Genomic DNA, 57,046 nt, shown 5'->3' on the forward strand with positions numbered 1-57,046 from the left:
ACCCGGAGCTCGTGGTCGTCGGCGGCGAGATCGCCCGGGCCGGTGAGCTGCTGCTCGGTCCGCTGCGCGAGGTCGTCTACCGTCACGGGGTCCGCGGCAGCGTCCGGGAGCTGCGGATCGAGACCGCCCTGCTGGGCATCGAGGCCCATGTGGTGGGCGCCGTGATCCTCGCTCTGCAGCACGCCGAGCTGCCCGCCGGGGCGGTTCCGCGAGAATGACGCGCCGGACGACTCCTGTCTTCGACTAATGGACATTCAGCGCACCGAGTTTTAGTGTGGACCGCGTCACACCAACCCTTCGGCGTCGGCAGGTGCGTCCGCCCCGGGGTGCGGCGGCCGGCACGTCCCAAGTCCACCCCCGTTTCCTCTACCAGCAGCCGATCTCTCCACCAGCAAGGGAGCTCTCCGATGAGCCAAGACGCCACGACCCCAACGGTCGCGGAGCACCCGAACACCTCGGCGGTCCTCCGGATCAGCATCGTCGCCGCCTTCGGCGGCTTCCTCTTCGGCTACGACTCCGCCGTCATCAACGGCGCGGTCTCCGCCATCCAGGAGGAGTTCGGGGTCGCCCCCGGACCTCTCGGCTTCGCCGTGGCCTCGGCCCTGCTGGGCGCCGCCGCCGGCGCGTTCTTAGGCGGACGGGTGGCCGACGCCCTGGGCCGCGTCCCGGTCATGAAGATCGCGGCGGTCCTCTTCCTCGTCAGCGCGATCGGCTGCGGCGTGGTCGACAGCTTCGGCTGGCTGATCTTCTGGCGCATCGTCGGGGGCGTCGGCGTGGGCGTCGCCTCCGTCATCGCCCCGGCCTACATCGCGGAGGTCGCCCCGGCCGCCGTGCGCGGTCGCCTGGGCTCGCTGCAGCAGATGGGCATCGTGCTCGGCATCTTCATCTCGCTGGCCGTGGACGCCTGGCTCGCCGCCATGGCCGGCGGGTCCACCCAGGAGCTGTGGCTCGGCCTGGAGGCCTGGCGGTGGATGTTCATGGCCGAGGCCATCCCGGCCGTCGCCTACCTGATCGGCGCGTTCACGATCCCCGAGTCCCCCCGCTACCTGGTGGAGGACGGCCGCCCGGAGGAGGCCCAGGCAGTGCTGGCCAACCTGCAGGGCTCCGCGTCGGCGACCGAGCGCGTGCGCCTCATCAAGGAGTCCCTCCAGATGGAGCACAAGCCGCGGCTGTCCGACCTGAGGGGCCGGACGGCCGGCCTCAAGCCCATCGTGTGGGTGGGCATCGGCCTGGCAGCGCTGCAGCAGTTCGTGGGCATCAACGTGATCTTCTACTACTCGAACGTGCTCTGGCAGTCCGTGGGCTTCACCGAGGCCGACTCGTTCACCATCACCGTGATCACGTCCGTGGTCAACGTCGCAGTCACCATCGTGGCGATCGCCCTCGTCGAGAAGGTCGGCCGGCGCCGGCTCCTGCTCGTCGGCTCCGCCGGCATGACCCTGTCCCTGGCCACGCTCGCCGTCCTGTTCGCCACCGCGGACGTCGTCGACGGCGCCCCGGCGCTCGGCCCGACCGCCGGCCCCCTCGCCCTCGTCGCCGCCAACCTGTTCGTGGTCTTCTTCGGCGTCTCGTGGGGCCCCATGATGTGGGTCCTCCTGGGCGAGATGTTCCCGAACCGGATCCGCGGCGCCGCCCTGGCCGTGGCCGGGTTCGTGCAGTGGATCGCCAACTGGCTGGTCACCGTGACCTTCCCGGCCCTGGCCGCATACTCCCTCGGCGTCGCGTACGGGCTCTACGCGTTCTTCGGCCTCGTCTCCCTGATCTTCACGATCAAGATGGTCCGCGAGACCACCGGCATCGAGCTCGAGGACATGCAGGACTGAACGCCGCGCAGGTCCACGACGGCGGCGGTGGTCCCCCTCCCGGGGAGACCACCGCCGCCGTCGTCGTGGCAGGACCCCGGCGCCCGGGGCTCCGCGCCGGCCGGGAGCGCACAGCGCACCCCGGACGCTGTGCGTCCTTCTTTACTCCTCCGTGACCGCCAGGACACGGATCGCCGCCCGCATCGGGTATTTTCGGATGAACTGCGCGAGGCCCGGACCCCCGAGCCGGTTCCGCCCTGCCCAGACCCACCGCTCCATTTCAACGGCGAAAAGGACCCACGTTGACCCAGACCACCGCGGACCCCGCATCCCCCGCACAGACCACCGCCCGCAAGTCGGCGGGCCACGTCATCGTGGACACGCTCGTGGCGCACGGCGTCGAGCGCACCTACGTGGTGCCCGGCGAGTCCTATCTGGACGTGCTCGACGGCCTCCACGCCTCCCCGATCGAGACCGTCGTGTGCCGGCACGAGGGCGGGGCGGCCTACATGGCCGAGGCCGACGGCAAGATGAACTCCGTGCCCGGCGTGGCCATGGTGACCCGCGGCCCCGGCGCGGCCAACGCCCACGTGGGGCTGCACACCTCCTGGCAGGACTCCACCCCGATGGTGCTGTTCGTGGGCCTGATCCCCTTCGAGCATCGCGACCGGGAGGCGTTCCAGGAGTTCGACCCGCACGCCTGGTTCGACTCCGGGGCCAAGCGCGTGATGGTCCTCGACCACGCCGAGCGCGCCTCCGAGATCGTGGCCGAGGCGATGTTCGCCGCCAACTCCGGCCGCCCCGGCCCCGTGGTCGTGGGTCTGCCCGAGGACATCATCAAGGCCGAGATCGACGCGACCCTGCACCCGCCGATCCCCGTGGCCACCGGCGGCATGACGGTCCACGACTGGAAGGCGCTGCGCGAGGCCCTCTCCGCAGCCGACAAGCCGCTGTTCGTCACCGGCGGCAACGACTGGACCTGTGAGGGCGCCGAAGGACTCACCCGGTGGCTGGAGGAGCACCACCTGCCGGCCGCGGCCGAGTGGCGCACCCAGGGCACCGTCCCGTTCGACTCGGACTCCTACGTGGGCCCGATCGGCTACGGCCGCCCCCAGCCGACCTTCGAGATGCTCGAGGAGACCGACCTGCTGGTCTTCGTGGGCACCGTCCCCGGGGACGTGATCACCAACGGGTTCCTGGTCCGCCAGGACTGGAAGAAGAAGAACTTCCTGGTCACCATCGACCCGTCCCTGCGCGGGCGCTCCGGGCCGGTGTCCTACCAGATCGTGGCCAAGCCCGACGTGTTCGTGCGGGACCTGGTGCGCATCGACCTGCCCGTCAAGGAGGTCTGGAAGGAGTGGACCGCCCGCCTGCGGGCCCAGCAGGTCGCCTTCTCCACCCCCGCCCCGATGGTCACCGCCCAGACCCCGGCCGGCGCCCCGGCGCGGATGGACACCCTGATGGCCCACCTCGTGGCGGAACTTCCCGACGACGCCATGTGCACCTTCGGCGCCGGGGAGCACACCAACTGGGCTCACCGCTACTTCCCCGCCCGCGGGTACGCGGCGATGATCTCGGCCCGCAACGGCTCCATGGGCTACTCCGTGCCCTCGGCCGTGGCCGCGTCCCTGCGCTACCCGGGACGGCGGGTGGTGACCATCGCCGGGGACGGCGAGTTCCTGATGAACGGCCAGGAGCTGGCCACCGCCGCCCAGTACGGGGCCACGCCGCTGGTGATCGTGATGGACAACCAGGAGTACGGCACGATCCGCACCCACCAGGAGCGCGACTACCCGGACCGCGTCTCGGGCACCCAGCTCAAGAACCCGGACTTCGCCCTCATGGCCCAGTCCTTCGGCGGGTTCGGGGTGCGGGTGGAGCACGACGCCGAGATCCCGGGCGCCCTGGCGGCCGCCCTCAAGGCCATCGACGAGGAGGGCCGCTTCGCCCTGATCCACCTGATCGTGGAGCAGCGCGTCAAGGCCTACTGAGCCGCAGTCCGTCCACCGCTCGTGCGGTGACCGGGCAGGGCCGCGTCCTGCGCGGACGCGGCCCTGCCCCCCGTCCCCCGGGCACGCTGCGGCGGTGCTCAGCCGGCCAGCGGGTGTGCCAGTTCGTCCTCGCGCATCCGCCCGGCCCACAGGGCCACCAGCCCCAGCGCCGGGGTCAGCAGGGCCACGGTCCAGAAGATCACCGGCAGCGGCACCACCTGGGCCACGGGCCCCGCGACCGCCATGGAGACCGGCATGAGAGCGATCGAGACGAAGAAGTCGAGGCTCGAGACCCGTCCCAGCATGTGGCGCGGGACCCGGCGCTGCAGGAGGGTTCCCCACAGCACCATGCCCGCGCCGTCCCCGGCGCCCACGAAGGCCAGGCACAGCGCCATGACCCAGAACGAGTCGGTGGTCGCGACGAGACCGAAGGGCAGCGTCCCGAACCCCCACAGCACGATCATCCAGCTGAGGTAGCGCCGGGGCAGGGGCAGCGACGCGACGACCAGGGAGGCCGCCGCGCTGGCACCGCCGTAGCACGCCAGCAGGTAGCCGAACGTGGAAGCGTCCCCGCCCAGCCGGTCCCGGACCAGGAACGGGACGAGGACCTCCAGGGGCCCCAGCAGCAGGAACACCGCGAGCACCGCCCACAGGAGAGTCCACAGCAGCCACGGGGTGCGCACCGTGTAGTTCACGCCCTCCATGAGGTCCTGCCGCACGGACCGGAGGGCGCCCACGGGCTCCTGCGGCGGGGGCGGCTCCCCGGCGCCCGACGCCGAGCCGGTCTCCGTGGCTCCCACTGCCGTGGCCGGCCCCGCTCCGGCGTCGTAACCCGGCACGTGCAGGCGCAGCAGCAGCACGAGCGCGGCGGCGTGGCAGAGCGCGATCAGGACGAGCGCGGCGCCGGGCGCCGCCAGCCCGACGAGCAGACCGGCCACGGCCGGTCCCGCCGCCTGCTGCAGCAGCGGGCGCGCCGTGCCCTCCACCCCGTTGGCCGCGAGCAGCTGCCGGGCGGGCAGGATCCGGGGCAGTGACGCCGAGTAGGCCGGATAGAAGACGCCGAAGCCCGCGCCGAACACGAACGCCGCCACGGCGAGGTGCCACATGCGCAGCCCGCCCGTCAGGGCCAGGACGGCGACCGTCCCCGCGGTCAGGAGGTTGGCGGTCTCGACGAGGCGCAGCGCCCGGGCCGGGGGGAAGCGGTCGGCCGCGATCCCGCCGACGAGCACGAGGACGAGCATGCCGAGCGCGCCCACGGCCGTCACGGCCGAGAGGTCCACGGCCGTCCCGTCCAGCTGCAGGACCTGGTGCACGAGGGCCACCGCCCACATCCCGGTGCCGAAGACGCTGACGAACATCGCGAAGGCGAGCACACGGTACCGGCCGAGCCGGAACGGCTCCAGGGCACGGGGCAGGGGCATGCTCCCAGTGTCCCCCGGCGCGGCGCCCCGTGCACGGGCCGGTGCGGTGGTGGAGGTCGCGGATCCGTAGAAGACTGGGGCGGTGCAGACCTTCCTCCCCTACCCCGACTTCGCCCGCTCCGCGCGCGTCCTCGACCGCAAGCGGCTCGGCAAGCAGCGAGTGGAGACCCTGCAGGTGCTCCGCGCGGCCACCGTGCCCGGCTACGGGTGGTACCGCCACCCGGCCACGGCGATGTGGTCCGGGCACGTGCCCGCCCTGGTCGCCTACGGCCGCGCGATGGTCGACGAGTGGACCGCCCGCGGCGGGGCCGACAGCACGGGGTGGCAGATCCGCGAGTTCGCCCCCGAGACCTGGGACCGCTGGCCCGACGACGACGCGGCGCGGCCGCCCTGGCTGGGCGACGAGGCGTTCCACCGCTCGCACCGGTCGAACCTGCTGCGCAAGGACGAGGAGCTCTACCGCGAGGTCTTCCCCGACGACCCCGCCGGACTCGACTACGTGTGGCCCGTGCCCGCGGAGGGCCGCACGCCCCCCGCCGAACCGCCGCACGGCCGGCGGGCGTGGGTCCTGGCTCCGGGCGCGCACGAGGCGGCGGGCGGCGCCGTCGTCGTGCCGTTCCGCGTCCCGGACGGCGTGCGGGAGAGCCACTGGATGCAGGCGGTGGCCCGCGTCGAGCAGGAACTGCGGGAGGGCGAGCCCGTGCTGCTGCTGCACGGGGCGGCCGGCCCGGAGCAGGTCGTGGAGCGGACCGTGCTGCGCGAGAGCGTGCACCACGCCGTCGCGGGGTTCTCCCTCGAGCTCGAGCGCGGGGACCGGGTCCGGCGCCGCGAGCTGCCCACGCCCGCCCGGCTGCAGTCGCCCCGTCCCGTCTTCGCGGTCCCCGCCGAGGCCGTCGGCGCGGAGCCGGGCGGCCCGCCGGTTTAATCCGGCGTCACGCCCGTCCCGGGCGCCAAACCATGGGTAGCATGTCACCCACCGGCGCCCGGCGCGCCCGACACCAGGAGGCGCGCATGCGAGGGTCCCACGTCCCCACCACGGGCACGGTCGCGATCACCGACTGGCCCGATCCGCAGGCCCGGGAACCCGGTCAGCTGGTGGTGCGCATGCTGCACGCCTCGATCTGCGGATCGGACCTGCACGCGGCCTTCCACGGACTGCTCCACGCGGAGGGCCCCCGCCGCCCCGGCTACCCCGGCCACGAGGGGGTCGGCGTGGTGGTCGAGTCCCGGTCGGAGCGCGTCCCGGTGGGCACGCTGGTGCTGACCGTCCCCCAGGGCGAGATGGGCGGGTGCTTCGCGGAGCTCCAGCTGCTGGACGACCTGCACGTCGTCGAGCTGCCCGCCGGCACGGACCCGGACGACTCCCTGCAGCTGCGGCGGCTCATGATGGCCCAGCAGTACGGCACCTGCCTCTATGCCATGCGCCAGTTCTGGCCCGTGGAGACGCCCGCCCGCCGGCCGCACACGTGCGTGGTGATGGGCGCGGGATCCGCCGGGCTGTTCTTCGTGGAGGAGGCCCGGCGACTGGGCTTCGCGCACGTCGTCGCCTCCGACCTGGACGCAGGCAGGCTCGACGTCGCCCGCAGACTGGGCGCCGTTCCCGTGCGGGTGCCGGAGCAGGACCTCGCCGCGGTCGTGGCCGACGTCACCGGGGGCCGCGGCGCCGACCTCGTGATCGAGGCCGTGGGGCACGACGTGCTGCGCGACCAGGCCGTCGAGCTCGCGGCCGACCGGGGGATCGTCGGCTTCTTCGGCCTGCCGGAGCGGCACGGGCCCACCGAGGTCCCGCTGTGGACGGCGTTCCGCAAGAACCTGCGGCTGCAGTGCTCCGTGGCGGCGCAGGCCGAGCCCGGGCTGACGTCCTTCCGGGAGGCCCTGCGCCGGATCTGCGAGGGCGAGATCGACGTGGAGCACTGTCTCGGGCCCGAGTTCCCCCTCGAGCGGATCGCGGAGGCCATGCAACGGGCCGAGGAGCACCGGCCCGGGGACATCAAGCTGACGATCACCCCGTGACCACCTCGTCGCGCCCCGTCGCCGGATCCCCGGCCGACGGCCGCCCCGGGGCCCCGGCCCCCGCGCTGCCGTCCGTCACCGCCACGACCGGGAGCTCGCTCGCCGTGCAGGTGATGACCGCGGTGCGCCGGGCGATCACGGCGGGCGAGATGGAGCCCGGGCGGCTGTACTCGGTCCAGCAGCTGGCCTCCGCCATGGACGTCTCCCGCAGCCCGGTGCGGGAGGGCCTGCTGCGACTGGGCGAGGCCGGGCTGATCCGGTTCCACCGCAACCGCGGCTTCGAGATCGTGGAGGTCAGCCCCACCGACGTCGCCGAGGTCTTCGCGGTGCGCACCGCCCTGGAGGTGCCGGCCGCCCGCCGGGCCGCCCGTCTCGCGGAGCCCGAGGAGCTTCACCGGGTCCGGGCCCAGTGGGAGGCGCTGCACGAGGCGTCCCGGACCGGGGACCTCGAGGCGACCGCCGAGGCCGACGAGGGGCTGCACCGGCTGCTGCTGCTCCTCGCCGGCAACGCCCAGGCCGTCCAGCTCGTGGAGCGGCTGCGCACCACCACGTCCTTCCTGGGCGTCGTGGCCGCCACGTCGCGACGGCCCGTCGGAGAGCTCGCGCGCGAGCACGACGCGCTGGTCGAGTTCGTGCTCGCCCGGGACGAGGAGTCGGCGGCACGCGCCATGCGGGAGCATCTCGCCGAGACCGCGCAGCGGCTCGTCGCCGAGGCCCTGCGCGCCCAGCGCACGCCCGAGGAGCGCGTCGCGGAGCTCACCGCGCAGATCTGGGGTGCCGCCGCCGCCGGGTACTGAGCAGTGCTCAGCCTGCGGGGGTCCCGTCCTCCAGCGGCAGACGCACCTCGAAGCGGCAGTGGCCCCGCGGGTCCTCGCCCGCGCTGATCGTTCCCCCGTGGGCACCGACGATCTCCCGGCTGATGGCCAGGCCCAGCCCGGATCCCCCCGTGTCCCGGGCCCGGGAGTCGTCGAGCCGCACGAACCGCTCGAAGACCCGTTCCCGGTCCTCGGGCGCGATGGTGTCGCCGTCGTTGACCACGGTCACGACCGCCTCCTCCCCCTCCGAGCGCAGGGAGACGGCGATCCAGGTGTCCGCGTGCCGCTCCGCGTTGGAGAGCAGGTTGCGGACCACCTGCTGCAGCCGGCTGGCGTCCCCGCGGACCCGCACGGGGTCCACGTGCACGCGCACCTCGTGCCGCGAGGCGGGACGCATCCGGGTGATCTCCTCCCGGACCACCTCGTCCAGGTCGGTGTCCGCGGTGCGCAGCCGCAGCCCGGCGTCGTCGACCTTGGCGAGGGTCAGGAGGTCCTCCACGAGCCGGCCCATCCGGCGGGACTGCGACCGGAGGACGGGGGCGACCTCGGGCCACGCCGCCCCGGACGGGTCGGAGGCGGCCACCTCGATCGTAGTGATGAGGGTGGCCAGGGGGCTGCGGAGCTCGTGGGAGGCGTCCGCGACGAACCTCCGCTGCGCGCGGTCGGACGCCTGCAGCCGGTCCAGCATCCCGTTCATGGTCTCGGCGAGCACCGCGATCTCGTCCCGGGTGGGGGGCACGTCGACCCGTTCCCCCAGACGGGCCGTGCCGATGCGCCGGACCTGTCCGGTGATGCGGCGCACCGGGGCCAGGGAGCGGCCGACGAGGAGCCACATGAGCGCGGCCCCGAGCAGCGCGAGCACCGGACCCCCGACCAGCAGGAAGAGGGACACCGTCTGGAGGGTGCCCTGCTGCAGCACCATGGGCACGGCCACGGTGAGCGTCAGGGGCACCCCGTTGATGTACATACCGTGGGCGACATACACGAAGTCGTCGGTCCTGGGAGTGCGCCCGTCCCCGGCCGCGGCGGAGTCGAAGGACCGTCCCGGCTCCAGGACCGGCACGGACAGGTCCGTGTCCAGCGCGCTGGCGGGGGACGCGGCCACCACCTGTCCCTCCGCGTCCTGGAGCTGCACGATGACCCCCGGGCGGCCGAGCCGCAGCATCAGCTCGCCGAGCCCGGCCTGCGTGAACACGGCCGTCTCCCCCGCCGCCCCTCCGGCGCTGCGCGGCCCCCACGGCAGTCCCAGGTCCTGGAGGATCTCCGTCTGACGGGTCACGGCCTGGTCGTGGGCCGCTCCCACGGCCGCGCGGCTCAGGACCTCGAGGAGCACGGCTCCGGCCACGGCCACCACCAGGAGGATGAGCAGCCCCGCGGCGGCCGTGCTGCGCTCCCGCACCCCCCACCGGTCCAGGAGTCCCCTTCCGGAGGAGGTCACGACGCCGGGGTCCCGGGGGCGTCCGGGACCAGCCGGTAGCCCATGCCACGGACCGTCTGCAGGGTCGAGAGGCCGAACGGGGCGTCGATCTTCCTCCGGAGGTAGCCCACATAGACCTCCACGATGTTCTCGGATCCCTCGAAGCCGGCGTCCCAGGCGTTGTCCATGATCTCGAGCTTCGAGACGACCTTCTCCTCGTTCTGCATCAGGTACTGGAGGATGACGTACTCCTTGGCCGTCAGCTCGAGCGCCTGCCCGCGGCGGGTCACCGTCCGGCGCACGGGGTCGAGCCGGAGTGATCCGACCGTGAGCACCACGGGCCGCTCGGGCGCCCCCCGGCGGATGAGGGCGCGCAGCCGGGCCACGAGCACCAGGAAGCTGAAGGGCTTGGTGAGGTAGTCGTCGGCGCCGAGGTCGAAGGCGTCCGTCTGGTCGTATTCGCCGTCCTTGGCGGTGAGCATCAGGACGGGGACCCAGTTCTCGGCGGCGCGCAGGTCCTCGAGCACCGCGTAGCCGTTCCTGCCGGGCAGCATCAGGTCCAGGACCACGACGTCGTAGGGGTTCTCACGGGCCAGCCACCCCCCGGTGATGCCGTCGTGGGCGACGTCGACGACGAAGCCCTCGTTCGTGAGACCACGGCGCAGCGACTCCGCGAGGTCCACCTCGTCCTCCACCAGCAGCACGCGCACGCGTCCTCCTCCTCTCGTCCGTGGGCGCGGTGGGATCCGCCCCCGTCCAGTCTTCCGCACGCCGCCTGAGGATCCGTTGAGGGCTGCCTCCCGAACGGCGCGGTCGCCCCCTTCTCCCCAGCCGGTGCACAACGTTGTCCACAGGTGTGGAGAACAGTGTGCACAGCTCGCTCTCCACAGCGTTATTAACAGCTGTGGAAGCCGCCCTGGCACTGTCCACACCCTTGCTCACAGGTGTGGAATTCCACCGGTGTAACTTGTGGGCGGGTGGGGACAACCCCTGTGGAGAAAGCGGTCCTCCCCCGGTCCGCAGGTGCTCACGGGCGGAGGCGGAACGGTGTCACCGGCGGCCCGCACCGCGGCGCCGGCGTGTGGCAGCCGTGTAGCCGACGGCGACGAGGGCTCCCGTGACGAGTCCGCCGAGGTGCGCCTGCCAGGCGATGCCGGGGAAGAGGAACCCGAAGACGACGTTCACGCCGATCAGGACCGCGATGGGCGTGATGGACTGCCCCAGGTGGCGCTGCAGCACGAACAGGGCGCCGAAGAGGCCGAAGACGCCCCCGGAGGCGCCGACCACGAGGCTGAGCGGGTGCGACAGCAGCAGCACGCCCACGGAGCCGCCCAGGACGGAGAGCAGGAACAGCAGCAGGAATCGGCCGCGGCCCAGCGCCGGCTCGAGCATCCGCCCGAACAGGTAGAGCATGTACATGTTCAGGAGCAGGTGCAGCGGACTGGACATCGAGTGCAGGAACCCGCTCGTGAGCATCCGCCACGGCTCGGAGGTCGTGGTCACGGGAGCGTAGGCGAACAGCTGCAGCAGGCTCACACCCACCGCCTGCACGAGCCACTGCAGCGCGTAGACCACGGCGTTGGCGCCGATGAGCCCCCAGGTGACGAGCATCGGCGAGCCCTGGGCCGCCCGTCCGCCGAGGCTGGTGCGGACGGCGGGGTGCGAGCGCGCCGCCTCCTGCACGCAGTCGACGCAGTGGACGCCCACCGCGGCGGGGCGCTGGCACTCCGGGCACGTCGGCCGGCCGCACCGCTGGCACATCACGTACGCCGGCCGGTCGGGGTGGCGCGGGCACACCGGGACGTCTCCTCCGGTGGACGCGCCGTACTGCGGTCGCTCGCCGCTCACTGGAACTCCTCCTGGGCCGGTCTGGAGGCCCGGATCGCTGGACAGGTGTGGACAGGTGTGGACAGGACCGGACGGGAACGGCGCAGGCCCGCCCGGATCGCTCCGGACGGGCCTGCGCCGCTGGTCCCCGTCCCGGCGGTGCGGGACGGGGAGACTGCTCGGATCTAGAGCTGCTCGATGTCGATCGAGGTGACCACGCAGTCCTCGACCGGGCGGTCCATGCCGCCGGTGCGGACGCTGTTCAGCTCGTCCACGACCTTCCGGGACGCGTCGTCGGCCACCTCGCCGAAGATCGTGTGCTTGCCCTGCAGCCAGGTGGTGGGGGCGGTGGTGATGAAGAACTGGGACCCGTTGGTGCCCTTGCCGTTGCGCTTGCCGGCGTTGGCCATCGCCAGGATGTACGGCTTGCTGAAGTCGAGCTCGGGGTGGATCTCGTCGTCGAACTCGTAGCCCGGTCCGCCGATGCCCTGGCCCAGGGGGTCCCCGCCCTGGATCATGAAGTCCCGGATGATGCGGTGGAAGACCACGTCCTTGTAGAGGGGACCGGTCTGCTTCTCGCCGGTGCGGGGGTCGCTCCACTCCTGGGTGCCGTCCGAGAGGCCGACGAAGTTCTTGACGGTCTTCGGGGCGTGGTTGCCGAACAGGTTCACGACGATGTCGCCGTGGTTCGTGTGGATGGTCGCCTTGGCGGTGGGGATGGCAGAAGTCATGGGGTCATTCTTGCACGGCTCCCGGAGGGCCTCCCCGGTGGGGCCGCGAGGTTCAGCGCACAGTGAAAAGGCCCGGGATTGCGCGGCGCACCCTCCTGCCGTGACGGCTCTGCCCGTATGCTGACAGTGGATTGTCACGACCCGAGGAGGGATGGATTCATGAGCTTCAAGAAGTCCAAGAGCGAGAAGAAGGCCGTCACGGCGCAGAAGGCCGCGGAGGGCAGGGTCCTGGACGCCGGCAAGTGGGCGTCCAAGGAGATCGGTGACCTCGCGCCCCGGCTCCAGCACAGCGTCGAGGCGGGCGCCGCGGCCCTCGCGGGCGGCGTCGCGACCGCCGGCCCCAAGGTCCAGGAGGGGCTGGACCGCGCGCACGAGCTCTCCGGCTCCGCGAAGCTGAAGGCGGCCGCGGTGACCGCCCCGGTCGCGGCGAAGGCCGCCAAGACCGCCGCCCCGGTGGCCGCGAAGGCCGCCGACCGGGCCACCGAGAGCCGCGCCGCGATGCAGGCCAAGTACGCCGGTGCCGCCGCCCTGCTCGCGGGCAAGTTCGCCGACGCGGACACCCCCGAGCAGCTCGAGGCCATCATCGCGAAGCTGACCGGTGACAAGAAGGCCGTGGCCAACGCGAAGAAGGCCGCCGCGAAGGTCGCCAAGGACTACGCCAGGCAGCAGCAGAAGGCCGAGAAGTCCCACAAGGGCCTGCTGCTGCTGGGCCTGCTCGCAGCCGGTGGTGCGGCCGGCGTGGCCGCCTGGAAGGCGTCGCGCCCCGTCGAGGACCCCTGGAAGACCCCCGCGGCCACGTCCCCGCGCGTGACCGCGTCCCCGGTGGCCCCCGAGTCCACCGTGGCCGCCGGCACCGGCGTGCAGGTCGACGACGTCAAGGAGGCCACCACCCCGGCCGGCCAGTCCGGTGGTGTCTCTGAGGCCGCCTCCGAGGTCAAGGACAACGCCAAGACCGTCGGCGAGGACGCCAAGACCACGATCCACGAGGTCAAGGAGCAGATCCAGGGCAAGAAGGACGAGAACGAGGCCTGATCCCCGTCCGTCCGGGCAGAGGCCCCCGCTCCCGTCCGGGGAGCGGGGGCCTCTGCCGTGGCGCGGGCGCCCACGGGTGCGCCGCGTGGTGAGCAGCCGGATCGGGGTCAGTGCCAGGACGGGCATGAACAGGACGTCCAGCACGCCGTGGAGCAGGATGAGGAACACCGGCCGGCCCAGCATGAACAGGAGCATCGGCGGGGACGCGGTCAGTCTGCCACGAGCTGCTGGCCCGCAGGCGGTGCCCCCGGGTGCGGACCCGGCCGGGGACGGGAAGATCCCGATCGAGCCTCTGCTCGATCGGGATCCGTAGTGGTGGAGGCGAGGGGACTCGAACCCCTAACCCTCTGCTTGCAAAGCAGATGCGCTACCAATTGCGCCACGCCCCCGCGGTGTCCGGGCTACTCCACCTCGTCGGTGGCGTCCGCCCAGGCGTTCCTGTCGGCGTCGGCCTCCCGCAGCTTGGTGAGCACCGCGACCGATGCCCCGACCAGGGCGAGAGCCGCAGCCATCTTCCTGTTCACGCCTGCCTCCTGACCTGCGGAAAAGGGAACCGTGGGCGTACCAGGAATTGAACCTGGGACCTCTTCGTTATCAGCGAAGCGCTCTAACCGTCTGAGCTATACGCCCTCTCCGGCCCTTGCGGACCGAGAAGAAACGATACCGGAGTTGCCCACCCGTGCCAAATCGCTCCGGCCGGGCCGGACTCCGGTGGTCGCGCCGGATCAGTCGTCCGTGAGGGTGAGCCCGATCCCGCCCACGAGGGCCGCCGCGATGTTGTACAGCAGGGCGGCGAGCACCGACAGGGCGGTCAGCAGGATGACGTTGACCACGGAGACGATGGTCGCGAAGATCGCGATCTGTCCCAGGGACAGGAAGTCCTTGATGTTCAGGGCCCCGCCCGCGCCGCCCAGCATCCCGAGCAGCTCGTTGATCCCGTCGAACAGGCCCGTGAGGTCCAGGACGATCCACAGCACGACCGCGGCGACCACGGTGATGATCCCCAGCGCGACCGACAGCAGGAACGAGAGCTTGAGCACCGACCAGGTGTCCACCTTCGAGACCACGAGCCGGGCGCGGCGCACCCGCGGACGCGGGGCCGGGCGGACCAGGCCCTTCGTCGAGCTCGCGGGCCGGGAGCTCTTCGCCGGGCCGGAGCCGGACTTCGCGGTGGCCGACTTCGCGGGAGCGGGACCGGACTTCGCCGGCTTCGGCGCGGTCCGGGCGCTCGTCGAGGGCCTCACCGTCCCGGACGGCGCCCCGGTCCCTGCGCGGGGTGCGGACGCCAGGGGGGAGCGTCCGGACTTGCCGGCGGTGTTGGAGCCGGAACTCGAGCTCATGCGTTACCTCCGTTGTTGTTCGGGTCCAACGCTACTTCATCGTCCGTCGTGTCCCCGGAACCGGGGACCGGATCGAGCTCGTCGATCTCTCCGGCGTCCAGGACGTCGGCCGTCTCCATCCGCTCGTCGAGCTGGACGTCGACCTCGGCCACGGCCTCGGCGTCGACCTCCTCGGCGATCTCCCGGTCGGCGTTGCGGGCCACCCCGGTGATCGCGTCGCCCTGCGCGGGCTTCGCGAAGATCACGCCCATCGTGTCGCGGCCCTTGGCCGGGACCTCGGAGGCGCCGGTGCGCACGACCTTGCCGGACTCCATGACCACGAGGACCTCGTCCTCCTCGCCCACGATGATCCCGCCCACCAGCCGGCCGCGCTGCTCCGCGAGCTTCGCCACCTTGATGCCGATGCCGCCGCGGCCCTGCACCCGGTACTCCTCCACCTTGGTGCGTTTGGCGTAGCCGCCCTCGGTGACCACGAAGACGTAGGCGTCGTCGGTGACCACGTTGGCGGAGAGCAGCTCGTCGCCGTCGCGGAACTTCATCCCGGTGACGCCGGAGGTCGCCCGCCCCATGGGTCGCAGCACCTCGTCGCTCGCGGTGAAGCGCAGGGACATGCCGTTGCGGGAGACCAGGAGCAGGTCGTCCTGCGCGGACGCCAGCTGGGCGGAGACGAGCTCGTCGTCGTCGCGCAGGTTGATCGCGATCACCCCGGCCGTGCGGTTGGTGTCGTAGTCCATCAGCCGGGACTTCTTGATCAGGCCGTTGCGGGTGGCGAGCACCAGATAGGGGGCGTCGCTGTACGAGCGCAGCTCCATGACCTGCGCGATCCGCTCCCCCGGCTGGAAGGCCATCAGGTTGGCCACGTGCTGGCCCTTGGAGTCCCGGCCCGCCTCGAGCAGCTCGTACGCCTTGGTGCGGTAGACCCGGCCCAGGTTCGTGAAGAACAGGATCCAGTTGTGGGTGGTGGTGACGAAGAAGTGCTCGACGACGTCGTCCGCGCGCAGCTGCGCGCCCTTGACGCCCTTCCCGCCGCGCCGCTGGGAGCGGTACTGGTCGGAGCGCGTGCGCTTGACATATCCGCCGCGGGTGATGGTCACGACCATCTCCTCCTCGGGGATCAGGTCCTCCATCGACATGTCGCCGTCGTAGCCGTACATGATCTCGGACCGGCGGTCGTCGCCGTAGCGGCCCACGATCTCGTCGAGCTCGGAGGAGATGATGCCGCGCTGGCGCTCCTCCGAGGCGATGATCTCGGTGTACTCGGCGATGAGCCGCTCGAGCTCCGCGTGCCGGTCCTGGATCTTCTGCCGCTCGAGGGCCGCGAGCCGGCGCAGCTGCATGTTGAGGATGGCCTGCGCCTGGTCCTCGTCGATCTGCAGCAGCTCCATGAGCCCGCTGCGGGCGTCGTCAGCCGTCGGGGAGCGGCGGATGAGCGCGATGACCTCGTCGAGGGCGTCGAGCGCCTTGAGCAGGCCCCGCAGGATGTGGGCCTCCGCCTCGGCCTGCCGCAGGCGGTACTCGGTGCGGCGGACGATGACGTCCATCTGGTGGGTGACCCAGTGCCGGATGAACGCGTCGAGGCTCAGCGTGCGGGGCACCCCGTCCACGAGCGCGAGCATGTTGGCGGAGAAGTTGTCCTGCAGCTGCGTGTGCTTGTAGAGGTTGTTGAGCACCACCTTGGCCACGGCGTCGCGCTTGAGCACGATCACCAGCCGCTGCCCGGTGCGCCCCGAGGTCTCGTCCCGGATGTCGGCGATGCCGGTGATGCGGCCGTCCTTGACGAGGTCCGCGATCTTCATCGCGAGGTTGTCCGGGTTCGCCTGGTAGGGCAGCTCGGTGACCACCAGGCAGGTGCGGTTGTGGATCTCCTCGACGCTGACCACGGCGCGCATGGCGATCGAGCCGCGACCGGTGCGGTAGGCGTCCTCGATGCCCTTGTGCCCGAGGATCTGCGCGCCGGTCGGGAAGTCCGGGCCCTTGATCCGCTGCAGGAGCTCCTCGAGCAGCGTCTCGTTCGGGACGTCCGGGTGCTGGAGGTACCACTGCACGCCGTCCGCGACCTCGCGCAGGTTGTGCGGCGGGATGTTGGTGGCCATGCCCACGGCGATGCCGGAGGAGCCGTTGACGAGCAGGTTGGGGAACCGGGACGGCAGCACCGACGGCTCCTGGTTCTTGCCGTCGTAGTTGTCCTGGAAGTCGACGGTCTCCTCGTGGATGTCCCGAACCATCTCCATCGCGATGGGCGCCATCTTGGTCTCGGTGTACCGGGGGGCCGCCGCGCCGTCGTTGCCCGGGGAGCCGAAGTTGCCCTGGCCCAGGGCCAGCGGATAGCGCATCACCCAGCCCTGGATCAGGCGCACGAGGGCGTCGTAGATCGCGGAGTCGCCGTGCGGGTGGTACTGGCCCATGACCTCGCCGACCACGCGGGCGCACTTGTTGAAGGAGCGGTCCGGGCGGTAGCCGCCGTCGTACATCGCGTAGAGAACGCGCCGGTGCACCGGCTTGAGCCCGTCCCGGACGTCCGGCAGGGCGCGGCCCACGATGACGGCCATCGCGTAGTCGAGGTAGGACCGCTGCATCTCGGTCTGCAGGTCCACCTGCTCCACGCGGTCGGTCAGCACGGGGGTGTGCTCGAGGTCGCCGGCGAGGACGGCGTCCTCCGGGGTCTGTCCGTCCTGGGTCTCGTCACTCATGCGGTCTTTCCGTTCTGTCTGCTGGTCCTCGGTGTCCTGCGCAGGTCCCACCCTCGGCCATTGCATGCCGGGGAGGACATATGTCGCGGATCAGATGTCGAGGAACCGGATGTCCTTGGCGTTCTGCTGGATGAACTCGCGGCGGGACTCGACGTCCTCGCCCATGAGCACGGAGAAGATCTGGTCGGCGGCGGCCGCGTCCTCCATGGTCACCTGCAGCAGGGTGCGGTGGTCGGGATCCATCGTGGTGTCCCAGAGCTCGGTGTAGTCCATCTCGCCGAGGCCCTTGTAGCGCTGGATGCCGTTGTCCTTGGGGATGCGCTGGTTGTTCGCGAGCCCGCGCGCCAGCGCCTCGTCCCGCTCGGCGTCCGTGTAGACGTAGTCGTGCGGGGCGTTGGACCACTTGATCCGGTACAGCGGCGGCTGGGCCAGGTAGACGAAGCCGTGCTCGATGAGCGGGCGCATGAACCGGAACAGCAGCGTCAGCAGCAGCGTGGTGATGTGCTGGCCGTCCACGTCTGCGTCAGCCATCAGCACGATCTTGTGGTACCGGGCCTTCTCGATGTCGAAGTCGTCGCCGATGCCCGCGCCGAACGCGGTGATCATCGACTGGACCTCGGTGTTGGACAGCGCCCGGTCCAGCCGCGCGCGCTCCACGTTGAGGATCTTCCCGCGCAGCGGCAGGATCGCCTGGTGCGCGGGGTCGCGGCCCTGCACCGCCGAGCCGCCCGCGGAGTCGCCCTCCACGATGTAGATCTCGGACAGGGACGGGTCCTTGGACGAGCAGTCCTTGAGCTTGCCCGGCATCCCGCCCGACTCGAGCAGGCCCTTGCGCCGGGTGGTCTCGCGCGCCTTGCGGGCCGCGAGCCGGGCCTGCGAGGCGTTGATGGCCTTGCGGATGATCTCCCGCGCGGCGGCCGGGTTGCGCTCGAGCCAGTCGCCGAACCGGTTGTTCACCTCGCGCTGGACGAAGGTCTTCGCCTCGGAGTTGCCGAGCTTGGTCTTCGTCTGGCCCTCGAACTGGGGCTCGGCGAGCTTGATCGAGATGACGGCCGTGAGGCCCTCCCGGACGTCGTCGCCGGTGAGGTTCTCGTCCTTGTCCCGGAGCAGCTTGTTCTCCCGGGCGTAGCGGTTCACGAGGGAGGTCATCGCCGAGCGGAAGCCCTCCTCGTGGGTGCCGCCCTCGTGGGTGTTGATCGTGTTCGCGTACGTGTGCACCGACTCGGTGTAGGCCGTGGTCCACTGCATGGCGAGCTCGAGGGACATCTTCCGCTCCGTGTCCTCGGACTCGAGCGCGATGACGTCGTCGTGGACGAGGTCGGCCTTCTTGGACGTGTTCAGGAACGTCACGTAGTCCAGCAGGCCGTGGTCGTACTTGTAGACGACCCGGCGGTGGCCGGCGCCGTCCTCGTCCTCGTGGTTGAGCCGGGCGACGTCGGTGCCGCCGTCGCGGCCCTCGACCGGCTCGGCGGCCGCGTGGACGGCGGTGCGGTCCGAGGCGGAGCCGGCGATCTCCTCCCCGGACTCCTCCGGGGCCCGCTCGTCCGTCAGGGTGATCCGCAGGCCCTTGTTGAGGAAGGCCATCTGCTGGAAGCGGGCCCGCAGCGTCTCGAAGTCGAAGTCGACGGTCTCGAAGATCCCGGGGTCCGGGTAGAAGACCTGGGTAGTGCCGGTCTCCGAGGTCTCCTCGCCCCGGACCAGCTCGCCCTGCGGCATGCCGCCGTCGGCGAAGACCATCCGCCAGACGTGGCCCTGGCGCCGCACCTCGGTCTCGACGCGCCGGGACAGCGCGTTGACCACGGAGATGCCCACGCCGTGCAGCCCGCCGGAGACGGCGTAGCCGCCGCCGCCGAACTTGCCGCCCGCGTGCAGGATCGTCATGACGACCTCGACGGTGGGCCGGCCCTCGGTCGGGTGGATGTCCACGGGGATCCCGCGGCCGTTGTCCACGACCTTGACGCCGCCGTCGGCCTGGAGGGTGATCTCGATGTGGTCGCAGTAGCCCGCCAGGGCCTCGTCGACCGAGTTGTCGACCACCTCGTACACGAGGTGGTGCAGCCCCCGCGGGCCGGTCGAGCCGATGTACATGCCGGGTCGCTTCCGGACGGCCTCGAGACCTTCCAGGACGGTGATGTCACCGGCACCGTACTCGCGCTTCTGCGGATCCTCTGTTGCCACGGGTTCCTGGCTCCTCCTGTTGGGCACACCGGTCCCGCTCCGGACGGCACAAGAGAACGCCGATGAGACGTTCGGCGGCTCATCGGCTCGTGCAGGGTCGGAACGGGTCGACGTCTCCGGGTGCCCGCGCCGCGGGCGGGGTTCCGCGATCGGCCGTAGGGGCCCGGTCCGTCGATTGCTGTCTGGAACCGATTCTATCGGAAAACCGAGGCCCCGGGGTGCCCCCAGGCCCCTCTGAGCGGCCTGGAAAGGGCCTCAGGACCACTTTTCCTCCGCTCCGCCACCCCCGGGACGCCCCCGGGGGGCCGCAGCGCGCCACGAGGCCGCTCAGCGGTCGGGGCCGCCGGCCTCACCCGTACGTGTCGCGGGGCCCGCGGCCCTGCACGGAGCGGCGGCCGCGCTTCCAGCTCGGGGCCGTGGGACCGAGGATCTCGATCCGGGTGACGATGCCCTCCCCCAGGTGCTCGTCGAACATGCGCAGCAGCTGCGGGACCATGAGCCGCAGGTTGGCGGCGTAGGCGGTCGAGTCGCACCGGACCCGCACCACGGTCTCGTCGAAGCTCTCCGGCCGGCAGTGCCCGGCGATGCCCGGCCCCACGAGGTCGTCCCAGCGGGCGAGCACCGAGCCCACGGCGACCGGCGCCTTCCAGCCGCGCCCGGACACGAGCCCGTCCAGCACCGAGCCGACGCCCCGGGGGTCGCGGGCGGAGCGCCCGGCCCCGGAGTACCCGCCGAGCGCCCGCGGGTCCACGTCGTTGCCCCGACGGCCGAGGCGCTCGGCCGCCGACGCGGTGGCCGACTCCATCGCGGCGCCGAAGCCCTTGAGGTTGCGCCGCGCGGCCGCGCCGTAGAGCCGCCCGTCCCCGCGCGCCTCCGCCGCGTGGCGCATCCGGGTGAGCAGCGCGGCCGGCGCGTCGATCTCGTCCTCGATCCGCACGACGTTCGTCTCGGGGACAGGAGGTGCCGGGGGCTCCCCGGCGGGGGGAGTGTCGTCCTCGTGCTGCGGCCCGGTCACGACGACGCCTCCTCCGGCCCGGTGCCGGTGGGCACGGGCTCGTCGTCCCGGACGGCCGTGCCGGGACCCACCCGCACCACGTCGTGCGGACCGGCGACGAGCTCGGCCGGCAGGTCCTCCTCGACGGCGGCGGTCACGAGCACCTGCTCCGCGGAGGCCACGATCGCGGCGAGCCGGCTGCGGCGGCGGGCGTCGAGCTCCGCGAACACGTCGTCCAGGACGAGGATCGGCGCCGCGCCCTCCGTGGGGTCGTCCGCGAGGTGCACGTACCAGGAGCCGAGCCGGAGCGCGAGGGCGTAGGACCAGGTCTCCCCGTGCGAGGCGTAGCCCCGCGCCGGAGCCGCACCGAGCAGCAGCTCGAGCTCGTCGCGGTGCGGGCCCACGAGGGTCAGCCCCCGCTCGAGCTCCCGCTGCTCAGAGGCCTCGCACGCGTCGAGGATCAGCTGGTGCAGGTCCGTGCGCGTGAACCCGCGCAGCCGTTCGGCGTCCCCGGCCGCGCTCTCGGGCAGCACCGAGGACACGTAGCGCAGGGTCGTCTCCTTGCTCCCGTCCGTGAGCTGGCCGTAGGCGGTCGCGACCTGGGGCGCCAGGGCGTCGATGAGCTGCAGCCGCGCGTGCAGGATGCCGGCCCCGGCGCGGGCGAACTGGTCGTTCCACGCCGCCAGCGTCGACCGGTGGGTGTCCGAGAACCGGCCGCTCCGGCGGGCCGACTTCAGCAGCGCGTTGCGCTGCCTGAGCACCTTCTCGTAGTCGGCCAGGGTGCCCGCGAGGACCGGGCGCATCGACTTCGCGAGGTCGTCGAGGAAGCGCCGGCGGTGGGAGGGGTCACCCTTCACCAGGGCCAGGTCCTCCGGCGAGAACAGGACGGTCCGCACGATGCCGAGCGCGTCCCGGGCCCGCACCGGGAAGGCCCGGTTGATGCGCACCCGGTTGGCGCGACCGTCGTTGAGCTCGAGCTCCAGGACCGTCTGCTGCCCGCCCCGCCGCACGCGGACGCGGACGATCGCGCGCTCGGCACCGAAGCGGATCAGCGGACCGTCCGAGGACACCCGGTGCGAGGAGAGGCCCGCCGTGTAGTCCAGGGCCTCGACGATGTTCGTCTTGCCCACGCCGTTCGGTCCCAGGAACACGGTGATCCCGGGAGCGAGACGTATGTCCAGATGGGCATACGTCCGGTAGTCGAGCAGGGAGAGGTGGTCGACGAACACGCGGGGATCAGCAGCTTCCGGTTCCGGGCCGGCCGGTCACTGGCTGGGGAGCCGCACCGGCATCAGCAGGTACTTGTAGTCGTCCTTGTCCTCGCCCTCGGGCTCGGCCTGGGCGGAGAGCACGGCCGGCTTGGGCGGGGCGGTGAAGGAGAACCGGACGTAGTCGGAGGCGAAGGCGTGCAGGCCCTCGGACAGGTACGTCGGGTTGAAGGCGACGGTGATGTCGTCGCCCGTGAGGTGCGCGTCGAGGACCTCCGAGGCCTGGGCGTCCTCGCCGGTCCCGGCGTCCAGGGCCACCTGCCCCTGGGTGAAGGCCAGGCGCACGGGGGTGTTGCGCTCGGCCACGAGCGAGACGCGCCGGACGGCCTCGACGAGGTCGGTGGTCCGCACCGCCGCGGTGATCGGGGTGTGCTCGGGGAACAGCGACCGGATCTTGGGGTACTCGCCGTCGATGAGCAGGCTCGTGGTGCGCCGACCGCCGGACTCGAAGCCCACGAGCTCCGCGGAGTCGGAGAGCGCGATGTTGATGTCCCCGGCCGGGCCGAGGGTCTTGGCGATGTCGTTGAGGGTGCGGGCCTTGATGAGCGCGGCCGTGGAGATGTCCTGGGTGCTGGGCCGCCAGGTGAGCTCGCGCATCGCGAGCCGGTAGCGGTCGGTGGCGAGCAGCGTCATCTTCTCGCCCTCGATCTCCACGCGGACGCCGGTGAGAATCGGCAGCGTGTCGTCCTTGCTCGCGGCGATGTTGACCTGCGCCACGGCGTGGGCGAACTCGTCGCCGGCCACCACGCCGGAGACGTCCGGCAGCGCTGGCAGCTCGGGGTAGTCGGCGACCGGCATGGCCGCGAGGTTGAACCGGGAGGACCGGCAGGTCAGGGTCACCTTGCCCTCGTCGGCGTGCACCTCGACCGGGGCGGACGGCAGGGACCGGCAGATGTCCGCGAGCAGACGGCCCGAGACGAGGGTGGTGCCCTCCTCCTGGACGTCGGCGCTGATCGACAGCCGCGCCGAGATCTCGTAGTCGAAGCTCGCGATGGACAGCTGACCGCCCTCCGCACGGATGAGCAGACCGGACAGCACGGGGACCGGGGGCCGAGGAGAGAGGGACCGAGCGGTCCAGGTGACGGCCTCGGCGAGAACATCGCGTTCGACGGAGAACTTCACGAGAGGTTGCTGCCTTTCAGTCTGAGCAAGGAGGGCGGAGCCACGGTCCTGACAGGTTCCGGTGCCCGCTGCTCCGCGAGGTGCAGCGGTGCGGACGTGGTCTTCGCCCTCTGCATCGTATCGGTCCGTTTCACGGGACGGCCATTCGGCCGCCCCGTGGCGGCGTTCTTGTGGTTCGGGTGCCCGAACGGCGTCGGGGCACCAGGAATCTTGTTGTTTGGCCAGATGTCTCTTTAAGGATGGGAGTGTTAATAACCCTTGTGGAATCTGTGGATAACTGCCTCTCGGCCAGCTCCTGGGCGGCCCGGGCCTGTTGAGTTCCTGTGGTTCGGGCTCCACCGAAACGGCTGCTGCCGGTGGACGAGATCCGCGTGGTTCCGCGGGTTCCACAGCCCTCCCCCGGGTTGTACCGAGGTTCTCCACCGATCGGGCGGGGAATTCCACAATCTTATCCACAGGTGTGGGTTCTGGCCTGTGCACAGGCGCTCCACAAGGGCGGGAAGTCTGTGCAGGAAGGTACCGGCGGGCCCGGGATCCCGCGGGTGGAGCCTGTGGACGAACTGCACGAAAAAGGGCCCGGCGGTGATCCGCCGAGCCCTTCGAGGAGGGGATGGGTCGGGCTCAGCCCTCGCGCTGCTGCTGCTTGATCCGGTTGGTGAGCTCCGTGACCTGGTTGAAGATCTGCCGGCGCTCGGCCATCAGCGTCCGGATCTTGCGGTCGGCGTGCATCACCGTGGTGTGGTCGCGGCCGCCCAGCTCCTGGCCGATCTTGGGCAGGGACATGTCGGTGAGCTCGCGCAGCAGGTACATCGCGATCTGCCGGGCGGTGACCAGGGTGCGCGTGCGGGACTTGCTCTTCAGCTCCTCCAGGCTGATGTCGAAGTAGACCGCGGTCTGGGCGAGGATCGAGGCCGCGGTGATCTCCTGCGCGCCGTCGTCGGTGATGAGGTCCTTGAGCACCAGCTCGGCCAGGGGCAGGTCCACCGACTGCTTGTTCAGCGAGGCGAACGCGGTGACCCGGATCAGGGCGCCCTCGAGCTCGCGGATGTTGGTTGAGATGTGGGAGGCGATGTACTCGAGCACGTCGTCGGGGGCGTCCATGCCCTCGCTCGTGGCCTTCTTGCGCAGGATCGCGATGCGCGTCTCCAGCTCCGGGGGCTGCACGTCGGTGATCAGGCCCCACTCGAAGCGGGAGCGCATGCGCTCGGCGAAGCCGGTGAGCTGCTTGGGCGGCATGTCGGAGGTGATCACGATCTGCTTCTCGTGGTTGTGCAGCGCGTTGAAGGTGTGGAAGAACTCCTCCTGCGTGTGCTCCTTGCCCGCGAGGAACTGGATGTCGTCGATCAGCAGCATGTCCACGTTGCGGTAGATCTCCTTGAAGGAGGAGCCCTCGTCGTCGCGGATCGAGTTGATGAAGTCGTTGGTGAACTCCTCCGAGTTCACGTAGCGCACCCGCACCTGGGGGTAGAGACGCTTGGCGTAGTGGCCGATCGCGTGCAGCAGGTGCGTCTTGCCCAGCCCCGACTCCCCGTAGATGAACAGGGGGTTGTAGGCCTTGGCCGGGGTCTCGGCCACCGCGAACGCCGCGGCGTGGGCGAACCGGTTGGACTGGCCGATCACGAAGGAGTCGAAGACGTACTTGGGGTTCAGCCGCGCGGAGCTGTCCCACTCCCCCACCACGGCAGGAGCGGTGCCGGTGTCCTGGACGGCACGGCGGGGCGGCGCGGCCTGCGGGTCCCGGGGCGGCGGCAGGGTCCGGTCGGCGGGGCCGGGTCCGGAGCGGGGTGCCGGCTCCGGGGGCGGAGCCATGAGACCCACGGGCTGCCGGTCGAGACCGGTCGTCCACTGGTCGACCTCCACCGCGTCGGCGGTGTCCGCGTGGTCGACCCGCGCGGGCAGGTCGGTGCGGTTGCGCTCCGCCTCGAGCTCGCTGATCGGGGGCAGGGCCGCGGTGGGCGCCGAGGCCCCGGCCTCCGGCGCGGGGGCGGTCTCGAGGTCGGCGTCCACCACGAACGCCACGAGCGTCTCGGGACTGAAGGCACGGCCCACGGAGGACCGGAGCACGGAGGCCATCTGGTTCTGGAAGAACTCGCGGGTGAGCTCGTTCGGGACCGCGACGAGCAGCGTGGTGCCGATGAGGCCCTGGGGCTGGGCCAGGGAGATGAACCCCCGGTAGCGCCCCGTGGTCATCGGGTCCTCGTACATGTACTGCACGCATTCGGCCCACTGCGCACTGAGCGCCTGATTGTCCTGCGTGCCCACGCGTACTCCTGCTGTCGTCGAGATGTCGTCGGGATGACGAGGCGGTGGACAGGTCGTCCCGGCCCCTCGGCGGGGATCTTGTCCACAGCGTTGTTCACAACGGTGGAAAAGCTGTCGGGGGCCAGCCGCGAGTGCCAGCCTAGAACATGCGTCAGAGCAGTTCATAGCCGTTTTCCGGGCGCTCCGGGAACTACAGACGTGTAGTTCGGGGCCTGATCCGCGTGGTTCCGCGGCTCCGGCCGGACCGGTTTTCCACAGGATGTGATGAAGATCGGTGCACAGCTGTGGGTAGGATGTGGACTGCACAGCGGCACCGGGCCTCCCCGTGCCCGGTCCAGCACTCCACCCCCGCCCGATCCGGCTCCTCCCCCGCCGCCCCGCACTCCTGCCGGCAGCGCCGGGGCCTGCGGCCACCCCACGCTGATTTGACCCTCCCCTGCCCGTTGTCTAGGGTGAAGTAGTCTTTTGTGTCCACTGTCATGCCCATCCGCATGCTCGGACGCATCCACCAGCACCGCTGTGACCGTCCCTTTCCTCCGCGCCGAACCGGTGCGGACGAGCACGAGGACGGGCGCACACCCTGACGCCTTTGGAGTAACCAGTGAGCAAGCGGACTTTTCAGCCGAATAACCGCCGTCGCGCCAAGAAGCACGGCTTCCGTGCCCGGATGCGCACCCGCGCCGGTCGCGCCATCCTCGCCGCCCGCCGCAGCAAGGGCCGCACCGAGCTCTCCGCCTGAGCCGGTCCGTGTCGGCGCCGGCGCTTCCGACGACCGCCCCGCGACGGGCGGTCGTCGCCGTGCCGGAGTCGCCTGAGCTGTCGGCTGCGCAGGAGCGGGACCGTGCTGCCTGACCAGCACCGGATCCGGACCTCGGTCCAGTTCTCGGCCACCACGCGTTCCGGCGCCCGCAACGGGCGCCGGAACGTCGTCGTCTATGTGCGTCCCACCGGCGAGGAGCGACCGGCCCGGTTCGGCTTCGTCGTCTCGAAGGCCGTGGGCAACGCCGTGCGCCGCAACAAGGTGAAACGACGCCTCCGGGAGCTCGCCCAGACCACGGTCAGGCAGGCCCCGTACGGTTACGACGTCGTGGTGCGCGCACTGCCGCCCGCCGCCCGCGCGGACTGGGCGGAGCTCGCCGCCGACTACGCGAAGGCGTGGCGGACGGCGTCCGCGCGGGCGGGGTTCTCCGGGACCGCCGGGACCGCCGGGACGACGACCACCGCACCAGACCGACGACCCGCACGGGAGGAGCCGGAGTCATGAGCGAGCACGCTCACGCGCCCGAGGACCTCCTCGCGGCGGCTCCTCCTGAGTTCGTCCGCCCCGCGTCGGCGTGGCAGGTCCTGTGGTTCCTGCCGCAGAACGCGCTCATCGCGGGTCTCAAGCTCTACCGGACCATCGTCTCCCCCCTGTACGGGGACGTCTGCCGGTACTTCCCCTCCTGCTCGGCCTACGCCCTCGAGTCCGTCACGGTGCACGGCGCCGTGCGCGGCCTGGGCCTCAGCGTCCGCAGGCTCCTCCGCTGCCACCCCTGGGCGGCGGGTGGGATCGACAGGGTCCCGGACGGAGGTCGGGTCTTCCCCGACTTCGCGTCCCTTCCCCGGATCGTCCTGCTGAACCATCCCACCCTTGCCGAGCGCCACCAGCACCACCCCGCCGGAGGCACCGGCCCCGCGGCCCAAGGAGAGCCTTCCCCATGAACCTGTTCGAAATGATCCTCTTCCCCTTCAGGTGGGTCGTCTCCGCCGTGCTGTGGGTGTTCCACGAGATGCTCACGGCCATCGGGATGGACCCCGCCGCGGGCATCACCTGGGTGCTGTGCATCGTGGGCCTGACCCTGGTCATGCGCACGCTGACCATCCCGCTGTTCCTCAAGCAGATCAAGTCCATGCGCGGCATGCAGGAGCTGCAGCCCGAGATGGCGAAGCTCCAGGCCAAGTACAAGGGCAAGAAGGACCAGCTGTCCCGGCAGGCCATGGCCCAGGAGCAGATGGAGCTCTACAAGAGCCACGGCTCCAACCCGTTCTCCGCCTGCCTGCCCATCCTGGTGCAGATGCCGATCTTCTTCGGGCTGTTCCAGGTCCTCAACGGAGTGCCCAAGTCGGCGGCCGCCGGCGAGGGCGTGCACGTCCTGAACGCGGCCACCGTGCAGTCCTTCAACGAGGCCACCTTCTTCGGGGCCCCGCTGTTCTCGACGCTGCTCAACCCGGGCGACGGCAACCACGTGGCCACGATCCTCCTGGCGATCGTGATGATCATCGCGATGTCCGCCTCGCAGTTCTTCACCCAGAAGCAGCTGACGGCCAAGAACATGAGCGAGGCCGCCAAGGCCTCCCCCATGTACCGCCAGCAGCAGATGATGCTGTACCTGTTCCCGCTGGTCTTCGCGATCGGCGGCATCAACTTCCCCATCGGTGTCCTCATCTACTGGACCGTCTCCAACGTCTGGTCCATGGGCCAGCAGTGGTGGGTCATCCGCAACAACCCGACCCCCGGTTCGCAGGCCGAGCAGGAGCTCAACGAGCGCCGGGCCGCCAAGGGTCTCCCCCCGGTCGGCAAGACCGTGGAGGAGCACGAGGCCGACATCGAGGAGCAGCGTGCCCGCGCCGCCGCCGGGCAGCGTCAGCAGCCGGTCGGCAAGAAGCGCCAGAGGCAGCAGGCGAAGCGGAAACAGGCGCGATGACCGCGGCCGGTCGAACCGGCCCGACCCCCTCCCCGCACGGGGCCGGCGAACCCGGCCCCGTGCCTCCACGGCCTCAGGAGACGACATGACCGACATCCGGCAGACCACCCAGGACGCCGACGACGGGCAGCACGCCGCGCCGCGCGACGACGCCGCACAGGCCGCCCGGACGGAGACTCCCGCCTCGGAGCTCCCTGCCTCGAACGCCCCCGTCCCGGAGACCTCCGTCCCGGAGACGCCCGCCCCGGAGACCCCGGGCACCGACCGACCGGCCTCCGAGCCGGGATCCGCCGGGAACCGCGACGACGAGGACGGCGCGGCGACCGACCCGCTCGAGGAGGAGGGCGAGATCGCGGCCGACTACCTCGAGGAGCTGCTGGACACGGCGGACCTCGACGGCGACATCGACATCGAGGTCCGCGACGGTCGCACCTACCTGTCGGTCGTGGCCGACGGGGACGACGTCGAGGGTCTCGCGGTGCTGGTCGGCGAGGACGGGGAGGTCCTGGAGGCCCTCCAGGAGCTCCTGCGGCTCTCGGTCCTCGCGGCCACCGACCGCCGATCCCGCCTGGTGCTCGACATCGGCGGCTACCGCCTCCGCCGGGCCGGTGAGCTCCAGGACCTGGCGCGCGCAGCCGTGCGCGAGGCGCAGGAGAGCGGGCAGCGCGTGCACCTCGACCCTCTGTCCGCCTACGAGCGCAAGATCGTGCACGACGTGGTCGCCGAGCAGGGTCTCGTCAGCGAGTCCGAGGGCGAGGGGACGGCCCGGCACATCGTCGTGTCCGTCGCCCGGGGCTGATGTCCGAGGAGCAGCGACCCTCCCCCGCCCCGCAGGCGCCGCCGGTCCCGGACGACCGGGAACGGCACGCCGCCGAGCGGCTGTTCGGCGAGCGGCTGCCCCTGGCGGAGCGCTACGTGGCGCACCTGGCGTCCTCGGGCATCGTCCGGGGGCTCATCGGTCCCCGAGAGGTGCCCCGGCTCTGGAGCCGCCACGTGCTCAACTGCGCCGTGGTGGAGGAGCTCATCCCGAGCGGCGCCCGCGTGGCCGACGTCGGCTCCGGCGCCGGCCTGCCCGGGCTCTGCCTCGCCCTGGCCCGCCCCGACCTGCGGATCACGCTCATCGAGCCTCTGGAGCGGCGGGTGCAGTGGCTGGACGAGGTCGTGGCCGACCTCGGACTCACGAACGTGCACGTGCTGCGGGCCCGTGCCGAGCAGGCCAAGGACGACGTCGGCGAGATCGACGTGGTCACCGCCCGGGCGGTCTCGGCCCTGGTGGGCCTCGTGGACATCACCCTGCCCCTGCTGCGGGGCACCGGCGAGCTCCTCGCCCTCAAGGGGCGGTCCGCGGCGGACGAGGTGCGCAAGGCGCAGAAGAAGCTGGACCGCCTGGGCGTCCGGTCCACCGAGATCGTCCCGGCCGGCGAGGGGCTGCTCGAGGAGCCCACCACGGTGGTCCGGGTCCGTCTCTGAGCACCGCCGACTGCTGCCCGGCGTCGACGGTAGGCTGGGAGGAGTGTGCCACGGGCGGTGCGCCGAGCTCGGCCCCGGGCCGACGGCGATCTGACCTGCGGCGCGGCCCCAGGCGCCCCTCCCCTCCGGGAGGCGTGCTCCGACGGAACGAGTTCAAGACGAACCGGGAAGGTGCGCAGTCAGATGCCGATCGACGACGGCGCGGGAAGCCCGCAGGGCTTCGACGCTGAGTTTCCCCCCGATCCGCTTGATCAATCGATCAGGGTTGTTCCCGACCGGGGCACTCGTGTTTCACGTGAAACGGACGGACAGCTGCCGAAGATGACCACAACGATGGCGGAGGACACGCCGCTGGGGAGGAAGCTCGTGGAGGAGACCAGGCGACGCGCCAGGCTGAAAAAGATCCAGCTGGAGAAGCCCGCCGCAACGCGGATCTTCACGATCAGCAATCAGAAGGGCGGCGTGGGCAAGACCAGCACATCGGTGAACATCGCTGTCGCCCTCGCCCGCCAGGGACAGAACGTGCTCGTCATCGACAACGATCCCCAGGGCAACGCTTCGACGGCTCTCGGGGTGGAGCACCACTCCGAGGTGGACAGCACCTACGACGTGCTCATCGACGAGATGCCCATCGCCGAGGCGGTGAAGCCGTCCGGCGAGGCCGACAACCTGTGGGTCGTCCCGGCCACCATCGACCTGGCCGGCGCGGAGATCGAGCTCGTCTCCATGGTCGCGCGGGAGCACCGGCTGCGCCGGGCGCTCGAGGCCTACGCGAAGCAGCGCGAGGCCGACGGACTGGAGCGGCTCGACTACGTCTTCATCGACTGCCCGCCGAGCCTCGGCCTGCTGACCCTCAACGCGTTCGTGGCGGCCACCGAGGTGCTGATCCCCATCCAGTGCGAGTACTACGCGCTCGAAGGTCTCAGCCAGCTGCTCAAGAACATCGAGATGATCCAGAAGCATCTCAATCCGGAGCTGTCGGTGTCGACGATCCTGCTGACCATGTACGACGGTCGCACCAATCTCGCCTCGCAGGTGGCCGAAGAGGTGCGAAACCACTTCCCCGCCGAGGTCCTGGAGACCATGATCCCCCGCTCGGTGCGCATCTCCGAGGCGCCGAGCTATCAGCAGAGCGTCATCAGCTACGACCCCAGCTCCACGGGAGCGCTCTCCTACCTGGAGGCTGCGGCCGAGATCGCCCAGCGCTCCCAGCGCTGACGCATTCGTTCTGCCCTCTCCCCCGTACGACGCCCGCCTCCTTCCGGAGGCGGGCGTCGTGCTGTGCCCGGCTCCGGGGAACGTGACGGGCTCGTCGCGTTCCACGTGAAACGGCACGTCGGAATGGTCGGTTCGGCTAGAATTGTCCGGATTGCCGGGCGAGGGAGAGGAACACCGTGAGCGAACGACGACGTGGTCTGGGCCGAGGACTGGGAGCACTCATTCCGAGTGCGCCCGCCACCGAAACCCCGGCAAGGCACGAGCCGGGGCCCGGCACGGCGACGACACCGTCGAAGAATGTGGGCGAGGCCAATGGCACCGCTTCCGCGACGTCTGATGTTTCACGTGAAACGCCCCGCTCCGGCGGGGGCCCTTCGGCGCGCCCCACCTCCGCAACGGAGCGCGAGGTGGCGTCTGCCGGGTCGGGTGATCCCGACCCGGCCAGTACGAAGCGCGGTGACGGGTCACGCGCCACGACCGAGAAGGCCTCGCAGTCGCCGGACTCGGCCGCCCGAACACCCGAGATTCCTGAGCTCTCCGAAGACACCGGGTCCCCCGAAGACACCGGGTCCCCCGAAGCCGACCGGTCCGAGGTGGGTTTGGACGCCGGCGATGTCGACGACGCCCCGGACCGGACGGCGACAGCAGAGTCCAAGAAGCGACTTGCAGGGGGAACTCGCGGCAGGTCTGTCAGCCCTGCGGCGCGGCAGAAGGCCATGAAGGCGCGCATGGACATGGGCGAGGCGCTGCGCAACACGACCCTGGTCAGCCGTCCGTCCGACATGTTCTTCCTGCCCTCGACGAGCACGTCGGAGGACGGGGAGTCGCCCTTCCTCGCCGACGCCCCGTCAGCACCCCTGGGGACGACCTCGGACGGCGCCGTAGGTGTTTCGCGTGAAACATCATCCGCCCCGGACGACACATCGAGCACGGAGGGCACCGCGGCGCCGGCACGGGCGCGTCGGAAGACGGTCGGTCCGGAGCCGACGCTGAACATCCCTGCACCCCGCGCGGCCGACAGCGCTGAGGCCGACGTTTCACGTGAAACAGACACCGATCGGGAGGCGCTGGCGGCAGTGCCGGGCGCCACCTTCGCCGAGATCCCTGTGACGTCCATCCATCCCAATCGCAAGCAACCGCGCCAGATCTTCGACGACGAGGAACTGGCGGAACTGGCGTACTCCATCGGCGAGCTCGGGGTGCTGCAGCCCATCGTGGTGCGTCCCACCAGGGAGGACGGTGAGCAGTCGTACGAGCTGGTCATGGGAGAGCGCCGGTGGCGTGCCACCCAGCGCGCCGGGCTTCCCACCATCCCGGCGATCGTCCGGGAGACCGCTGACGACGACCTCCTCCGGGACGCCCTGCTCGAGAACCTGCACCGCAGCCAGCTGAACCCGTTGGAGGAGGCCGCCGCCTATCAGCAGCTGCTGGAGGAGTTCGGCACCACGCAGGAGGAGCTCTCCCGGCGCATCGGCCGCTCGCGGCCACAGATCAGCAACACGATCCGCCTGCTCCGGCTGCCGCCGCTCGTCCAGCGCCGGGTGGCGGCCGGTGTGCTCTCCTCGGGACACGCACGCGCTCTGCTGTCCCTCGCCGATCCGGCGGAGATGGAGCGGCTTGCGCAGCGCATCGTGGCGGAGGGCCTCTCCGTCCGTGTCACGGAAGAGGCCGTCCAGCTCACGGAGGCGGGGGAGCGCAAACCGCAGCGGAAGACTGCTCCGGTCGGTCGGAACAAGGAGCGGCTGGACTACATCGCGGAGGCGTTCTCCGACCGTCTGGACACCAGCGTCCGGATCGCCCTGGGCGCCCGCAAGGGCAGGATGACCATCGAGTTCGCCTCCGTGGAGGACCTGAACCGGATCATCGAGGTGCTCGACCCGGGGATGGACCGCTCCTAGTTCCCTCGCCATGGAGGAAGCCCCGGTGTTCCACGTGGAACACCGGGGCTTCCTCATGGGCGAGGGGGTCGCCAGCGGGTTCAGCGTCCGTTGTACTCGGCGACGTCGTCGACGCTCATGGTGCCCGTGGGGACGTCGTCCTCGGCGAGCAGGAACATGCGCTGCAGCCCGAAGACGACGGCCTCCGCGAGATGGTTCCGGTGCTCGGGGTCCGCGAGGGCGGCGCGGTCTGCCGGGCTGGAGAGATAGCCGAGGTCGAGCCAGATGGTCGGCGCGTCGTGGGACCGCAGGAGGTCCCACTGCCGGGCGTGGGTGCCGAGGTCGAGGGCGCCCGTCCGGGCGACCATCTCCTTAAGCACGACCACGGCGGCCCGTTCGCCGATGGGGGAGTAGATCTCCGATCGGTCCTGCTCGCCCCAGTAGTAGGAGGCCACGCCGCCGGCGGCGGGGGCAGCGTTCCAGTCGCAGTGCAGGGTGACCACCACAGCGTCCGTGCGGCCCCCGGTGACGACCTCCTGGACGGAGTCGACGGTCGGCACGGGCCCGCCGAGGCGGTCACGGAGCGCCCCACCCGGAGAGACCACCGCGGGTTCCGCCCCGATCTCGCGCAGCAGCTCGAAGGCCCGGAGGGCGACGTCGCAGGTTACCTCGTCGGCGCGGTCCCGGAAGTCCGGCGCCGCCGCCGCGGGCGGCTGCTGACCGGCGGCCCCGGAGGGAACGAGCACCACGGAGCGGCCGCGCAGGGCGGACGTGGCGCGCTCCAGGCGGTGGTACTCGCGCAGGGAGAATGCCTTGGAGGAAGTGATGTTCTTGTTGATCCGGGCGAGGGCGGCGATGGTCTCGCGGTCCACCACGCCGGTGGTCCCGAGTCCGAGGCTCTGCTGGAGCTCCATGACCGCGTGGTGCGTGCTGGTGCCGAACACCCCGTTGAGGGGACCGTAGTAAAAACCCAACCGTGAAAGGTTGTGCTGAAGCATGTTGACGTCGTCGCCCCGGAGGGGGTGGTCCTCGTCGGCGTAGAGCGGGCGGTCGCCCAGGGCGTACTGCGCCTCGTTGAGGCACCGGTCGGTCTCCGGGCCCACCAGGCCGTCGACGATCAGCCCGCGCTCCTGCTGGAAGGCCCGCACGGCGGCGTCGACGTGGTCGTCGAAGTAGGAGGGGTTGTTGACGTCCTGCGGCGCGAGGTAGGCGACGGTGACGCCGGCCCGGAGGAGCCGCTCGCGCAGGCTCACCACCCGCCGGCTCGTCATGGTCCGGCGAAGCATCGGTTCGGTGTCGTCGTTGTTCACGGAAGTCCCACGGGTCGGAGGGGTCGGCGGGGTGCCAGGACAGCGGCTCGTCCGCCCCTCCCCGGACGGGGGAGGGGCGGACGAGCCCGAGGTGTCGCAGATGACGGTGGAACCGCTCAGTTCCCGGCGACGAGGTAGTCGGCGAACTCCTTCTCGAGGGCGCTCTTCGGCTTCGCGCCGATGGCCTTCTTGACCACCTCACCGCCGGAGAAGAGGTAGATGGCCGGGATCGACGTGATGCCGTACTGGGAGGCGACGGCGGGGTTCTCGTCGACGTTGAGCTTCACGACCTCGACGGTCCCGGCGTGCTCGGCGGCGATCGCGTCGAGGACCGGGCCGACCATGCGGCAGGGGCCGCACCACTCGGCCCAGAAGTCGACGATGACGGGCTTGTCCGACTCGAGGACCTCGGTGCGGAAGTCGGCGTCGGTGACGTTCTTGGCGGCGCTCATGTTTCTCCTTGTCCGGCGCCGGGCACGCAGTCGGCGTGCCCGGACCGCTCTGGGTGGAAATCGTGCGGGAGGCGGATCTGGTTCTATTGTGACCCATGCCGGTCAGGGCGCCGGCAGGCGCCCTGACCGGGACGGCTCAGCTGTGCAGGACCGAGCGGTCGTGCAGAGCGGCGAGGTAGTGCTCGGTGTCGACGGCTGCGACGCATCCGGAGCCCGCGGCGGTGATGGCCTGGCGGTAGGTGGCGTCCACGACGTCGCCCGCGGCGAAGACCCCGGCGAGGCTCGTGGTGGAGCTGCGGCCGTCCACCGCGATGGTGCCGTCCACCGTGAGCTCGAGCTGGTCCTCGACCAGGGACGTGCGCGGATCGGAGCCGATGGCGACGAACAGCCCCGTCACGGGCAGCTCCGTGCTCTGCTTGGACTCCGTGTCGCGGACGGTGACGGAGCGGACCTTCTCCTCGCCGTTGATGCCCACCACCTCGGCGTTCCAGAGGACCTCGATCTTGGGGTCCTCGAAGGCGCGCTGCTGCATGATCTCGGACGCGCGGAAGCTGTCCCGCCGGTGGATGATGGTGACCTTGGAGGCGAAGCGGGAGAGGAACGTCGCCTCCTCGAGGGCGGAGTCCCCGCCGCCCACCACCGCGATGTGCTGCTCCTTGAAGAAGAACCCGTCGCAGGTGGCGCACCAGCTCACGCCGTGGCCGGAGAGCCGCTTCTCGTCCGGCAGACCGAGCTCCCGGTACGCGGAGCCGGTCGCGAGGATCACCGCGTGGGCGCGGTGCACGGAGCCGTCCTCGAGGGTCACGGTCTTGACCTCGCCCTCGAGCTCGAGGGCCACGACGTCCTCGTAGCGGATGTCGGCGCCGAAGCGCTCCGCCTGCTGCTGCATGTTGGACATCAGTTCCGGGCCCTGGATGCCGTGGATGAACCCCGGGTAGTTCTCCACCTCGGTCGTGTTCATCAGCTCACCGCCCGCGGTCACGGACCCGGCGAACACGATGGGGTGGAGGTTGGCGCGCGCCGCGTAGACGGCCGCGGTGTACCCGGCGGGGCCGGATCCCACGATGATCACCTCGTGGACGGTCTCGTCGTCCGCGCCGGCCGTCGGCTCGCCGGTCGGGGGAACGAGGTTCAGGGCGTTGATCACGGGACCGAAGTCGGGGCTCACTGTTCTGCAGACCTTCCGTACAAGAAGCGGCCGGGCACGCCGACCGCAGGGACCACTGGCACAACGGGGCGCGCGCGGCGGATATTCCGGTGCCGGGCCGACCCCGCCGGGCCCCGCGGGGGAGGGGGGTCTCAGTCGAGCTGGATCTCGCCGATCCGCAGGCCGTGGTTGAACCCGGCGATGGGGTTCGTCAGCTGCGGCAGCTGCGTCCAGTTCACGATCACGTACTCGTGCTCCCCGTCCCGGGCCGCCGCGGAGAGCGGGACGGTGATCTCCGGGCCCGTGAAGGAGCCGGAGGCCACCTGGTCGGCGCCGTCCAGGGACGGGGTGTCGTTGACGTACACGTCGAACAGCCCGCCCGAGCCGGCCGACTGGTTGAGCCTCAGCGTCGCCACGGGCGCGGGCTCCTCGAGCTGCACGGCGAGGCCCACGCTCGGCGTCCGGTTGCCGAAGTTCGGATCGGAGAACCCGTAGCTGATCCAGTAGGTGGACGGGTTGCCGTCGACGATCTGGCCCAGCTGCGCGTCCTGGTCGGCCATGAAGCCCGGGTCGGTGGGCACCACCCGGGTGACGGCGCGGGGTTCCGGGGCGGCGGCGGGGGTCTCCGGTTCGGCGCTCGGCTGTCCCTGCTCCTCACCCGCCGGCTCCTCGGCGGGCGCGCTCACCGCGGGCTCCGGGTCCTCCGACCCGGCGAAGAGCCCGCCCAGCCGGTCGAAGCTGAACACCACGGCACCGATCAGCAGGGCCAGCAGCAGGAGCAGGAGCAGCAGCAGGCCCCTGCCGCCCTTCTGGGGCCGGTCTGCGGTCTCCTCCGTGCGCGGCGGCGCGACCGCGGCGGCCTCCTCCGGCCCGAGGGCCGCGTCCGGGCGCCCGTCGTCGTAGTCGTCGTAGCTGTCGTAGCGGTTGTCGCCGTCGTAGCCGGGATCGATGTCCGTCCCGGCCGTGCGGACGGCCGAGGCCGCGGTGCCGCTCGCCGCCGCACGGTCGAAGAGCGTCGACCGGGTGGAGGTGGCGCTGACCCGCACGGGCCGGCCGAGACGGGTGCGCACCGAGGGTGCGGGCGCGGCGTCGTCGTAGGAGTCGTCGTCCCGCCACCGCGTGACCTTCGGCTGGGGGGCCGCGCCGCCGAGGTCGTCGGAGGCCTCGGTCGCGACCACGGGGGTCGGGCTGGTGGGGTCCGGTTCGTCGTACGCGTAGGACCCGCTGCCGCTTCCGCGCGGAGCGCCGAAGATGTCGTCGCTGAGGGACTCGTCCTCGACGTCGTCCGGCTCCACGAGCAGGGAGTCCAGCATGTCCGCGGCCGGGGTGTGCGAGGTCACGAGGTAGGTGTGCGCCTCCGCCTGGCCCAGGTCCAGGATCTGGAAGGGGGCGCCGATGGTGCCGTTGGCCATGGAGCGGGCGTTCTCCACCAGCAGGGACGTGTGCCGCTCGGCGGGCAGCAGGATCGACACGCGGCGGCCGAGGATCTGGTCCTGTCCCTCGAGCACGTGGTCGCCCTCGGCGGTGGCCATCACATCGGTGACGACCTTGTAGCGGCCGCCGAGGACGGAACCGAGCTTCATCGGTGCGGGCACGTTGGCTCCCTGGGGGTCGGGAATTCGCGGAGGGGGCCGGAATTCGCAGGCGGGGGTGGCCGGCGGGGCAGAAGGGGTGTTCCTGACCCACGTCACCGACCACTCAGCACTTTACCGGTCCCGGCGTCCCGCGGCCGAGAGCCTCGTCACACGGTCAGCGGCCGAGCCGGGCGAGGAGCGGGCGCACGAGGCTGTCGAGCTCCCGGACGCGGCAGAGCTTCAGGGCGCCCAGGTAGGCGATCCCCATGACGGTCCCGCCCACGGCGACGGTCGCGATCGCGGTCAGCTGGTTGGTCCAGGGGAAGCCGGCGGGGTCGTAGCCGCCGAGCAGGAACAGGGCCGCGGCGCCCACCGCGCCGGCGAGCAGGGACGCCACGAGGATCCGGGCGTGGGCGTCCACGATCCGGGCGACGTCGTAGTCCCCGATCCGGCGGACCAGGACCACGTGGTAGATCAGCGCGCTCAGGACGTTCTGGGCCGCGTAGCACCCGGCGACCGCGAAGACGATGAGGTCCGGCGGGACGAACGACCAGATCAGCAGGGCCGAGGCCACGGTGAAGAGGGCGACGCCGACCTGCACCAGGAACGGGGTGCGGGCGTCCTCCTGCGCGTAGAACGCGCGGCCGAGCATGAAGGAGATCGACATGAAGGGCGCGCCGATCGCGATCACCGTGACCACCTGGCCCACCACGGCCCCCGCGGAGGGGACGCCGCCGCTGAAGAGCATGCCGAGCGGGCCGGCGAAGACCACGAGGGCGACCGTGGCGAAGACCGTGGCCACGCCCGTGATGCGCAGGCTCGAGGACAGGGACGCGACCATGCCGGCCCGGTCCCCGTCGGTCGAGGCCGCGGCCATCCGGTTGAACAGCACCGTGGCGATGGACAGCCCGATCACCCCGTGCGGCAGGGAGTACAGCATCGAGGCCTGGTTGAGGGCCGCCACGCCAGCGATCTGCTGCGGAGGGTCCATGGCGAGGTACTCCGGGCGGTAGCCGGTGGGGATCGCGGCGACCTTGGTGAGGGTGAGGAACGCCAGGTTGGCGAGGACCCCGGTGGCGAGGGTCCAGCCCGCGAGCCGTGCCGCGGTGGAGAGCCCGATGCCGCGCCAGCCGAACCTCGGCCGCAGCCCCAGCCCGAGCCGGCGCAGCGGCCAGAACAGCACGAGGGCCTGGGTGGCGACGCCCACGGTGGCCATGGCCGCCAGCCAGAACGTCTTGGCCGGCGTCCAGTTCTCCAGGGTGTGCGGGTCCTGCTGGTAGGCGCCGAACTGCTGGACGAACACGAGCAGCGCCGCGATGGCCACCACGTTGTTGACCACCGGCGCCCACATGTACCAGCCGAAGGCGCCGCGGGCGTTCAGGACCTGCCCCACCACGGTGTAGAGGCCGTAGAAGAAGATTTGCGGGAAGGTGAACAGCGCGAACGTCAGCCCGAGCGAGAGCTGCGCCTCGGTCCACTCGGTGCCCATGGTCCGGATGATGGGTCCCGCCAGGAGCACCACGACCGCCGTCACGCCCAGCAGGGCGAGCACGGCGAGGGTGAGCAGGCGGGAGATGTAGTCGGCCCCGCCGTCGTCGGCGGTCCTGGAGGCCTTGATGATCTGGGGCACCAGGACGGCGTTGAAGATGCCGCCCGCGACGAGGACGTAGATCAGGTTCGGCAGCGTGTTCGCGAGCTCGAAGACGTCGGAGACGGTCGTGACGGAGCCGATGGCCACCGTGATGAGGACGGTCTTGACGAACCCCAGGGCGCGGGAGACGAGCGTGCCCGAGGCCATGATGGCGCTGGAGGCCGCGCCCGAGCGGCGGGCCGGGGTGCTCGTCCCGGTCGCCCCGGAGGGCTCCGCGGTCTCAGAGCTGGTGGATGATGTATTCACGGGCGATGTCGGCGATGCGCCGTTCGTTGGGGAAGGACAGCTTCCGGCCGAGGTCGTCGATGTCCACCCAGGCGACGTCCACGGCCTCGTGGTCGGGGTCGTTGTCCGTGGTGAGGTGACCGCCCGTGGCGCGCAGCAGGAAGTGGTGCACCGTCTTGTGCACGCGGTGGCCGGAGACCGTGAACCAGTAGTCGATGCTGCCCAGCGGGCTCAGCACCTTCCCGGCGATGCCGGTCTCCTCCTCGATCTCGCGGATCGCGGCTTCCTCGTTGGTCTCCTCGCCCTCCGGGTGGCCCTTGGGCAGGCACCACTCGAGTCGTCCGCCGCGGTTGATCCGGGCGATGATGGCCACCGGGTGGGACGGCGTGCCGAGGTCGACGACGATCCCTCCGGCGGAGACTTCCTCGACCGTGGGCAGCGCAGCGGCCGGTGCGGTCGGCCGCTTCTTCGGTGCGCTGGGGACGGGGAAAGCCATGTCTCCTACCTTGCCACAATCGCCGGGGCTCCTGTCGGAGCGCGGGAAGGGCCCCGGCGGCCGGTCCCGGCGGGTCGCCGCGGCGGGGCCCGCGCCCCGGGGTCTGGAACAATGGGCGGCACCATGACGCAGCTCCCCGACGCCCACGCGATCCATCCCGCCGCCCTCGACCTGGGGCGGCGGTTCTCCGCCGCCGGCCACGAGCTCTCCCTCGTGGGCGGCCCCGTGCGAGACCTCTTCCTCGGCCGGCCCGCCCTGGACCTGGACTTCACGACCGACGCGACGCCCGACGAGACGCTCGCCGTGGTCACGGGGTGGGCGGACGCGGTCTGGGAGATCGGCCGGGCCTTCGGGACCATCGGGATGCGCCGGGGCGACGTCCAGCTGGAGGTGACCACGTACCGGGCCGAGGCCTACGACGCCGACTCCCGCAAGCCGCAGGTGGCCTTCGGCGACTCGCTCGAGGACGACCTGTTCCGCCGCGACTTCACCATCAACGCCATGGCCCTGCGGCTGCCCGGCCTGGAGCTCGTGGACCCGCACGGCGGGATCAAGGACCTGCACGCCCGGGCGCTGCGCACCCCGGGCGCCCCGGAGGACTCCTTCTCGGACGACCCCCTGCGCATGATGCGCGCCGCCCGCTTCGCGTCCCAGCTCGACGTCGAGGTGGCGCCCGAGGTGCGCGCCGCCATGACCGGCATGGCGGAGCGGATCGCGATCGTCTCGGCCGAGCGCGTGCGGGAGGAGCTCGTCAAGCTGGTCTGCGGGCGCCGGCCCCGCCGGGGCGTCGACCTCCTGGTGAGCACGGGCCTCGCCGAGGTCGTGCTGCCCGAGGTGCCCGCGCTCCGGCTCGAGACGGACGAGCACCACCGGCACAAGGACGTCTACCAGCACTCCCTGACCGTCATGGAGCAGGCCGCGGCCCTGGAGTCGGGTCCGGACGGCCCCGTGCCCGGCCCCGACTTCGCGCTGCGCTTCGCGGCGCTCATGCACGACGTCGGCAAGCCCGCGACCCGGCGCTTCGAGGACTCCGGCGCCGTGAGCTTCCGCCACCACGAGGTGGTGGGCGCGAAGCTCACCGCCAAGCGGATGCGGGCCCTGCGCTTCGACAACGACACGATCAGGACGGTGGGCCGGCTGGTGGAGCTGCACATGCGCTTCTACGGCTACGGGGACGCCGAGTGGACCGACTCCGCCGTGCGCCGCTACGTCCGGGACGCGGGGGAGTGCCTCGAGCGGCTGCACCGGCTCACGCGGGCGGACGTGACGTCCCGGAACCGGCGCAAGGTGGCCCGGCTGGCCGCCGCCTACGACGACCTCGAGGCGCGGATCGTCGAGCTCTCCGCGCGCGAGGAGCTCGACGCCGTGCGGCCCGAGCTGGACGGTGAGCGGATCATGGCGGTGCTCGGCATCCCGCCGGGGCCCGGGGTGGGGCGGGCGTACAAGTTCCTGCTGGACCTGCGCCTGGACGAGGGGGAGCTGGGGCCGGAGGAGGCCGAGCGGCGGCTGCGGGCCTGGGCCGCGGACGCCCTGTGAGCCCCCGGTCCGGCACCGGCCCGACGGACCGGGACACGGTGCCGCCCGGCGTCGCGCTCCACGCCGTGCCGCAGACGGTGGTCGCGAGCGCCACCGGCGCCCTGGCGCACTCCCGCGCCCGGCTCACCAGTCAGCATGCCGATCCAGGCATATATTCCGGTGTGAATGCGGTGCTCCTCGCGGCGGACGTGCCGCGCGGACGGCGGGAGGGGCCATGAGCCTGCTGGGCGGGTCCCGGAGCGGCCACCGTGCGCTCCTGGTCGGCCTGAGCCTCTACGCGGTCATGACGGCCTGGTTGCTGCGGCTGCCCTGTCGGGTGCCCGGGTGGGGCGCCGCGGAGACCCTCCCCGCGCTGTGCGCGACCGGGATCGCCCCCGGGACGGCGGACGGTGCGGGCGGGTTCTTCACGGGCGGGCCCGCGGGGGACCAGCCCGCCCTGGTCGGGATGATCACCACGGTGGTCGGCTGGCTCGCGGCCCGCCTCTCCGCACTGTCCGGGGCGGACGCGGACCGGGGCGTGCTCGCCGACCTGTCGGTGCTCCTGCTGGCCCTCGTGTGGATCGGCACGGTGGCTGTGGTCTCCGCGCTCTCCGGACGGCGCGGGGCGGACGCGTTCGTGCTGGCGCTCGCGCCGGTGGCGGTCCTGGTGGGCTTCGGCACGTGGGACCTGGTGGCCGTGCTGCTCATGATGCTGGCGCTGCTGTTCCACGTCCGGGGCAGCCCCGTGCCGGCGGGGATCGTCCTGGGCCTCGCGGCCTCCGTGGCGCTGTTCCCCCTGGTCGTCCTCGTGGCCGTGCTGCTCCTGGCCGTGCGGTACCGGCAGTTCCGGGACTTCGCGGTGGTCCTGACCGGGACGGTGCTCACCTGGGCGCTGGTCAACGGGCCGTTCCTGCTCACGGCCCGGGACCGGTGGGCGCGGCAGCTCGGCACGCCGTGGGACGGGCCCGTGGAGGGCTCCTCCCCGTGGGGCGTCTGGGCCCGGGTGGAGCAGGCGCGCACGGGCGCGGCCCCGGACCCGGCGGGCGCGGGGCAGTGGGCGCTCCTGGTCCTCGTGCTGGGCTTCGTGGCGGTGCTCGTGCTGACCCTGCTCACCCGGCAGGAGCCCAGCGTCGTCCAGATCGCGTTCCTCCTGCTGGCCGTGCTCGTGCTCTCCGGCCCCGGCTACTCGCTCGTCCACGCGCTCTGGCTGGCGCCCCTCGTGGTGCTCAGCCGGCGCAACTGGCTCGAGTTCGCCGCCTGGCAGCTCGCCGAGGTCCTGTGGTGGACCACCCTGGTCCTGCCCGAGCCGACCTGGCCGGTGCTGCCGGGGCTCGGCCTGATCGGCTGGGACGCCCAGGACCTGCTCGCCGCGGTGCGCGTGCTGCTCCTCGTCCTCCTCGTGGTCGCGGTCGCGGTCGACGTCCTGCGGGGCGGGCAGGCGCGACGGATCGGCATCTCGGAGCCCGGCTGAGCGCCCCGGCTCCGCCGGGAGGGGGAGACCCGCGGCGCCACGCCCGCACGGATTCCTCCCGAGGGTGGTGCCGTCCCGCACCGGCCCTCCCGTAGGTTGGGGGCGGAGAAGAACGACGAGTGCTCGGGAGGAGCGCCGGTGATCGAGATCGAGAACCTGACGAAGACCTACGGCGGCAAGACGGCGGTGGACGACGTCAGCTTCACCGTCCGCCCCGGCAGGGTCACCGGGTTCCTGGGGCCCAACGGGGCCGGCAAGTCGACCACGATGCGCCTCGTCGTCGGGCTGGAGTCCGCGACCCGGGGCCACACCCGCGTCAACGGCAGGCCCTACCCCCAGCACCGGGCGCCGCTCGCGGAGGTCGGGGTGCTGCTGGACGCCAAGGCCGTCCACCCCCGGCGCACCGCGCGCGCGCACCTGTCCGCGCTCGCCGCGACCCACGGCATCCCGAGGTCCCGCGTCCAGGAGGTCGTGGACCTCACCGGGCTCGGGGCCGCCGCCGACAAGCGGGTGGGAGGGTTCTCCCTCGGCATGGGCCAGCGCCTCGGCATCGCCGCGGCGCTGATCGGCGACCCTCACACCGTGATCCTCGACGAGCCCGTCAACGGGCTGGACCCCGAGGGCGTCGTGTGGGTGCGCCACCTCGCCAAGTACCTCGCCTCGGAGGGCCGCACGGTCTTCCTGTCCTCCCACCTCATGTCGGAGATGGCCCAGACCGCCGACCACCTCGTGGTGATCGGCCGGGGCCGGATCCTCGCGGACGCGCCCATCCAGCAGATCCTCGCCGGGGGCCGCACGCGCACCCGGCTGCGCACCACCGACCGGGAGGCCCTGCGCCGCGCCCTGCAGGGCACGGACGCCGGCATCACGGAGTTCGACGACGACGGGCTCCTGGTCACGGGGCCGGAGCCGCGGCGCATCGCCGAGGCCGCGCTCTCCCACGGGGTGCTGGTCCACGAGCTCACCCCCCTCACGGAGACCCTCGAGGACGTGTACATGGCCATGACCCAGAACGAGGTCGAGTACCGCTCCGGCGGCGCTCCCGCACCGACCGACCCGGCGCCCTGGGCGGGCGCCGACGCACGAACCGGAGACCGCGCATGAGCACCAGCACCTCGACCGCCCCCCGCCCGCAGACCGGTGCCCCGGACGGCGCCGGGCCGTCCGATCCCGCGTCCCGGGTGCGGCTGGGCTTCGGCCGGGTCCTGCGCTCGGAGTGGATCAAGTTCCGGTCCCTGCGCTCGCACTGGATCCTCCTCGGCATCGCCCTGCTGCTCTCCCTCGGCTTCGCCGCCCTCTCCGCCTCGAGCGCGCTGACCTTCATCGACTTCAACGAGCAGGCCGCCCAGGAGCAGGTCGACGCGATGCTGGACGGCCGGAGCCCCGAGGAGCTCGGGCTCACCGAGGAGGACGTCCAGCAGCAGAAGGACGAGTTCCTCGCCCAGTCCGAGCAGCAGATGACCGAGGGCTCGGGGCTGTCCCTGCCCGAGGGCATGGGCTTCGGCGAGTACATGGCCATGTCCAGCGCCAACGGCGGCCTGCAGCTGGTCGTGCTGCTCCTGGGCGCGCTCGCCGTGCTGTCCATCGGTTCGGAGTACTCCACCCGCTCCATCCAGACCACCATGACCGCGGTGCCGCGGCGCACGCCGGTGATGCTCGCCAAGACCGTGGTCCTCTCGGCGGTCACGTTCGGCTTCGGGCTGCTGAGCGCCCTGCTGTCCCACCTGCTCGTCCAGCCGATCCTGGCCGGCGGGGACCTGGGGTACGACCTGCTGCAGGAGGCCGTGCTGCTCAACATCCTGGCGGTGGGCGTCTTCTACATGATCACCTCGTGGCTGGGCTTCGGCCTGGGCGCCCTGCTGAAGTCCACCACCTGGGGCATCGTGGTGCTCGTGGTGCTGCTGATGGTCCTGGAGATCGTGCTCTTCGCGCTGTCCTTCGAGTGGCTCGACGACGTCAAGCCGTACTCCCCGGCCGCGGCGGGCGCGCAGCTGACCTCGATGTACCAGCCCTCGGATGCCGTGCTGAACCACGTGGAGTCCGGTCTCGTCTACGGCGCCTGGGGCCTGGTGCTCGTGGCGGCCGGGGTCCTGGTCACCAGGAGACGCGCGCTCTAGCGGTCCTCCCGCCCCGGCTGCGGCGCCGGCCCTACGATGTGAGCTGGTGGGCCGGGACGCGGCCCGCACCGTCCGGCGCTCGCGCCGGACGGACCCCTGGGGGACGGGAGCTGCGGTGTCGGTGTCACGGGAGCAGGAGGCCGGCGAGGCCCTCTCCGCGGTCGACGCCCGGGGCCTGCGGCGGACGCTGCTGCACTGGCTGGCGGTCGTCGTGGTGCTCGTGAGCGTGTTCAGCTCCGTGGTCAACTGGGTCTTCGTCGACCGGGAACCGCAGGACCCGGTGGTCACGTGGCTCGGCGGGCTCGAGAACGGGCGCTCGCGGCAGCTGCTGTCCCGCACCGAGGCCGTCGTGGCGGATCCCACCCTGAGCATCTTCTCGAACCGCGTGTACCGCCAGGCCGCGGGGCGGATCAGCGGCCACGAGATCGTGGGCGTGGACCGCAGCGGGAGCCGCGCCGAGATCCGGGCGCGCGTGTGGTGGGACGGGCCGGACGGCACCCGGGACCGGGAGGAGGTCCACGTCTACCCGGTGCACCAGGTGCGGCGCAGCGGTCCCTTCAACGACCAGTGGCAGCTCGACTCCCCGGACGCCGCCCCGATCTCGATCCACCTGCCCGCCCCCCTCGACGAGCTCTCCGTCAACGGGGAGACCGTCCGCCCGGACCGGGACGAGCGGGTGCCCGACCCCCAGGGCCCCGGCGGCACGTGGCGCTTCGAGGCCCTGCCCGGGGACTACGCGATCGGACTGCCGGGGAACTCCTACTACGTGGCGGACCCGCCGCTGGAGCCGCACACCGTGGCGTTCCGGGAGCCGCGGCCGGCCACGGTGGCGCTGCGGATCGAGCCCTCGCCGAGGATGTGGCAGGAGGTCGACGACCGGATCGAGGAGTGGCTGGAGGACTGCACCGCGTCGGAGGAGCTCTCTCCCGAGGGGTGCCCCTCGTCCGGGCGCTGGGCGGCGCCGCAGGAGCCCCTCGAGCCGTCCGCGGCGGCGACCGGGGCACCGGACCCGGAGATCACCGACGTCCGGTGGCGGCTGGTCTCCCGGCCCGCCCTGGTCCTGGTGCCGGACCCGGAGGACCCGCTGCGCTGGACGGCGGACCCGCACCGGCCCGCGGAGGCGCGGCTGAGCTACGAGGAGGACGGGGAGACCGTCACGGAGCGCATCGAGTTCCCCGTCCGCGCCACCGTGCGCTCCACGGGACAGAGCGCGGAGATCAGCGTGGGCCTGGAGTAGCCGCGACCGGCGCCTTGCCGGCGGGTGCCGCCGTGCGCGCCGTCGCGCGCCGGACTCCGCCCAGCACGCGGTCGGCCAGCATCCAGTAGGCCACCCCTGCGACGAGGGAGACGACCACGGCCAGGACCGGGCTCACCGGCACCAGCGGGGGATAGACCAGCCAGTGCGTGAGGTAGACGTACAGGGACGCGGCGGCCAGCCGGGCCGTGACCCGGCGCAGGCCCACGGGCACCGGCAGGGCGGGCACCCACAGCAGCAGCAGGATCCCCGCCACCACGGTGGCCTCCCGGAGCGTGCTGTCGAAGTAGCCCGGCACGGTGAGGAGGACCAGGAGGGTGACGAGGGAGCGCTGCAGGACCGTCCGCGACCGGGCGGCCGCCCAGCCCAGGGCGAAGATCCAGAACACCGGCGCGGGCTTGGGCAGCCCCGGGTCCACGATGTCGTACCGGCTGACCAGCCCGATCGCGAGCAGGGCGAGCGGGAAGAGCCAGGGGGCGGCACGCTCGGCCCGGTCCGCCCAGGGCAGCGCCATGAGCGCGGTGACGGCCACGAGGACGTAGACGAGCATCTCGACGAACCAGAAGTGCCACTGGGACGTCAGGTGCTGGGGCCCCACGATGCCGTTGAGCAGCAGGACGTTGGCGAGCGTGTAGTCGTCGGTGAGCAGGTGGGCGACGGCGATGAACGCCACGGACGGGACCACGATCCGTCCGAGGCTGCGCAGCTGGCGGCGCAGCCTCGGCAGCCGCTCCCCGTGGAGCTGGAACCGGGCGAAGTTGTACCCCGCCACCGCGAAGAGCACGTGGGCGGTCTGGAAGGTGAACAGCTCCACGTGCGTCGTCACGATGCACACGATGGCCACCGCCCGGAGCACGATGCCGGTCTCCAGGAACGAGACGAGACCCCGTCCGCGCGGCACGGGCCGAGGGGACAGGTCGCGGACCGGGGTGAGGTGCCAGTCCGGCGGGAGGTGTCCCAGCGCCTGCTCCAGCCGCACGGAGGCCGCCACGTAGGACAGCGAGTCCCCCTCCAGGGACACGAAGGTGTCGTCGTCGCCGACGTCGGGGCGGCCGAGCACGTCGGCGAGGATCCGTCGGACGTCCCCGGGGCCCTCCGCCGGGGGCTCCGGCGGTGCCGCGGCGCGGCGGTCGGCGCCGAGGGCGGCGACCGCGGGGTAGTCCACCTTGCCCGTGCCCAGCCGGGGCAGCTGCCCGACAGCGTGCATCTCGACGGCCGGGCGCGGCAGGCCGATGCTCTCGGCCACGAGCTTGGCGAGCAGGGACGTGTCCTGCTCTCCCTCGACGGCCACGACCAGCCGCTCGTCGGAGCCGGCGGCGGCCGCGCTCACGCCGAGCTCGGAGAGGATCCGCTCCACCTGCCCGAGGTCCACGCGCAGCCCGACGATCTTGACGAACCGGCTGCGCCGCCCCACGACCTCGTAGAGCCCGTCGGCGTGGCGGCGGGCGAGGTCCCCGGTGCGCAGCTCCTCGACCGTCCGCCCGAGCGCGAGGTCGCCGGGGTGCTCCGCGTAGCCGAGCATGACGTTGGGTCCGCTGTACACGAGTTCCCCGTCCGGCAGCCCGTCCACGGGATCGATGCGCAGCGCCCCGCCCGGGATCGGCACCCCGATCGTCCCGGCGCGCCCGGCCGCCAGCTCCGGGGGCAGGTACGCCATCCGGGCGGTGGCCTCCGTCGCCCCGTACATGACCACCAGGTCCCAGCCGGCCCGCTCGCCGGCCCCGGCCCACCGGCGGACCTTCTCCGGGGCGAGCCGCCCGCCCGCCTGGGTGACGCAGCGCAGGTGCGGCAGGTCCATCTCCTCGAAGCCGACGCGCTCCAGCAGCTCGAACGTGTAGGGCACGGCGGCGAAGGACGTGGCGCGGTGGGCGCGGAACAGGTCCCAGAAGCAGGGGTCGACCACCGACAGGTCGGTCAGCACCAGTCCGGCGCCCCGGAGGAGGTGGCTGTTGAGCACCGACAGCCCGTAGCAGTAGCTCATCGGCAGCGTGGTCGCGGCGCGGTCGTCGGGGCCGATGCCCAGGTACTCGGCGATCGCCTCGGCGTTGGCAACCAGGTTCTCGTGCGAGAGCCGCACGAGCTTCGGCGATCCGGTCGAGCCGGACGTGCTCAGCAGCAGGGCGAGGTCCGGGTGCAGCTCGTGCCGGGTGCCGGGACGCCGCTCGTCCAGGACGGGCGTCCCGTCCCCGGACCGCAGCACGACGTCGGGGTCGTAGGCCGCCACGAGCGAGTCGAGGGCGGCCGGCTTGTCCGCCGGGACCAGGAGGAGCGGGTGGCCGGCCGTGAGGGCCGCGAGATAGGCCACGAGGGAGTCGACGTCGTTGGCCGCGGCGAGCACGACCAGCCGGCGTTCCGTCCCCAGGCGGCCGGCGACGTCGTCGACGCGCTCGGCCAGCTCCCGGTAGCTCAGGACGCGCTCGCCCGTGAGGACGGCGGGGCGGTCCCCGTGGCGGGCGAGATCGGCGGCGAAGGCGACCCGGACGAGGTCAGGTGGGGTGGTCACCTGCACCAGGGTAGAGAAAACCTTTAGCGAAGGAAAGTCTTGCCTAATTCGTCCGACATGCGGGACCGCCGGTTCGACGTGCCGTCGGGGGACCGCGCTGGCGGGGCGGTGACGGCCCGGTCGTCGACGAGCAGCGTGGGGGTGGTCCCGGCCGTGACGGTGACCGCGACCGGGGTCCCCACCGGGTGTCGCACGTTGTGCGGCTGCCAGGAGCGCAGCGTCCGGCCGGAGGCCAGCCGGACGTGGTGCAGCACGAACGCGCCGTGGTACTCGACCGCGCTGACCTGCGCCGGGGAGGCGGGGTCCGGCGCCAGCGCCACCTCGTGGGGCCGCAGCACGACGTCGACGTCGACGTCGCTGTCCGCCCACCCCGGCACGGTGGAGACGATGCCGATCTCGCAGGTGAGCAGGGCGCGGTGGACACGGGCGGGCAGGAAGTCCGCGTCCCCCATGAAGGACGCCACGAACCGGGTGGCGGGCTGCTCGAAGACCCTCTCCGGGGTGTCCGACTGCTCGATCACCCCGTCGTGCATGACCACCACGCGGTGGCCGACCGAGAGCGCCTCCGTCTGGTCGTGGGTGACCAGCACGGCGGTGGTGCCGGTCTCGCGCAGCGTGGCCACGGTGTCCCGGCGCACCTGGGCGCGCAGCGACTCGTCCAGGCTCGAGAACGGCTCGTCGAGGAGCACGACGGCGGGGCGGGGGGCCAGCGCCCGCGCCAGGGCCACGCGCTGCTGCTCGCCGCCGGAGAGCTCGTGCGGGTAGCGGTGCGCGAGGTGGCCCAGCCGCACGAGCTCGAGGACCTCGCCCACCCGGGCCCGCCGCTCGCCGCGAGGGAGCCGGTCCAGGCCGAAGGCCACGTTCTTCGCGACCGTCAGGTGCGGGAAGAGGGCGTGGTCCTGGAAGACCAGGCCCACCCGCCGCCGCTCGGGCTCCTGGAACCGGCGCCGGTCCGCCACCACGTCCCCGGCGATGCGGATCGTGCCCTCGTCCGGCCGCTCGAGACCCGCCACGAGGCGCAGCGTGGTGGACTTGCCGCAGCCGGAGGGGCCGATGAGCGTCACCAGCTCGCCCGGCGGGACCGTGAGCTCCAGGCCGCTCACTCCGACGGAGGACCCGTAGTGCTTGCTCAGCCCGTCCAGGACCAGGGCGGGCACGGTCCCGCCGCTGCCGGAGGCGGTCCGCGGGCTCGTGGTCTGCACGGTCATCGGGGCACCTTTCCGTGGCGGTCCGCCCGGTGGGCCTGCCGGACGAGGAAGAAGACGGGCACGACCGCCGCCGCCACGATCACGAGCGCCGGCAGGGCCGCCTTCTCCCAGAAGTTCTCGCGCGCCAGCTCGTAGACCCACACGGAGGCCGTGGTGAAGCCGAACGGGCGCAGGAGCAGCACGATGGGCAGCTCCTTGACGGCGTCGATCACCACGAGCACGAGGGCCGTGGCGACCCCCGGGCGGGCGATGGGCAGGTGCACCCGGGTGAGGACCCGCAGCGGCGACGCCCCGAGGCTCTGCGCGGAGAAGGTGACGGTGGGGGAGATCTTGGCCAGGCTCGCGTCCACGGCCTGGTAGGCCGGGGCGAGGAAGCGAATGACGTAGGCGTAGAGGATGCCCAGCACGGAGCCCGTCACCAGCAGCCCCGTGCCCCCGGGCACACCCGCCCGTTCGAGCGCGCTGTCCAGCCCCGCGAAGGCGATGAGGACGCCGATGCCCACGACGGCACCGGGAACGGCGTAGCCGAAGGTCGTGAGCTGCGCCGCGGAGGCCACCACCCGGCCGCCGCCCATCCGCACCCCGTGCGCGACGGCGAGCGAGAGCGCCACGCAGGCCACGGCGGCGATCCCGGCGACCACGAGGCTGTTGCCCAGGTACTGCGCGAAGCGCGGGTCCGTGAGGGAGTCGGGGTTGCCGAGAGCCTCCCCGACGGCCCACACGAGCAGCTGCAGCACGGGCACGATGAACCCGGCGGAGAGAGCGGCGAGGGCGAGCAGCGTGGCGCCCCAGGCTCGCCAGCCGGTGAGCCGCCGCGGCTGCAGGCCCTGGCCGCGGCCGCCCCGCTGGTGGAACCGGGCCCGGCCCCGGAGCAGCCGCTCGCCGGTCAGCACGGCCACCGCGAACAGCAGCACGAGCACGGCCAGCTGGGTGGCGGAGTGGAAGTCGAAGGTGCCCTTCCACACCAGGTAGACGCCCACGGAGACCGTCTGCACGTTGAAGTACTGCACCGTGGCGAAGTCGGTGAGCGTCTCCATCATCACGAGCGCCAGTCCCGCCGCGAGGGAGGGCCGGGCCAGGGGGATCAGGACCCGCCGGAGCGCGCGCCCCCGGCCGGCGCCCAGGGTCCGTGCGGCGTCGTAGGTCCCGGTCGTCTGCTCGACCAGCGCGGAGCGCGCCAGGAGGTAGACATACGGGTAGAGCGTCAGGGACATCACGAGCACCGCGGCCGGCAGCGAGCGGACCTCGGGCACCCACACGTCCGGTCCCAGGACGGAGCGCAGGGCCCCCTGCACCGGCCCGGCCACGTCGAAGACGGACAGGAACACGAAGCCGAGGATGTAAGCCGGCATGGCCAGCGGCAGCACCAGCAGCCAGACCAGGACGTCCCGCAGGGGAAAGCGGAAGGCGGTCACGAGCCACGCAAGCCCGCCGCCCACCACGAGGGTGCCCGCGCCCACGCCCAGCATCAGCAGGAGCGTGGTGAGCACCATCCGGCCCAGGCCGCGCGGCGGGGTGGTGGTGCCCAGGCTGCCCAGGCCGTCCACGACCACCGCCAGGACCGGGGTGGCCACCACCACGGCGACGAGGACGACGAGCGCCGACCACGCCGGGCGCCCCGAGCCGGGTGCCCGGCGTGGTCGGCGGGCCGGTGTCCTCGTGTCCGCGAGGACGGCGGGTTCGGTCACTGGTAGCCGGCTTCGGCCAGCAGGTCGATGGCCTCCGCGTTGAGGTCCCCGTAGGCCTCGGCGTTCAGGGGCATCCGCTCGAACTCGCCGAAGGCCGCGATCGTGGGCTCGGGCTCCACCGAGGGGTTGACCGGGAACTCGTGGTTGGCGTCCACGAACGCGTTCTGGCCGTCGGTCGCGAGCCACTCGACGAGCCGCTGGGCGTCCTCGGCGTTGTCGGAGCCCTCGACCACGCCGGCCCCCGAGATGTTCACGTGCGTGCCGGCGCCGTCCTGGCTGGCCCAGAAGAGATCGACGTTCAGGTCGGGGTTCTCCTCGAGGGTGCGCGCCAGGTAGTAGTGGTTGTTGATCCCCACGTCGCACGTGCCGGCGTCGATGGCCTCGAGCAGCAGGATGTCGTTGCTCATGATCTGCACGTCGTTGTCGACCCACCCCTCGACGATCTCGAGCGCCCGCTCCCGGCCGTGCAGGTCGATCAGGCTCGCCACGAGGGACTGGGTGTAGGCCGAGGTGGCGTCCCGCATGCACAGCCGGCCCTGCCACTTCGGGTCGGCCAGTCCCGCGTAGGTCTCCGCCGTGTCGAACTCCGCGGTGTCGACGCTGTCCGGGTTGTAGGTCACGGTGCGCGCGCGCATCGCCAGGCCGTACCACCGGCCCTGGGGATCGCGCAGGTCCTCCGGGACCGCCTCCTCGAGGGCCGCGGAGTCCAGCGCGGCCAGCTCGTCCTGCCGGGCGGCGTTCCAGAGGTTGCCCGCGTCCACGGTCATGAACACGTCCGCCGGGCTGTCGTCCCCCTCGGCCTTGAGCCGCTCGAGGAGCTCGGCGTCGTCGCCGGTGATGAACTCGACGCTGATGCCGGTCTCGTCGGTGAACTCGCCGAACGCGCCCTCGAGGTCGTAGTGCCGGGCCGAGTAGATCTGCAGGTCGGCGGGCTGCTCGCCCAGGCCGAGCGTGCCGCAGCCCGTGACCACCGCCGTCAGTGCGGTCAGGATGCCGGTGGTGGCGTACAGGGAACGACGACGCATCGGAGCCTCTTCCTGAGGGCGCGGCGATCAGGAGGCCGCGGGGCGATCATTTGACAAGAAAAGCGTATCCTAATCGAAACGGCCCTCGGGTCGGCCCGGGATCCTTCGACGCCGTCGCCACCACGGGCCCAGGCCGCGCTCCCGGTGGCGGTCCGCGCCCCGGAATAGCGCTCGCCGGAGGACCGTTGCACCGGTCGGGTCGTTCTCCGCGGACGACCCCCCGAGACCCCGCCCGCCCCGAAAGGACCCCCGTGGCTCCCGAGCCCGAGTACTACCGCCCCGTCCCGCTGAACGACGACCCCGGCCGCGCCGGGTACCCCCGGGCGCCCTTCGGGCAGTCGTACGGGCAGCCGTTCGGCGGGGGCGGGCACGGTGCTCCGCGCCCCGGACCGCCCGTGGTCAACGTGGTGGGCGGCAAGTCCGTGGTCCTCGCCTATGTCCTGTGGCTCTTCCTGGGCTGGCTGGGCGTCCACAAGTTCTACCTGCGCCAGCCGATCTGGGGCCTGATCTACCTGTTCCTCGGCGGCCTGGGCTGGACCCTGGCGGGGGTCGGCGTCGGGGTCCTGTTCCTGATCCCGTGGATGCTGCTGATGTTCCTGGACGTCTTCACCATGCCGTTCCGGACGGCCCTCGTGAACGCCTCGATCGCCCGCAGCGCCTACCGTTACTGAGCACCCCGTTCGCCGGGCCCCGGCTCGCAGCGCACCCCGCTGGGCGCAGGCCTGCGCGTGTAGTAGTGTTGTGAGGTCTGTGTGCCCGCCGCCCGACGTGCGGTGCCGGCGCGCGGACGACGCTACAGAACCTCCTGCTGCGGAAGGACCGCAGCCGCTCAGCCCGAAGGAGGTGGGTTCGAACATGCGTGAGTACGAACTGATGGTGATCATCAACCCCGAGGTCGAGGATCGTGCCGTGGAGCCGACTCTCAAGAAGTTCCTCGATGTCGTCACCAAGGACAACGGGACCGTCGACAACGTCGACATCTGGGGCCGTCGTCGCCTCGCCTACGAGATCCAGAAGAAGACCGAGGGCATCTACGCGGTCGTCCGCTTCACCGCGACCCCGCAGACCACCCAGGAGCTCGACCGCGTCCTGAACCTCAACGAGGCCATCATGCGCACCAAGATCATCCGCCCGGAAGAGCAGAAGATCTCCGCCGAGTAAGGACTTCACAACTGATCACCGAGGGCGCCTCCACCGGGCCCCCGGTGAGATGCTGAGAGGTCCCAGCACGTCCCGCACGACCGCGAACATCCTCGACCCGGGAGGTCCACATGGCTGGTGACACCGTCATCACCGTAATCGGCAACCTGACCGCTGACCCCGAGCTGCGCTTCACCCCGTCGGGTGCGGCCGTGGCCAACTTCACCGTTGCGTCCACGCCCCGCACCTTCGACCGCCAGTCCAACGAGTGGAAGGACGGGGAGACCCTGTTCCTGCGCTGCTCCGTGTGGCGCGAGGCGGCCGAGAACGTGGCGGAGTCCCTGCAGAAGGGCATGCGCGTCATCGTCCAGGGTCGGCTCAAGTCGCGGTCCTACGACACCAAGGAAGGCGAGCGTCGCACCGTCACCGAGCTCGACGTCGACGAGGTCGGTCCCTCGCTGCGCTACGCGTCCGCGAAGGTCAACCGCAACGCCCGCTCCGGCGGGCAGGGCGGCGGCTTCGGCGGCGGCGGCCAGCAGGGAGGCGCTCAGCAGGGTGGCGGCTTCGGCGCCGGCGCCCCAGCCGGCGGCGGATTCGGGGGCGACTCCGGGTTCGGCGGCGGTGGCGGCGGCCAGCAGGGCGGTGGCTCCGGCTTCGGCCAGGGCGGCCGCTCCGGCGGCGGGCGCCAGTCCGCTCCGCAGGCCGCACCCCAGAGCGACCCCTGGAGCCAGTCCTCCGGCGGGAACTACGACTGGGGCAGCGGCCAGGACGACGAACCGCCGTTCTAGACCTTCCGCACTTTTCCCATCCACCCCATCCCGCGGTGACAAGCCGCGGGCTCCACTCGAAGAACAAGGAGCACCACGATGGCCAAGGCTGAACTCCGTAAGCCCAAACCAAAGCAGAACCCGCTCAAGGCTGCCAAAGTCACTGAGATCGACTACAAGGACGTTGCGCTGCTGCGCAAGTTCATTTCCGATCGCGGCAAGATCCGCGCCCGCCGTGTCACCGGTGTGACCGTGCAGGAGCAGCGCAAGATCGCCTTGGCGATCAAGAACGCCCGCGAGGTCGCGCTGCTGCCCTACTCCGGCGCCGGCCGCTGATCAGAGAGGACAGACACTCATGGCAAAGATCATCCTGACGACCGAGGTCACGGGTCTCGGCGCTGCCGGTGACGTGGTCGAGGTCAAGAACGGGTACGCCCGCAACTACCTCTTCCCGCGCGGCTTCGCGACTCCGTGGTCGCGCGGCGGCGAGAAGCAGATCGAGAGCATCAAGGCCGCCCGCGCTGCGCGCGAGGTCGCCTCGCTCGAGGACGCCCAGGTCCTGGCCCAGAAGCTGACCTCGGCCACCGTGACCATCCCGGTCAAGGCCGGCTCCGAGGGTCGCCTCTTCGGCACCGTCAAGGCCGAGGACGTCGCCAAGGCCGTCGAGGCCGCCGGCCTCGGCGCCGTGGACAAGCGCAAGGTCGAGCTCAACCAGCACATCAAGACCACCGGTGTGTACCAGGCCTCCGTGCGCCTGCACGAGGACGTCAACGCGAACGTCGAGTTCGAGGTCGTCCCCGCCTGATCGGTCCCTCCGGTCCGTCCGAGCACGGAAAGGGCCCCCGCGGTGCGCCGCGGGGGCCCTTTCCGTCTTCCCGGGGTCCTCGGCGGGAGCGGCCGGCAGGACCGGTCAACGGGGCCGGCGGGCCTCGACGACGACGTCGAGCGCGGTCTCGGCGGTGCGCACCTGCTCGGCGCGCAGCAGGTCCAGTCCCTTGCCCTCGAGCACGGCGACGGTCTCCTGGAGGGTCGGCCGGGGCGCGGTCGGGGGCGGGCCCTCCACGCTGCCGGGGGCGTGCGTGATCCACAGCAGCCGGCCGCCGGGGACGAGCCACTCCGCGGCGCGACGCAGCAGGGCCAGGTCGTGCTGGAAGTACACGGCGACGATCAGGTCGAACCGCGGGGGCACGGCGTCGGGCCCGGAGCGCTGCTCCTGCTCGGGGGTCCAGGTCCGCAGGTCGGCGACCAGGGCGCGGCCCGGCAGGCCGCGCTCCGCCAGGGCATCGGTGATGGTCCGCACGGCGCTGGGGGAGAAGTCCAGGGCGGTGGGGTCGTAGCCCGCCGCCGCCAGTGCCAGGGTGTGGCGGCCGGTGCCCGCGCCGAGGTCGAGGGCGGTCGGCGGGCCGTCCGCGCGCTCCCCGGCCGTCCGGTCCAGGAGGGCGGCGACCTCGGGGTGCGGCTGGGCGCCGTCGGGGGAGGACGCCCCGGAGGCGTACCGGTCCTCCCACATGCGCTGGTTGTCGTCCACGGGGATCTCCTGGGTCGGTCGGGTGCGAGGGTCGGGCGTGCAGGCACTCCTGGGGCGGCGCGGCGGTGCCGTCGGGTGCACCGGGGGACAATGGGTCCATGCCGTCCCTGATCTCCCGCGTCTCACCGTCCGCCCTGTACTGGTTCGGCGTGGGGTGCCTCCTCTTCACCGTACTGGCTTTTGTCGTGGCATTCCTGGGCGGGAACTCCGCAGGAGCCGAGACCTCCATGGCGTTCTTCGTGATCGGGTTCGTCGCGGCGGCGGTGGGGGCGACCGTGACGGCGGTGGTGGCCCTGGCGGGCGCCATCGGGTTTCCCTCCGCCCGGGCCCGGTTCCTGGTGCTGCTCGGGCTGTCGGTGCTCTGCCACCCGCTGCTGTGGCTGGCGCTGATCGCGTCGGTCTCCTGACGCCGCGTTCCGGCTCGACGCCTCCTCGCCGCGGCCCGGAGCCGCGGCTCCCCGCAGGTGCCGGTGGTGGCCGCCGGCCCGCGCGTGCGTGCCTGGGGTGCTCCTGACCCACCGGCGTCCGACGTGGGCCGGAACACGAGTCGGAAAACACGGCGCTGTGGACGGCACCGGTGGTGTCCAAGTCCGCCCTGCACAGGGTGTGCATCGGCATCACCCGTAGTCAGAACGGATTTTGTGGAAGCCTGTGCATAACTTTCCACAGGGTTCTCCCCAGCCTGTGCACAGTCGTCCACGGCGTTTTCCACCGGTTGTCCACAGGGTGGAAAACTCCGCCGACTGGTAGGGTCTTCCGTCCTCCGTGAGCCGATCCGCGAGCCGGTCCGCCAGTCGTCGTCCGCGGGCGGCGGGCTAGGCTCGGGGGCATCCGGCCCGTCCAGTGGCCGGTCCCTGCGGGAGAGGAGCGGTGGATGTCCCCACGCACGCGCGTGGCCCTGGCGCTGGGCAGCGGCGGCGCCCGGGGCTACGCCCACATCGGCGTGGTCGAAGTGCTCGAGGAGCGCGGCTACGACATCGTGACCGTCGCGGGAAGCTCGATGGGGGCGCTCGTGGGCGGGCTCCACGCCGCCGGGCAGATGGAGGCGTACGCGCAGTGGGTGCAGGGGCTGAGTCAGCGGGACGTGCTGCGGCTGCTGGACCCGTCCCCCTCGGCGCCCGGGGTGATCCGGGCGGAGAAGATCATGGCGAAGGTGCGCGAGCTGCTCGACGGCAGGCTCATCGAGGACCTGCCCATCCCCTTCACGGCGGTGGCCACGGACCTGCTCGCCCGCAAGGAGGTGTGGTTCCAGGAGGGCCCGGTGGACGTGGCCGTCCGCGCGTCGATCGCCCTGCCCAGCATCATCACCCCTGTCATGCTCAACGGCCGGCTGCTCGCGGACGGGGGGATCATGAACCCCGTGCCCATCGCCGCGACCGTCGCCACCCGCGCGGACGTGACGGTGGCGGTCTCCCTCTCCGGGGGACAGCAGTCCGGGGAGGGCAGGGTCCCCGCCCACGAGACGGCCGCCGTGCGTCCCTCCGAGGAGTGGGCGGATCGGTTCCGGCGCAGCGCCTCCCACGTCCTGGACCGCGAGCTGACGCGCAGCGTCCTGGAGCGCTTTGCGGAGACCCGCGGCCGCAGCGCCTCGTCCCGGTCGCGGCGCCCGCCCGGGGCGGCCCCCGCGGACGCCGCCGCCGACGCCCTCCTCCAGGACGCCCTCCTCCAGGACGCCGTCCAGGACACCGCCCCGGAGGCACTCCTGGACGCCGCCGAGGAGACCGCGGAGGAGCTCGCACAGGACGGGTTCGGCGCCCTGCCGGCGGGGCTGCGCACGCTCGACGTCATGCAGCTCTCCCTCGAGGTGCTGCAGTCCATGGTG

At 71.9% G+C, this 57,046-nt stretch carries 51 protein-coding genes and 2 tRNA genes (2 of these 53 only partly in view); 27 read left to right on the forward strand and 26 right to left on the reverse strand.

Annotation, left to right across the window (positions count from 1 at the left end):
- From ACFYE3_RS08060 to ACFYE3_RS08070, 3 genes are all read left to right on the forward strand, one after another.
- Positions 1–218: the 3' portion of an ROK family transcriptional regulator gene (locus ACFYE3_RS08060; RefSeq protein ID WP_387607813.1), read on the forward strand. 979 nt of this gene lie to the left of the window's left edge; 218 of the gene's 1,197 nt are visible here — the last part of the coding sequence; its start codon lies off the left edge, out of view; its stop codon occupies positions 216–218.
- Positions 219–407: 189 nt separating this feature from the next.
- Complete coding sequence (locus ACFYE3_RS08065) at positions 408–1,823, forward strand: sugar porter family MFS transporter (RefSeq protein ID WP_387607815.1); 1,416 nt, start codon at positions 408–410, stop codon at positions 1,821–1,823.
- Positions 1,824–2,104: 281 nt separating this feature from the next.
- On the forward strand, positions 2,105–3,793 hold the full coding sequence (locus ACFYE3_RS08070; protein WP_387607817.1) for a thiamine pyrophosphate-dependent enzyme: 1,689 nt from the start codon (positions 2,105–2,107) through the stop codon (positions 3,791–3,793).
- 98 nt (positions 3,794–3,891) lie between these two features.
- On the opposite strand, the gene ACFYE3_RS08075 is transcribed toward ACFYE3_RS08070, so the two are convergent.
- On the reverse strand, positions 3,892–5,214 hold the full coding sequence (locus ACFYE3_RS08075) for an MFS transporter (protein WP_387607818.1): 1,323 nt from the start codon (positions 5,212–5,214) through the stop codon (positions 3,892–3,894).
- Positions 5,215–5,296: 82 nt separating this feature from the next.
- Between ACFYE3_RS08075 and ACFYE3_RS08080 the strand changes: the two genes are divergently transcribed.
- From ACFYE3_RS08080 to ACFYE3_RS08090, 3 genes are all read left to right on the forward strand, one after another.
- Positions 5,297–6,139 carry an MSMEG_6728 family protein gene (locus tag ACFYE3_RS08080; RefSeq protein ID WP_387607820.1) on the forward strand — a complete coding sequence of 281 codons (843 nt, stop codon included), beginning with the start codon at positions 5,297–5,299 and terminating at the stop codon, positions 6,137–6,139.
- 86 nt (positions 6,140–6,225) lie between these two features.
- Positions 6,226–7,227, forward strand: coding sequence for a zinc-binding dehydrogenase (locus ACFYE3_RS08085; protein WP_387607821.1), 1,002 nt, complete (start codon positions 6,226–6,228; stop codon positions 7,225–7,227).
- Positions 7,224–8,024, forward strand: coding sequence for a GntR family transcriptional regulator (locus tag ACFYE3_RS08090; RefSeq protein ID WP_387607823.1), 801 nt, complete (start codon positions 7,224–7,226; stop codon positions 8,022–8,024). The genes ACFYE3_RS08085 and ACFYE3_RS08090 overlap by 4 nt, the downstream gene beginning before the upstream one ends.
- A gap of 7 nt (positions 8,025–8,031) precedes the next feature.
- Here the strand turns inward: ACFYE3_RS08090 and ACFYE3_RS08095 are convergent, their stop codons facing one another.
- The 4 genes from ACFYE3_RS08095 to ACFYE3_RS08110 all read right to left on the reverse strand — a co-directional run bounded on the left by ACFYE3_RS08095 (position 8,032) and on the right by ACFYE3_RS08110 (position 12,017).
- On the reverse strand, positions 8,032–9,480 hold the full coding sequence (locus tag ACFYE3_RS08095; protein ID WP_387607825.1) for a sensor histidine kinase: 1,449 nt from the start codon (positions 9,478–9,480) through the stop codon (positions 8,032–8,034).
- On the reverse strand, positions 9,477–10,169 hold the full coding sequence (locus tag ACFYE3_RS08100; protein ID WP_387607827.1) for a response regulator transcription factor: 693 nt from the start codon (positions 10,167–10,169) through the stop codon (positions 9,477–9,479). The genes ACFYE3_RS08095 and ACFYE3_RS08100 overlap by 4 nt, the downstream gene beginning before the upstream one ends.
- Positions 10,170–10,509: 340 nt before the next feature.
- The gene (locus tag ACFYE3_RS08105) at positions 10,510–11,307 is read right to left on the reverse strand and encodes a rhomboid family intramembrane serine protease (protein ID WP_387607829.1); all 798 of its coding nucleotides are present in this window, start codon (positions 11,305–11,307) and stop codon (positions 10,510–10,512) included.
- Positions 11,308–11,471: 164 nt separating this feature from the next.
- Positions 11,472–12,017, reverse strand: a complete 546-nt coding sequence (locus ACFYE3_RS08110) for a peptidylprolyl isomerase (protein WP_387607831.1) — start codon at positions 12,015–12,017, stop codon at positions 11,472–11,474.
- Between the two features lie 159 nt (positions 12,018–12,176).
- On the opposite strand from ACFYE3_RS08110, the gene ACFYE3_RS08115 reads away from it, so the two are divergent.
- Positions 12,177–13,049, forward strand: a complete 873-nt coding sequence (locus ACFYE3_RS08115; RefSeq protein ID WP_387607833.1) for a hypothetical protein — start codon at positions 12,177–12,179, stop codon at positions 13,047–13,049.
- A 313-nt stretch (positions 13,050–13,362) separates the two neighbouring features.
- Here the strand turns inward: ACFYE3_RS08115 and ACFYE3_RS08120 are convergent.
- From ACFYE3_RS08120 to dnaA, 10 genes are all read right to left on the reverse strand, one after another.
- Positions 13,363–13,438 (reverse strand) — tRNA-Ala (locus ACFYE3_RS08120).
- 12 nt (positions 13,439–13,450) lie between these two features.
- Positions 13,451–13,573, reverse strand: coding sequence for a hypothetical protein (locus ACFYE3_RS08125; protein WP_255219369.1), 123 nt, complete (start codon positions 13,571–13,573; stop codon positions 13,451–13,453).
- 32 nt (positions 13,574–13,605) lie between these two features.
- Positions 13,606–13,679 (reverse strand) — tRNA-Ile (locus ACFYE3_RS08130).
- A gap of 95 nt (positions 13,680–13,774) precedes the next feature.
- Positions 13,775–14,389 (reverse strand): DUF3566 domain-containing protein, encoded by a 615-nt coding sequence (locus ACFYE3_RS08135; RefSeq protein WP_387607835.1) that lies wholly within the window; start codon positions 14,387–14,389, stop codon positions 13,775–13,777.
- Positions 14,386–17,079: a DNA gyrase subunit A gene (gene gyrA, locus ACFYE3_RS08140; protein ID WP_387607837.1), complete on the reverse strand. Its 2,694-nt coding sequence runs from the start codon at positions 17,077–17,079 to the stop codon at positions 14,386–14,388. The genes ACFYE3_RS08135 and gyrA overlap by 4 nt, the downstream gene beginning before the upstream one ends.
- Positions 17,080–17,169: 90 nt before the next feature.
- Entirely contained in the window at positions 17,170–19,257 is a 2,088-nt protein-coding gene (gene gyrB / locus ACFYE3_RS08145) for a DNA topoisomerase (ATP-hydrolyzing) subunit B (protein WP_387607839.1), read from the reverse strand.
- Positions 19,258–19,606: 349 nt separating this feature from the next.
- A complete protein-coding gene (locus tag ACFYE3_RS08150) occupies positions 19,607–20,272 on the reverse strand; it encodes a DUF721 domain-containing protein (protein WP_387607841.1) in 666 nt (221 codons plus the stop codon).
- A complete protein-coding gene (recF, locus tag ACFYE3_RS08155; RefSeq protein WP_387607843.1) occupies positions 20,269–21,480 on the reverse strand; it encodes a DNA replication/repair protein RecF in 1,212 nt (403 codons plus the stop codon). Before recF ends, ACFYE3_RS08150 begins: the two co-directional genes overlap by 4 nt.
- Positions 21,481–21,516: 36 nt before the next feature.
- Positions 21,517–22,641: a DNA polymerase III subunit beta gene (gene dnaN, locus ACFYE3_RS08160; protein ID WP_387607844.1), complete on the reverse strand. Its 1,125-nt coding sequence runs from the start codon at positions 22,639–22,641 to the stop codon at positions 21,517–21,519.
- Between the two features lie 621 nt (positions 22,642–23,262).
- Positions 23,263–24,846 (reverse strand): chromosomal replication initiator protein DnaA, encoded by a 1,584-nt coding sequence (gene dnaA, locus ACFYE3_RS08165; protein ID WP_387607936.1) that lies wholly within the window; start codon positions 24,844–24,846, stop codon positions 23,263–23,265.
- A 658-nt stretch (positions 24,847–25,504) separates the two neighbouring features.
- Between dnaA and rpmH the strand changes: the two genes are divergently transcribed.
- The 8 genes from rpmH (at position 25,505) to ACFYE3_RS08205 (ending at position 32,173) form a co-directional block, all read left to right on the forward strand.
- Positions 25,505–25,642: a 50S ribosomal protein L34 gene (gene rpmH, locus ACFYE3_RS08170; RefSeq protein WP_019181680.1), complete on the forward strand. Its 138-nt coding sequence runs from the start codon at positions 25,505–25,507 to the stop codon at positions 25,640–25,642.
- A gap of 102 nt (positions 25,643–25,744) precedes the next feature.
- Complete coding sequence (gene rnpA, locus ACFYE3_RS08175) at positions 25,745–26,167, forward strand: ribonuclease P protein component (RefSeq protein WP_387607848.1); 423 nt, start codon at positions 25,745–25,747, stop codon at positions 26,165–26,167.
- Positions 26,164–26,604: a membrane protein insertion efficiency factor YidD gene (gene yidD, locus ACFYE3_RS08180; protein WP_368821460.1), complete on the forward strand. Its 441-nt coding sequence runs from the start codon at positions 26,164–26,166 to the stop codon at positions 26,602–26,604. Before rnpA ends, yidD begins: the two co-directional genes overlap by 4 nt.
- A complete protein-coding gene (yidC, locus tag ACFYE3_RS08185) occupies positions 26,601–27,587 on the forward strand; it encodes a membrane protein insertase YidC (protein WP_368821459.1) in 987 nt (328 codons plus the stop codon). Before yidD ends, yidC begins: the two co-directional genes overlap by 4 nt.
- An 85-nt stretch (positions 27,588–27,672) precedes the next feature.
- The gene (locus ACFYE3_RS08190) at positions 27,673–28,386 is read left to right on the forward strand and encodes a Jag family protein (RefSeq protein ID WP_387607851.1); all 714 of its coding nucleotides are present in this window, start codon (positions 27,673–27,675) and stop codon (positions 28,384–28,386) included.
- Entirely contained in the window at positions 28,386–29,057 is a 672-nt protein-coding gene (gene rsmG / locus ACFYE3_RS08195; RefSeq protein ID WP_387607853.1) for a 16S rRNA (guanine(527)-N(7))-methyltransferase RsmG, read from the forward strand. The genes ACFYE3_RS08190 and rsmG overlap by 1 nt, the downstream gene beginning before the upstream one ends.
- Before the next feature lie 321 nt (positions 29,058–29,378).
- Entirely contained in the window at positions 29,379–30,275 is an 897-nt protein-coding gene (locus tag ACFYE3_RS08200) for a ParA family protein (protein WP_368821455.1), read from the forward strand.
- 716 nt (positions 30,276–30,991) lie between these two features.
- Positions 30,992–32,173, forward strand: coding sequence for a ParB/RepB/Spo0J family partition protein (locus ACFYE3_RS08205; RefSeq protein WP_387607855.1), 1,182 nt, complete (start codon positions 30,992–30,994; stop codon positions 32,171–32,173).
- An 80-nt stretch (positions 32,174–32,253) separates the two neighbouring features.
- Here the strand turns inward: ACFYE3_RS08205 and ACFYE3_RS08210 are convergent, their stop codons facing one another.
- From ACFYE3_RS08210 to ACFYE3_RS08235, 6 genes are all read right to left on the reverse strand, one after another.
- Positions 32,254–33,462 (reverse strand): peptidoglycan-binding protein, encoded by a 1,209-nt coding sequence (locus tag ACFYE3_RS08210; protein ID WP_387607857.1) that lies wholly within the window; start codon positions 33,460–33,462, stop codon positions 32,254–32,256.
- Between the two features lie 116 nt (positions 33,463–33,578).
- Positions 33,579–33,944, reverse strand: a complete 366-nt coding sequence (trxA, locus tag ACFYE3_RS08215) for a thioredoxin (protein WP_387607938.1) — start codon at positions 33,942–33,944, stop codon at positions 33,579–33,581.
- A gap of 106 nt (positions 33,945–34,050) precedes the next feature.
- Positions 34,051–35,082, reverse strand: coding sequence for a thioredoxin-disulfide reductase (gene trxB, locus ACFYE3_RS08220; RefSeq protein WP_387607859.1), 1,032 nt, complete (start codon positions 35,080–35,082; stop codon positions 34,051–34,053).
- Positions 35,083–35,213: 131 nt separating this feature from the next.
- Positions 35,214–36,656: a hypothetical protein gene (locus tag ACFYE3_RS08225; RefSeq protein ID WP_387607861.1), complete on the reverse strand. Its 1,443-nt coding sequence runs from the start codon at positions 36,654–36,656 to the stop codon at positions 35,214–35,216.
- A gap of 154 nt (positions 36,657–36,810) precedes the next feature.
- Positions 36,811–38,433, reverse strand: a complete 1,623-nt coding sequence (gene murJ, locus ACFYE3_RS08230; protein WP_387607939.1) for a murein biosynthesis integral membrane protein MurJ — start codon at positions 38,431–38,433, stop codon at positions 36,811–36,813.
- Positions 38,434–38,506: 73 nt separating this feature from the next.
- On the reverse strand, positions 38,507–39,007 hold the full coding sequence (locus ACFYE3_RS08235; RefSeq protein ID WP_368821450.1) for an NUDIX domain-containing protein: 501 nt from the start codon (positions 39,005–39,007) through the stop codon (positions 38,507–38,509).
- A 123-nt stretch (positions 39,008–39,130) separates the two neighbouring features.
- Here ACFYE3_RS08235 and ACFYE3_RS08240 point away from each other — a divergent pair, with 123 nt between their 5' ends.
- The 5 genes from ACFYE3_RS08240 (at position 39,131) to ACFYE3_RS08260 (ending at position 45,347) form a co-directional block, all read left to right on the forward strand.
- Positions 39,131–40,543, forward strand: a complete 1,413-nt coding sequence (locus ACFYE3_RS08240) for a CCA tRNA nucleotidyltransferase (protein ID WP_387607863.1) — start codon at positions 39,131–39,133, stop codon at positions 40,541–40,543.
- A gap of 214 nt (positions 40,544–40,757) precedes the next feature.
- Positions 40,758–41,993: a glycosyltransferase 87 family protein gene (locus ACFYE3_RS08245; RefSeq protein WP_387607865.1), complete on the forward strand. Its 1,236-nt coding sequence runs from the start codon at positions 40,758–40,760 to the stop codon at positions 41,991–41,993.
- Between the two features lie 138 nt (positions 41,994–42,131).
- Positions 42,132–43,097 carry an ABC transporter ATP-binding protein gene (locus ACFYE3_RS08250; protein WP_387607867.1) on the forward strand — a complete coding sequence of 322 codons (966 nt, stop codon included), beginning with the start codon at positions 42,132–42,134 and terminating at the stop codon, positions 43,095–43,097.
- Positions 43,094–44,110: an ABC transporter permease subunit gene (locus ACFYE3_RS08255; protein WP_387607870.1), complete on the forward strand. Its 1,017-nt coding sequence runs from the start codon at positions 43,094–43,096 to the stop codon at positions 44,108–44,110. The genes ACFYE3_RS08250 and ACFYE3_RS08255 overlap by 4 nt, the downstream gene beginning before the upstream one ends.
- A 121-nt stretch (positions 44,111–44,231) precedes the next feature.
- The gene (locus tag ACFYE3_RS08260) at positions 44,232–45,347 is read left to right on the forward strand and encodes a hypothetical protein (RefSeq protein WP_387607873.1); all 1,116 of its coding nucleotides are present in this window, start codon (positions 44,232–44,234) and stop codon (positions 45,345–45,347) included.
- Here the strand turns inward: ACFYE3_RS08260 and ACFYE3_RS08265 are convergent.
- The 4 genes from ACFYE3_RS08265 to ACFYE3_RS08280 are packed head-to-tail and all read right to left on the reverse strand — an operon-like array spanning position 45,328 to position 51,789.
- Positions 45,328–47,868 (reverse strand): AMP-binding protein, encoded by a 2,541-nt coding sequence (locus ACFYE3_RS08265; RefSeq protein WP_387607876.1) that lies wholly within the window; start codon positions 47,866–47,868, stop codon positions 45,328–45,330. The genes ACFYE3_RS08260 and ACFYE3_RS08265 overlap by 20 nt on opposite strands.
- A gap of 23 nt (positions 47,869–47,891) precedes the next feature.
- Entirely contained in the window at positions 47,892–49,076 is a 1,185-nt protein-coding gene (locus ACFYE3_RS08270; RefSeq protein ID WP_387607879.1) for an ABC transporter ATP-binding protein, read from the reverse strand.
- Entirely contained in the window at positions 49,073–50,764 is a 1,692-nt protein-coding gene (locus tag ACFYE3_RS08275) for an ABC transporter permease (RefSeq protein WP_387607881.1), read from the reverse strand. The genes ACFYE3_RS08270 and ACFYE3_RS08275 overlap by 4 nt, the downstream gene beginning before the upstream one ends.
- The gene (locus tag ACFYE3_RS08280; RefSeq protein WP_368821438.1) at positions 50,761–51,789 is read right to left on the reverse strand and encodes an extracellular solute-binding protein; all 1,029 of its coding nucleotides are present in this window, start codon (positions 51,787–51,789) and stop codon (positions 50,761–50,763) included. Before ACFYE3_RS08280 ends, ACFYE3_RS08275 begins: the two co-directional genes overlap by 4 nt.
- A 251-nt stretch (positions 51,790–52,040) precedes the next feature.
- Here ACFYE3_RS08280 and ACFYE3_RS08285 point away from each other — a divergent pair, with 251 nt between their 5' ends.
- The 5 genes from ACFYE3_RS08285 (at position 52,041) to rplI (ending at position 54,501) form a co-directional block, all read left to right on the forward strand.
- Positions 52,041–52,460 carry a TM2 domain-containing protein gene (locus ACFYE3_RS08285; RefSeq protein WP_387607884.1) on the forward strand — a complete coding sequence of 140 codons (420 nt, stop codon included), beginning with the start codon at positions 52,041–52,043 and terminating at the stop codon, positions 52,458–52,460.
- Positions 52,461–52,644: 184 nt separating this feature from the next.
- Complete coding sequence (rpsF, locus tag ACFYE3_RS08290) at positions 52,645–52,950, forward strand: 30S ribosomal protein S6 (protein ID WP_058873271.1); 306 nt, start codon at positions 52,645–52,647, stop codon at positions 52,948–52,950.
- Between the two features lie 110 nt (positions 52,951–53,060).
- Positions 53,061–53,717, forward strand: a complete 657-nt coding sequence (locus ACFYE3_RS08295; RefSeq protein WP_387607887.1) for a single-stranded DNA-binding protein — start codon at positions 53,061–53,063, stop codon at positions 53,715–53,717.
- Between the two features lie 78 nt (positions 53,718–53,795).
- Entirely contained in the window at positions 53,796–54,032 is a 237-nt protein-coding gene (rpsR, locus tag ACFYE3_RS08300; RefSeq protein ID WP_017835048.1) for a 30S ribosomal protein S18, read from the forward strand.
- A gap of 19 nt (positions 54,033–54,051) precedes the next feature.
- Positions 54,052–54,501 carry a 50S ribosomal protein L9 gene (gene rplI, locus ACFYE3_RS08305; protein WP_058873269.1) on the forward strand — a complete coding sequence of 150 codons (450 nt, stop codon included), beginning with the start codon at positions 54,052–54,054 and terminating at the stop codon, positions 54,499–54,501.
- A gap of 105 nt (positions 54,502–54,606) precedes the next feature.
- On the opposite strand, the gene ACFYE3_RS08310 is transcribed toward rplI, so the two are convergent.
- Positions 54,607–55,224 (reverse strand): class I SAM-dependent methyltransferase, encoded by a 618-nt coding sequence (locus tag ACFYE3_RS08310; RefSeq protein WP_387607891.1) that lies wholly within the window; start codon positions 55,222–55,224, stop codon positions 54,607–54,609.
- A gap of 98 nt (positions 55,225–55,322) precedes the next feature.
- Between ACFYE3_RS08310 and ACFYE3_RS08315 the strand changes: the two genes are divergently transcribed.
- Both ACFYE3_RS08315 and ACFYE3_RS08320 read left to right on the forward strand, forming a co-directional pair.
- A complete protein-coding gene (locus tag ACFYE3_RS08315; protein WP_387607894.1) occupies positions 55,323–55,631 on the forward strand; it encodes a hypothetical protein in 309 nt (102 codons plus the stop codon).
- Between the two features lie 467 nt (positions 55,632–56,098).
- Positions 56,099–57,046, forward strand: the 5' portion of a protein-coding gene (locus tag ACFYE3_RS08320; protein ID WP_387607896.1) for a patatin-like phospholipase family protein. 180 nt of this gene lie beyond the right edge of the window; only the first 948 of its 1,128 coding nucleotides appear in the window; the start codon lies at positions 56,099–56,101; the stop codon falls past the right edge of the window.

The organism is Kocuria arenosa, from assembly GCF_042879215.1.
Taxonomy (GTDB): domain Bacteria; phylum Actinomycetota; class Actinomycetes; order Actinomycetales; family Micrococcaceae; genus Kocuria; species Kocuria arenosa.

Excerpts from the sequence above, each read along its gene's own strand:
- ACFYE3_RS08065 (WP_387607815.1), top strand. The coding sequence starts at position 408 with ATGAGCCAAGACGCCACGACCCCAACGGTCGCGGAGCACCCGAACACC.
- ACFYE3_RS08075 (WP_387607818.1), bottom strand. The coding sequence starts at position 5,214 with ATGCCCCTGCCCCGTGCCCTGGAGCCGTTCCGGCTCGGCCGGTACCGT.
- ACFYE3_RS08085 (WP_387607821.1), top strand. The coding sequence starts at position 6,226 with ATGCGAGGGTCCCACGTCCCCACCACGGGCACGGTCGCGATCACCGAC.
- ACFYE3_RS08110 (WP_387607831.1), bottom strand. The coding sequence starts at position 12,017 with ATGACTTCTGCCATCCCCACCGCCAAGGCGACCATCCACACGAACCAC.
- ACFYE3_RS08115 (WP_387607833.1), top strand. The coding sequence starts at position 12,177 with ATGAGCTTCAAGAAGTCCAAGAGCGAGAAGAAGGCCGTCACGGCGCAG.
- ACFYE3_RS08135 (WP_387607835.1), bottom strand. The coding sequence starts at position 14,389 with ATGAGCTCGAGTTCCGGCTCCAACACCGCCGGCAAGTCCGGACGCTCC.
- gyrA (WP_387607837.1), bottom strand. The coding sequence starts at position 17,079 with ATGAGTGACGAGACCCAGGACGGACAGACCCCGGAGGACGCCGTCCTC.
- dnaA (WP_387607936.1), bottom strand. The coding sequence starts at position 24,846 with ATGTACGAGGACCCGATGACCACGGGGCGCTACCGGGGGTTCATCTCC.
- yidD (WP_368821460.1), top strand. The coding sequence starts at position 26,164 with ATGAGCGAGCACGCTCACGCGCCCGAGGACCTCCTCGCGGCGGCTCCT.
- yidC (WP_368821459.1), top strand. The coding sequence starts at position 26,601 with ATGAACCTGTTCGAAATGATCCTCTTCCCCTTCAGGTGGGTCGTCTCC.
- ACFYE3_RS08190 (WP_387607851.1), top strand. The coding sequence starts at position 27,673 with ATGACCGACATCCGGCAGACCACCCAGGACGCCGACGACGGGCAGCAC.
- rsmG (WP_387607853.1), top strand. The coding sequence starts at position 28,386 with ATGTCCGAGGAGCAGCGACCCTCCCCCGCCCCGCAGGCGCCGCCGGTC.
- ACFYE3_RS08200 (WP_368821455.1), top strand. The coding sequence starts at position 29,379 with ATGACCACAACGATGGCGGAGGACACGCCGCTGGGGAGGAAGCTCGTG.
- ACFYE3_RS08205 (WP_387607855.1), top strand. The coding sequence starts at position 30,992 with ATGAAGGCGCGCATGGACATGGGCGAGGCGCTGCGCAACACGACCCTG.
- murJ (WP_387607939.1), bottom strand. The coding sequence starts at position 38,433 with ATGGCCTCGGGCACGCTCGTCTCCCGCGCCCTGGGGTTCGTCAAGACC.
- ACFYE3_RS08235 (WP_368821450.1), bottom strand. The coding sequence starts at position 39,007 with ATGGCTTTCCCCGTCCCCAGCGCACCGAAGAAGCGGCCGACCGCACCG.
- ACFYE3_RS08240 (WP_387607863.1), top strand. The coding sequence starts at position 39,131 with ATGACGCAGCTCCCCGACGCCCACGCGATCCATCCCGCCGCCCTCGAC.
- ACFYE3_RS08245 (WP_387607865.1), top strand. The coding sequence starts at position 40,758 with ATGAGCCTGCTGGGCGGGTCCCGGAGCGGCCACCGTGCGCTCCTGGTC.
- ACFYE3_RS08255 (WP_387607870.1), top strand. The coding sequence starts at position 43,094 with ATGAGCACCAGCACCTCGACCGCCCCCCGCCCGCAGACCGGTGCCCCG.
- ACFYE3_RS08270 (WP_387607879.1), bottom strand. The coding sequence starts at position 49,076 with ATGACCGTGCAGACCACGAGCCCGCGGACCGCCTCCGGCAGCGGCGGG.
- ACFYE3_RS08280 (WP_368821438.1), bottom strand. The coding sequence starts at position 51,789 with ATGCGTCGTCGTTCCCTGTACGCCACCACCGGCATCCTGACCGCACTG.
- rpsF (WP_058873271.1), top strand. The coding sequence starts at position 52,645 with ATGCGTGAGTACGAACTGATGGTGATCATCAACCCCGAGGTCGAGGAT.
- ACFYE3_RS08295 (WP_387607887.1), top strand. The coding sequence starts at position 53,061 with ATGGCTGGTGACACCGTCATCACCGTAATCGGCAACCTGACCGCTGAC.
- rpsR (WP_017835048.1), top strand. The coding sequence starts at position 53,796 with ATGGCCAAGGCTGAACTCCGTAAGCCCAAACCAAAGCAGAACCCGCTC.
- rplI (WP_058873269.1), top strand. The coding sequence starts at position 54,052 with ATGGCAAAGATCATCCTGACGACCGAGGTCACGGGTCTCGGCGCTGCC.
- ACFYE3_RS08315 (WP_387607894.1), top strand. The coding sequence starts at position 55,323 with ATGCCGTCCCTGATCTCCCGCGTCTCACCGTCCGCCCTGTACTGGTTC.